At 40.7% G+C, this 57,671-nt stretch carries 46 protein-coding genes; 25 read left to right on the forward strand and 21 right to left on the reverse strand.

Annotation, left to right across the window (positions count from 1 at the left end):
* On the reverse strand, window positions 1-355 hold a 355-nt coding region (locus ACSLUK_RS17120; protein WP_448550007.1), incomplete at its 3' end, for an HvfA family oxazolone/thioamide-modified RiPP metallophore.
* 279 nt (window positions 356-634) lie between these two features.
* Here ACSLUK_RS17120 and ACSLUK_RS17125 point away from each other — a divergent pair.
* The 7 genes from ACSLUK_RS17125 (at window position 635) to ACSLUK_RS17155 (ending at window position 8,614) form a co-directional block, all read left to right on the forward strand.
* Window positions 635-1,588 (forward strand): tRNA-dihydrouridine synthase, encoded by a 954-nt coding sequence (locus tag ACSLUK_RS17125; RefSeq protein ID WP_448550009.1) that lies wholly within the window; start codon window positions 635-637, stop codon window positions 1,586-1,588.
* A gap of 165 nt (window positions 1,589-1,753) precedes the next feature.
* The gene (gene prsT / locus ACSLUK_RS17130) at window positions 1,754-4,495 is read left to right on the forward strand and encodes an XrtA/PEP-CTERM system TPR-repeat protein PrsT (RefSeq protein WP_448550011.1); all 2,742 of its coding nucleotides are present in this window, start codon (window positions 1,754-1,756) and stop codon (window positions 4,493-4,495) included.
* Window positions 4,496-4,650: 155 nt separating this feature from the next.
* The gene (locus ACSLUK_RS17135; RefSeq protein ID WP_448550012.1) at window positions 4,651-5,730 is read left to right on the forward strand and encodes a collagen-binding domain-containing protein; all 1,080 of its coding nucleotides are present in this window, start codon (window positions 4,651-4,653) and stop codon (window positions 5,728-5,730) included.
* 161 nt (window positions 5,731-5,891) lie between these two features.
* Window positions 5,892-6,866: a methylenetetrahydrofolate reductase gene (locus ACSLUK_RS17140; protein WP_448550013.1), complete on the forward strand. Its 975-nt coding sequence runs from the start codon at window positions 5,892-5,894 to the stop codon at window positions 6,864-6,866.
* An 85-nt stretch (window positions 6,867-6,951) separates the two neighbouring features.
* On the forward strand, window positions 6,952-7,194 hold the full coding sequence (locus ACSLUK_RS17145) for a hypothetical protein (RefSeq protein WP_448550014.1): 243 nt from the start codon (window positions 6,952-6,954) through the stop codon (window positions 7,192-7,194).
* Window positions 7,195-7,595: 401 nt separating this feature from the next.
* Entirely contained in the window at window positions 7,596-7,883 is a 288-nt protein-coding gene (locus tag ACSLUK_RS17150) for a hypothetical protein (protein ID WP_448550015.1), read from the forward strand.
* A 137-nt stretch (window positions 7,884-8,020) separates the two neighbouring features.
* On the forward strand, window positions 8,021-8,614 hold the full coding sequence (locus ACSLUK_RS17155; RefSeq protein ID WP_448550016.1) for a hypothetical protein: 594 nt from the start codon (window positions 8,021-8,023) through the stop codon (window positions 8,612-8,614).
* A 31-nt stretch (window positions 8,615-8,645) separates the two neighbouring features.
* On the opposite strand, the gene ACSLUK_RS17160 is transcribed toward ACSLUK_RS17155, so the two are convergent.
* The 8 genes from ACSLUK_RS17160 to ACSLUK_RS17195 form a co-directional block, all read right to left on the reverse strand.
* The gene (locus tag ACSLUK_RS17160; protein ID WP_448550017.1) at window positions 8,646-9,341 is read right to left on the reverse strand and encodes a hypothetical protein; all 696 of its coding nucleotides are present in this window, start codon (window positions 9,339-9,341) and stop codon (window positions 8,646-8,648) included.
* A gap of 2 nt (window positions 9,342-9,343) precedes the next feature.
* Window positions 9,344-10,057 (reverse strand): hypothetical protein, encoded by a 714-nt coding sequence (locus ACSLUK_RS17165; protein ID WP_448550018.1) that lies wholly within the window; start codon window positions 10,055-10,057, stop codon window positions 9,344-9,346.
* Between the two features lie 98 nt (window positions 10,058-10,155).
* Window positions 10,156-11,040, reverse strand: a complete 885-nt coding sequence (locus tag ACSLUK_RS17170; protein ID WP_448550019.1) for a TIGR01777 family oxidoreductase — start codon at window positions 11,038-11,040, stop codon at window positions 10,156-10,158.
* 110 nt (window positions 11,041-11,150) lie between these two features.
* Entirely contained in the window at window positions 11,151-12,086 is a 936-nt protein-coding gene (locus ACSLUK_RS17175) for a hypothetical protein (RefSeq protein ID WP_448550020.1), read from the reverse strand.
* The gene (locus ACSLUK_RS17180) at window positions 12,086-12,943 is read right to left on the reverse strand and encodes an ABC transporter ATP-binding protein (RefSeq protein WP_448550021.1); all 858 of its coding nucleotides are present in this window, start codon (window positions 12,941-12,943) and stop codon (window positions 12,086-12,088) included. The genes ACSLUK_RS17175 and ACSLUK_RS17180 overlap by 1 nt, the downstream gene beginning before the upstream one ends.
* Window positions 12,940-13,302, reverse strand: coding sequence for a GntR family transcriptional regulator (locus ACSLUK_RS17185; RefSeq protein ID WP_448550022.1), 363 nt, complete (start codon window positions 13,300-13,302; stop codon window positions 12,940-12,942). The genes ACSLUK_RS17180 and ACSLUK_RS17185 overlap by 4 nt, the downstream gene beginning before the upstream one ends.
* 653 nt (window positions 13,303-13,955) lie before the next feature.
* Complete coding sequence (locus ACSLUK_RS17190) at window positions 13,956-14,534, reverse strand: hypothetical protein (protein WP_448550023.1); 579 nt, start codon at window positions 14,532-14,534, stop codon at window positions 13,956-13,958.
* Between the two features lie 14 nt (window positions 14,535-14,548).
* Window positions 14,549-18,517: an ExeM/NucH family extracellular endonuclease gene (locus tag ACSLUK_RS17195; RefSeq protein WP_448550024.1), complete on the reverse strand. Its 3,969-nt coding sequence runs from the start codon at window positions 18,515-18,517 to the stop codon at window positions 14,549-14,551.
* Between the two features lie 491 nt (window positions 18,518-19,008).
* Between ACSLUK_RS17195 and ACSLUK_RS17200 the strand changes: the two genes are divergently transcribed.
* On the forward strand, window positions 19,009-19,812 hold the full coding sequence (locus tag ACSLUK_RS17200; RefSeq protein WP_448550025.1) for a spermidine synthase: 804 nt from the start codon (window positions 19,009-19,011) through the stop codon (window positions 19,810-19,812).
* A 123-nt stretch (window positions 19,813-19,935) separates the two neighbouring features.
* Here the strand turns inward: ACSLUK_RS17200 and ACSLUK_RS17205 are convergent, their stop codons facing one another.
* Window positions 19,936-20,577, reverse strand: a complete 642-nt coding sequence (locus tag ACSLUK_RS17205; protein ID WP_448550026.1) for a DUF1707 and DUF2154 domain-containing protein — start codon at window positions 20,575-20,577, stop codon at window positions 19,936-19,938.
* A gap of 352 nt (window positions 20,578-20,929) precedes the next feature.
* Here ACSLUK_RS17205 and glpQ point away from each other — a divergent pair, with 352 nt between their 5' ends.
* The 3 genes from glpQ (at window position 20,930) to ACSLUK_RS17220 (ending at window position 25,375) form a co-directional block, all read left to right on the forward strand.
* A complete protein-coding gene (gene glpQ / locus ACSLUK_RS17210) occupies window positions 20,930-21,982 on the forward strand; it encodes a glycerophosphodiester phosphodiesterase (RefSeq protein ID WP_448550027.1) in 1,053 nt (350 codons plus the stop codon).
* A 327-nt stretch (window positions 21,983-22,309) separates the two neighbouring features.
* On the forward strand, window positions 22,310-22,681 hold the full coding sequence (locus ACSLUK_RS17215; protein WP_448550028.1) for a hypothetical protein: 372 nt from the start codon (window positions 22,310-22,312) through the stop codon (window positions 22,679-22,681).
* Between the two features lie 282 nt (window positions 22,682-22,963).
* Window positions 22,964-25,375, forward strand: a complete 2,412-nt coding sequence (locus ACSLUK_RS17220; RefSeq protein ID WP_448550029.1) for an ATP-binding protein — start codon at window positions 22,964-22,966, stop codon at window positions 25,373-25,375.
* A 53-nt stretch (window positions 25,376-25,428) separates the two neighbouring features.
* Here ACSLUK_RS17220 and ACSLUK_RS17225 read toward each other — a convergent pair whose 3' ends face one another.
* Both ACSLUK_RS17225 and ACSLUK_RS17230 read right to left on the reverse strand, forming a co-directional pair.
* Window positions 25,429-26,754 (reverse strand): hypothetical protein, encoded by a 1,326-nt coding sequence (locus ACSLUK_RS17225; RefSeq protein ID WP_448550030.1) that lies wholly within the window; start codon window positions 26,752-26,754, stop codon window positions 25,429-25,431.
* 88 nt (window positions 26,755-26,842) lie between these two features.
* Window positions 26,843-27,427: a hypothetical protein gene (locus tag ACSLUK_RS17230; protein ID WP_448550031.1), complete on the reverse strand. Its 585-nt coding sequence runs from the start codon at window positions 27,425-27,427 to the stop codon at window positions 26,843-26,845.
* A 151-nt stretch (window positions 27,428-27,578) separates the two neighbouring features.
* Between ACSLUK_RS17230 and ACSLUK_RS17235 the strand changes: the two genes are divergently transcribed.
* The 4 genes from ACSLUK_RS17235 to ACSLUK_RS17250 all read left to right on the forward strand — a co-directional run bounded on the left by ACSLUK_RS17235 (window position 27,579) and on the right by ACSLUK_RS17250 (window position 30,252).
* A complete protein-coding gene (locus ACSLUK_RS17235) occupies window positions 27,579-28,793 on the forward strand; it encodes a pyridoxal phosphate-dependent aminotransferase (protein WP_448550032.1) in 1,215 nt (404 codons plus the stop codon).
* 141 nt (window positions 28,794-28,934) lie between these two features.
* The gene (yfbR, locus tag ACSLUK_RS17240; protein ID WP_448550033.1) at window positions 28,935-29,540 is read left to right on the forward strand and encodes a 5'-deoxynucleotidase; all 606 of its coding nucleotides are present in this window, start codon (window positions 28,935-28,937) and stop codon (window positions 29,538-29,540) included.
* Between the two features lie 85 nt (window positions 29,541-29,625).
* Window positions 29,626-29,844, forward strand: a complete 219-nt coding sequence (locus tag ACSLUK_RS17245; RefSeq protein WP_448550034.1) for a hypothetical protein — start codon at window positions 29,626-29,628, stop codon at window positions 29,842-29,844.
* 36 nt (window positions 29,845-29,880) lie between these two features.
* A complete protein-coding gene (locus ACSLUK_RS17250; protein ID WP_448550035.1) occupies window positions 29,881-30,252 on the forward strand; it encodes a hypothetical protein in 372 nt (123 codons plus the stop codon).
* Here ACSLUK_RS17250 and ACSLUK_RS17255 read toward each other — a convergent pair.
* The 3 genes from ACSLUK_RS17255 to ACSLUK_RS17265 all read right to left on the reverse strand — a co-directional run bounded on the left by ACSLUK_RS17255 (window position 30,249) and on the right by ACSLUK_RS17265 (window position 33,224).
* On the reverse strand, window positions 30,249-30,995 hold the full coding sequence (locus ACSLUK_RS17255; RefSeq protein WP_448550036.1) for a substrate-binding periplasmic protein: 747 nt from the start codon (window positions 30,993-30,995) through the stop codon (window positions 30,249-30,251). The genes ACSLUK_RS17250 and ACSLUK_RS17255 overlap by 4 nt on opposite strands.
* Before the next feature lie 23 nt (window positions 30,996-31,018).
* On the reverse strand, window positions 31,019-32,566 hold the full coding sequence (locus tag ACSLUK_RS17260) for an HD domain-containing phosphohydrolase (RefSeq protein WP_448550037.1): 1,548 nt from the start codon (window positions 32,564-32,566) through the stop codon (window positions 31,019-31,021).
* Window positions 32,567-32,663: 97 nt separating this feature from the next.
* Complete coding sequence (locus ACSLUK_RS17265; RefSeq protein WP_448550038.1) at window positions 32,664-33,224, reverse strand: DUF4136 domain-containing protein; 561 nt, start codon at window positions 33,222-33,224, stop codon at window positions 32,664-32,666.
* 507 nt (window positions 33,225-33,731) lie between these two features.
* On the opposite strand from ACSLUK_RS17265, the gene ACSLUK_RS17270 reads away from it, so the two are divergent.
* The 3 genes from ACSLUK_RS17270 (at window position 33,732) to ACSLUK_RS17280 (ending at window position 36,441) form a co-directional block, all read left to right on the forward strand.
* A complete protein-coding gene (locus ACSLUK_RS17270) occupies window positions 33,732-35,456 on the forward strand; it encodes an acetolactate synthase 3 large subunit (protein ID WP_448550039.1) in 1,725 nt (574 codons plus the stop codon).
* Window positions 35,456-35,953: an acetolactate synthase small subunit gene (gene ilvN, locus ACSLUK_RS17275; RefSeq protein WP_448550040.1), complete on the forward strand. Its 498-nt coding sequence runs from the start codon at window positions 35,456-35,458 to the stop codon at window positions 35,951-35,953. The genes ACSLUK_RS17270 and ilvN overlap by 1 nt, the downstream gene beginning before the upstream one ends.
* 68 nt (window positions 35,954-36,021) lie before the next feature.
* On the forward strand, window positions 36,022-36,441 hold the full coding sequence (locus ACSLUK_RS17280; RefSeq protein ID WP_448550041.1) for a GNAT family N-acetyltransferase: 420 nt from the start codon (window positions 36,022-36,024) through the stop codon (window positions 36,439-36,441).
* A 5-nt stretch (window positions 36,442-36,446) separates the two neighbouring features.
* On the opposite strand, the gene ACSLUK_RS17285 is transcribed toward ACSLUK_RS17280, so the two are convergent.
* Window positions 36,447-37,184 (reverse strand): Sir2 family NAD-dependent protein deacetylase, encoded by a 738-nt coding sequence (locus ACSLUK_RS17285; RefSeq protein WP_448550042.1) that lies wholly within the window; start codon window positions 37,182-37,184, stop codon window positions 36,447-36,449.
* A 23-nt stretch (window positions 37,185-37,207) separates the two neighbouring features.
* Window positions 37,208-37,927 (reverse strand): class I SAM-dependent methyltransferase, encoded by a 720-nt coding sequence (locus ACSLUK_RS17290; RefSeq protein WP_448550043.1) that lies wholly within the window; start codon window positions 37,925-37,927, stop codon window positions 37,208-37,210.
* A 218-nt stretch (window positions 37,928-38,145) separates the two neighbouring features.
* On the opposite strand from ACSLUK_RS17290, the gene ACSLUK_RS17295 reads away from it, so the two are divergent.
* The 3 genes from ACSLUK_RS17295 to ACSLUK_RS17305 all read left to right on the forward strand — a co-directional run bounded on the left by ACSLUK_RS17295 (window position 38,146) and on the right by ACSLUK_RS17305 (window position 43,411).
* Complete coding sequence (locus ACSLUK_RS17295) at window positions 38,146-40,452, forward strand: FdhF/YdeP family oxidoreductase (protein WP_448550044.1); 2,307 nt, start codon at window positions 38,146-38,148, stop codon at window positions 40,450-40,452.
* A 182-nt stretch (window positions 40,453-40,634) separates the two neighbouring features.
* The gene (locus tag ACSLUK_RS17300; protein WP_448550045.1) at window positions 40,635-41,405 is read left to right on the forward strand and encodes a substrate-binding periplasmic protein; all 771 of its coding nucleotides are present in this window, start codon (window positions 40,635-40,637) and stop codon (window positions 41,403-41,405) included.
* 281 nt (window positions 41,406-41,686) lie between these two features.
* Entirely contained in the window at window positions 41,687-43,411 is a 1,725-nt protein-coding gene (locus ACSLUK_RS17305) for an amidohydrolase (RefSeq protein ID WP_448550046.1), read from the forward strand.
* A 96-nt stretch (window positions 43,412-43,507) separates the two neighbouring features.
* Here the strand turns inward: ACSLUK_RS17305 and ACSLUK_RS17310 are convergent, their stop codons facing one another.
* Together ACSLUK_RS17310 and ACSLUK_RS17315 are read right to left on the reverse strand one after the other, a co-directional pair.
* Window positions 43,508-44,146 (reverse strand): LysE family translocator, encoded by a 639-nt coding sequence (locus ACSLUK_RS17310; protein ID WP_448550047.1) that lies wholly within the window; start codon window positions 44,144-44,146, stop codon window positions 43,508-43,510.
* 532 nt (window positions 44,147-44,678) lie between these two features.
* The gene (locus ACSLUK_RS17315; RefSeq protein WP_448550048.1) at window positions 44,679-46,121 is read right to left on the reverse strand and encodes an aminotransferase-like domain-containing protein; all 1,443 of its coding nucleotides are present in this window, start codon (window positions 46,119-46,121) and stop codon (window positions 44,679-44,681) included.
* A 48-nt stretch (window positions 46,122-46,169) separates the two neighbouring features.
* Between ACSLUK_RS17315 and ACSLUK_RS17320 the strand changes: the two genes are divergently transcribed.
* The 4 genes from ACSLUK_RS17320 to ACSLUK_RS17335 all read left to right on the forward strand — a co-directional run bounded on the left by ACSLUK_RS17320 (window position 46,170) and on the right by ACSLUK_RS17335 (window position 54,661).
* Window positions 46,170-47,567 carry a pyridoxal phosphate-dependent decarboxylase family protein gene (locus ACSLUK_RS17320; protein WP_448550049.1) on the forward strand — a complete coding sequence of 466 codons (1,398 nt, stop codon included), beginning with the start codon at window positions 46,170-46,172 and terminating at the stop codon, window positions 47,565-47,567.
* Window positions 47,568-47,794: 227 nt separating this feature from the next.
* Window positions 47,795-50,443 carry an ATP-binding protein gene (locus ACSLUK_RS17325; RefSeq protein WP_448550050.1) on the forward strand — a complete coding sequence of 883 codons (2,649 nt, stop codon included), beginning with the start codon at window positions 47,795-47,797 and terminating at the stop codon, window positions 50,441-50,443.
* Window positions 50,444-50,446: 3 nt separating this feature from the next.
* Window positions 50,447-53,308, forward strand: coding sequence for an ammonium transporter (gene amt, locus ACSLUK_RS17330; RefSeq protein ID WP_448550051.1), 2,862 nt, complete (start codon window positions 50,447-50,449; stop codon window positions 53,306-53,308).
* Window positions 53,309-53,335: 27 nt separating this feature from the next.
* Complete coding sequence (locus ACSLUK_RS17335; protein ID WP_448550052.1) at window positions 53,336-54,661, forward strand: diguanylate cyclase; 1,326 nt, start codon at window positions 53,336-53,338, stop codon at window positions 54,659-54,661.
* Window positions 54,662-54,738: 77 nt separating this feature from the next.
* Here ACSLUK_RS17335 and ACSLUK_RS17340 read toward each other — a convergent pair whose 3' ends face one another.
* Both ACSLUK_RS17340 and ACSLUK_RS17345 read right to left on the reverse strand, forming a co-directional pair.
* Window positions 54,739-56,250: a di-heme oxidoreductase family protein gene (locus ACSLUK_RS17340; protein WP_448550053.1), complete on the reverse strand. Its 1,512-nt coding sequence runs from the start codon at window positions 56,248-56,250 to the stop codon at window positions 54,739-54,741.
* 80 nt (window positions 56,251-56,330) lie between these two features.
* Window positions 56,331-57,578 carry an imelysin family protein gene (locus tag ACSLUK_RS17345; RefSeq protein ID WP_448550054.1) on the reverse strand — a complete coding sequence of 416 codons (1,248 nt, stop codon included), beginning with the start codon at window positions 57,576-57,578 and terminating at the stop codon, window positions 56,331-56,333.
* Between the last annotated feature and the right edge of the window lie 93 nt (window positions 57,579-57,671).

The raw sequence follows: 57,671 nt of genomic DNA on the forward strand, positions 1-57,671 counted from the left end.
ATTTGCCTTCGCCACATTTGCCTTTGGCTTTACCTTCACCGCATTTGCCTTCGCCACATTTGCCTTTGGCTTTACCTTCACCGCATTTGCCTTCGCCACATTTGCCTTTGGCTTTACCTTCACCGCATTTGCCTTCGCCACATTTGCCTTTGGCTTTACCTTCACCGCACTTGCCTTTCTTATCTTTGCCCTCACCACACTTGTGATCATGATTGTCACCTGCAGCGACTATCGTCATCAGTTCTTGCGATTCAAAAGGGTTGTTTTCAGCTTTTGCAGGCAATGAAAACACTGCCGCCATCGCAAAAATACTTAATAGCGCAGCTACCGAAGATTTCTTTATAATATTCATCATGTTTTCCTTTTATTGAAATTAGTAGTACTACATCAAATAAATATAGTTACAGACAAAGACCTATAACCAGAAATAATTATTTCATTTAATATGTATTATTTAGGTAAATCACCTATATGACAACATTTTATGTATTTTGTAACTCTAGTAAGTGATGCGAAAATATCAATGTTTTTCTACATGTAAAATTGCTTTGTTTCAGTTAAACGTTTTACACAGTATAATGCCCAGCGGTTAGCTTAGCGTTTATTGCTATCACTCATTTAAAGCTTCAAATTCATGAATCCAACTGTCGATAAAATTATCTTAGCACCAATGGAAGGCGTGGCCGACGCAATGATGCGAGATTTACTCACTTCCATTAATTGTTTTGATCTTTGTATTACTGAATTTGTCAGAGTGGTCGACCAAAAGCTCCCTGCTCATGTGTTTAAGCGAATATCACCAGAGCTTAACAATCAAGGGTACACCCCTTCAGGTACACCTATTAGAATCCAGTTGCTCGGACAAGATCCAAACTGGCTAGCTGAAAATGCCTTAACCGCAATAGCACTAGGTTCGCACGGAGTCGATCTGAATTTTGGTTGTCCCGCCAAAACAGTAAATAAGAGCAAAGGTGGAGCTGTTTTACTTAAGAGCCCTGAACAAATATATCGCATTATATCTGCAGTTAAATCTGCTATGGGATCACACACACTGTCAGCTAAGATACGGCTTGGGTTTGACAATACCGAATTATTTGATGAGATTGTTGATGCCGTTCTTGCTGGTGGAGCCAATCAGCTTACCATTCACGCACGCACAAAAGCCGATGGTTATCGCCCACCAGCGCATTGGCATTTTATAAAGCCTGTAACTGAGCGAGCCAATATTGACATAATCGCCAATGGTGAAATTTGGAATGAAGCTGACGCAAAAAATTGCTTTCAACAATCCAATTGTACCAGTTTAATGATTGGTAGAGGCGCACTGTCACTACCAAACATAACGCACGTTATAAAAAATAACCATGCGCCATACAACGACAAAGATCTATTTCGACTTCTGCTGTCATACAGTGACAAAGAGCTAAAAGGCGACAAAAGCTTCTATTTCTCAAGCCGGTTAAAACAGTGGCTGCGATATCTTTCTCGAAACTATCCAAGTGCACAAAACCTCTTTGATGATATTAAACGATTAAAAGATAAGAATGAGATAGTTGAACAAATATCTTTCCACTTTAACAACGTTTAAATACACCAGACACCTTTTACATTTTATTTACATCACTATAATACGCTTCCAGCTATGATTAGATAGTCGGCACTGCATGAATCGAGTTTTATTTGCTATTCGATTGCACCACAATACTTGCCGTTCTAATTGAAAATTCACACCTCGACTTTTGGAATGTTAAGAATGAAACTATGTTGCGTAATATTTGTAGCCATGCTTATTTCGCCAACGATTTTGGCCAATGAATCACAGTTTTTTTATGAACAAGCGCTGCAATTACGCTCAAATGCCAAATTCAATGAGGCTGAAATATCAGTAAAAAATAGCATTAAACAAGATCCCAACTACTTGCCCGCCAGAATTCTACTTGGTGAAATTTTATTAGAGAAAGGACAAGCTTTGTCAGCTGAAAAAGAGCTAAAAGCTGCGCTGACGCTAAATGCGGACACTAAAACTGTCATTATTTTGTTGGCTAAAACTCAGGCATTGTTAAACAAACACCAAGAAGTTATTGCACTACTCAACACACATCAATCACTCGCTTCTGATCCCAATTATTTTTCGCTGAAAGCCAATGCGCATAAAGCGTTAGAGCAATATGACGAAGCTCTCGAGCATTTTAAACTAGCACTGGACATACATGGGACTAACGAACAAATACTTACTAGCTATGCAGACCTATTATTTCGAAAAAATAGCAGTACTGACGCACAAGAGCTACTTACTGACGCATTATCAATAGCCCCCAACTATGTACCCGCGCTATTTTTACAGGCAGTGCTATTAAAGCAGCAAGGAAAGTTTGAACAAGCGTTGGTATTCTATCAAGACGTTGTTGAGCACGATCAGGCAAACGAAGCTGCATTACTCGGGTTAGCGTACTTGCTCACAGAGCTGAATCGCCCTCTAGAAGCACTCTCTGCAGTAACAAAACTCAGAGAAATTTCGCCTCATAATCCCTACGCAAAATTGCTACATGCTTCAATTGTTGCCGATCAAGGCAATGATCATCAAGCACAAACGATTATTCGAGATATTCAACAACAAATTCTAAGTTTGACGCCTGAACAACAATCGGAAAGCCAAGTGCTTCTTATGTCTGCAGGCCTAGCTTATGCGGCAGAAAATCATCATCAAGCCAAACGTTTGTTTACACGCTACATCAACAAGTATGGTGAAAATTTTAATGCGCGTAAACAGCTTGCCGCTATCGCCCTTCAACTTGGTGAAATTGAATTGGCCAGCTATCACATCGACTATGCTTTGAAATCTGAACGCGCAAGTGCAGATGTTTATCTTTTAGCCACACACATATACCAACAAACACTGAGTGCTGCTGATTTTCAGCAATTCATTCATCAAGCGCATTACTTATTTCCACAAAATTCCGAGATTAAGAAACGTTATGCTTTAGCGTTATTAGCACAGAATAAATCCCAAAAAGCCATAGCGCTATTTCAAGACGCCAAAGCAGGCTCATTGCAAAATCGCACCTTTTTGGCCTATTTACTACTGCAGGAAAATGAACTAGCTAGAGCTTCTACCGCTACGCAAGCGCTATTGAATGAATTCCCGAATAAAGTTGAAATTCAACAACTCGCAGCCGAATTATCCATTCAATTGGGACATGCTGCACAGGCGAAAATGCACTTTGAACATGCGTTGAAATTGGCACCTAAGTTTAAGCCAGCACAGCTTGGGCTCGCAGGACTACGATTAAACGCCAACGACTTGTCTGGCGCAATTGCTGTTTACCAACAAATATTGAAACAAACCCCGCATGATGCACAAACATTACAGCTCTATGCTGACGCAGCGATAAAAAATGGTGACAGCAAACTGGCCATTGAATTACTGAGTAAAGTAACCAATGATCAACCCGACTATCAAGTAGCACAACGCGCACTATTAGCCCTGTATATTGACAACAATCAAATTCAAGCCGCAACGACTACACTGGACATACTTGAGCAATATGTTGCATTGGACCCAGAACTCCTTCTAGCCAAAGCACAAATACAACTCGCCACACAGCAAGACAAGCAAGCGCAAAAAACCTTGAAGGTGTTGTACGGTATTGTTTATGACAACCCAGTAAAATTAGGCACTTTAGCAAACTTACAAATCAACGCCCTCGATATCACCGCAGCCAGAAGTACTATTAATCGAATAGAACAGTTAGGTAACAATAGTAAATATTTGAACGCACGACTTGCACTGGCTGTCGATGACTTAAGTGAAGCACAGACTATCATTAAAGGTGCGCCAGCCAATGATCCTGCGTGGTTGGAGTTATCTGTTCACCTTTTAGCCAAAAAGGGTAATTTAGCTCAGGCAATTGATTATAGTAAGAAGCTGTTTAAGCAGACTAAAGCTCGAGAACATTTGCAATTGACAGCATTGCTAATGACATCAAACGACGACGTTATTTCAGCTATAACGCTTTTAACCGATTGGTTAATACATCAACCACAAGATAACTGGGCACGGGCACAGCTAAGCCATTTGGCGGATAAGAGTAACGATATTGCGCTAGCCATTACAGCACTTGAAGAATCACCTTCGCTTTATGAGCAGCCATTATTTATGAATAATCTCGCCAATATGTACCAATTAGCCAATATTGATAAAGCCTTGGTATACGCCAGAAAAGCTAATCAACTTGCACCACAATTGGCCGCTATTAACGACACATTAGGTTGGATCTTGGCACAAAAACAGCAATACAAGGAAGCATTGGGCTACTTAAGAGAAGCTATAGCCAGAGATGCAAACAATCCCAATTACCATTTCCACCTTGCTTTTGTATTAGTCAAATTAAACCGGCATGATGAAGCCAGAACTTCTTTTAATCTCGCCAAAAGCATAGCTCCGTCTCACGAATTGGTAAGTGAACTAACTTATCTTTTTAGTGAGCACCAATAACCGACGGTAATTTGTACACTTTTAATTACATGGTGACCATTCGAACCTAGTATTATTCTGTGAAACATTTATGACAACGCTGTCTACAAAGTTAAAATACTGTTACTATTTACAACTTATGAAGATTAGTTTGATTGATTTTAAGGAAAAATAAAATGCGACACAGTGTGCTACTAGCAACTTTGTTATTAAGCTCAAGCGCCTTGGCAGATGGCATTGATCTTGGTCAGGCAAGTGGATATAACGCGTTTGTCAAAAATAACTTCTCAGTAAATAGCTCAGATACTGAAGGGAAAATAGCTATAGGTGGTGATTTCATCATTAACGGCGGGTACGATTTAGGTACAAAAATCAATGACTTTGGCATGGGCGACGGCCCTAGCCTTGTCGTCGGCGGTGACATTATTAAATCAGGAACCGGCAATTTAAATATCTACCGTTCAGCCACATTACCAGATCCAATTTTAGGCGACGCTGTAGTAGGAGGCACTGTTATTGGTGATCCTATAGATGCCAATACTATTACGAACAATGCCGACGCCTTACCTGTCGACTTTACAAGCGCTTTTGAGCATTTGTCTGCATTGTCTGATCAACTGGCAAATCGCACCGCGACCCCAGCTATAAACGCTGGTTGGAAGTTAGACTTTATTCCCAGTAATGCGACTTCTGACGACAATGTCTTCGTATTTAATGTTGATGAAACATTATTTCAAAATCAGTACGGTGGAAATCGCACAGATTGGCACTTAGATGTAAGTGCGATGCAGCCCAACTCGACCGTTGTTTTTAACATCCTTGATTCAGACAAAGATGGTCAGATCGATTTTACGCAGGCTAACGTATTTCTCAATAATAGCAGTAACCCTTTGAGCGACTATTTTAAAAAGGGACTGCCCAATGATAAACCGCCCGTTCAAGTTCTTTATAACTTTTATGGTGCAAATAAACTCAATATTACCAGCGATCTTTATGGTTCAATTCTGGCGCCAAAAGCTAATATTTTCAGTGACAGCATGGTATATGGCCAAGTAATTGGTAATGAATGGACAGGTAATGGCCAAATTAACTACAACCCATTTGTTCCTGTTGATCCGCCTGTAACGGCTGTTAGTGAGCCTGGTATTTTAGCGATGTTGCTGTCAGCTCTGCTGGTAATGGTATATCGTCGACGCTCACGTAGTAATTTAAAACGAAAAGCGCCTCTGAACACATGTAACGTCGTAATCGCCTAACAAATAATAAAGAGCTAGTTCACTTTTGTTAAGCACTAGCTTTTTTACAAGGTATAAAAAATTCATCTATAAAAGTTCTAAGATCGCACCTTAAAGTGCAGCAATTCAACGAAAAAGTCGCTAAAATCCACCCTAGTCTGTCAATAAATAAGAAGTACATTGTGAACAACGAATCTGAACTACGCATACGTTACAACGATAACTCAAGAGGGGTTTACTTCATCGGAACTACACCGCCTAAAAGTGACACGCCGATTGAGCAAGTAGAAACTATTGCGAACAAATTACTCGACCGAGTAAGCGATATCGACTTTGATGGACTTATTGTTTATGACATTCAGGATGAGGACTCTCGCACCAATAAAGCACGACCTTTTCCCTTTAAATCGACCCATGACCCTCGATTATATTCTGCGCTACTCAATCAAAAGTCATCACGCCCAGTCATCACGTATAAGAGCGTTGTTCAATCAAACGTGGCTGCATTTGAACAATGGGCAAATGAAGCATGGCAACAATACGGCGTGAGAGAAGTCGTACTCGTCGGTAGCCCTTCACGTACCAATCAAATCAATTTACCGCTAAGTGAAGCCTATAAAAGTTTAGTGAATAATGAGCACAACTTTTTCATCGGCGGTGTTACCATCGCTGAACGACACGCAGTTAAAGGGAACGAGCATGAGCGGCTCATTGATAAACACTTACAAGGTTGCAACTTTTTCATCTCGCAAGCGATATATAACCCTCAAGCTACAATTGATTTACTAACGCGTTATGCGATTGAATGTAAGCAAAGAGGTCTTAAGCCGCAGCGCTTAATACTGACTTTTTCCCCTTGTGGAAGTAAGAAAACGCTTGAGTTTATTGAGTGGCTGGGCGTCAGTGTTCCCGAAGCAACAAGTTTACGTATATTGAATGCCGAAAAGCCGCTATATGAATCAATTCGTATTTGCCTAAACAGTTTGCAGCAAATATTGGATGCAGTAGTGCCATATAACTTACCACTAGGCTTAAATATTGAAAGCCTAACGAATCGTAAAGAAGAAATTGATGGGTCAATTCTTTTATACAAATTACTGCGCTCAACTATGGATAATTACTTGGCTAAACAAGAACTTCAAAACTTAGTTAAATAGCATGATGAACGCTCTGAACTGCCAATAGCATTTAAAAAGAATAACGATATAATGGTGATATTGTAAAAAGCTAGGAAAGAAATGTATGACTGGTACAACAATGGTAGTAATGATTGTGTTAATCTCTGTTGGCTTTGGTGTTTTATATGACATGTATAAAAAACACCTTGAGTTTAAAGAGCGCACATTAAAGCACAACAGTAAGAGTGATGAAAAAAGCATTGAGATGGTAAAGAAAGTTGCTGCGCTGGAAGAACGCGTTCAGGTACTTGAAAAAATTGTTACCGACGAAGGATATAGCGTACAAAAAGAAATAAATAAGCTATAGAACAATGAAGCTAATAATGAAAACGGAATTCGATGATCTCCGTTTGAATCCTGCGCACAATTATGAAGCCGATCGGAATGGCGATAAACAAGTTGTGAAGGTTTTTTGTGGAGACGAGCTCATCGCAAAAAAAGTACATCACAAAAAGTCGGTGCGTTATTTTGGCGTAAAAAACTATAAAACGTACCTATCTTCTAACACTTAACAAAAATATTTTATCCAGCACCGAATCGTTCAATATTTAACCACCCCTTGTTTATCAACATCTTACGCAAGCAGTGTAAAACTAAGTGAACACTCACCTTGTAAAACGCATCCGACTGCGAAAGTGGTATTTTACAACTGCTTACATTTTGTAATATTATCGGTTAGTTTTTTACATGAATAGGCAGTAGCAAACTATGCAGAAGGCATTGACCTCAATTGCGTTGCTTTGGTTACTTGCTTCTTGTGCTTCAAATGGAGATGTTTCACATTGGCAAGGTCAAAAGCTTGGAACATTAGTACAAGAATACGGTAAACCTGATACTTTTCTCAGACTCGACGACGGTAATAAAATTGTTGAGTATGATCGTTCAACCACAAACAAACTAGCGGCTAATGTCTGCTCACTTACCTTTTTCGTCGACCGTGCCAATTACATTAAAGGTGCAAAAGCGCACGGTAACGGTTTAAATTGTTTAGGATAGCAGGCATCTTTTCATTGCCTGCGGCCCCCTATAATAAAGCCATTCATTTATTTCGATAACTTATTGAACTTTTTTTCAAACTTTTTTGTGAGTTGCCGCGTCTCTTGAATTAGGATCATTTAATAAAGAGTAACGCTATGAACAATGTCATTACATCAAAACTACTAATTGCAGCTACCGGCGCAGGAATTATGCTGTCAGCATTAACAGCTAGCGTTCAAGCAAACCACGGCACAGGTATTTCTATTTACAATGATGATGGAATACAAGTGTACTATGAAAAAAATCAGCAAGATAAAGTATACAAGGTTAACGGCAAGCGCTTCTATTGGCGAGATCTAACAAAAGCCCAACAAGCTCGTTTGGCAAAAATTGAAGACAAGATTGCTCAAATAGAACAAGGCTTTGCCATTGATGAAGCCAAGCTCGCTAAAGTTTCTGACGAAATTACCAAGAAGTCAGAAGCTATCGAACGTGAAGTTGCTAAGTTAAACATGGCCACGATTAAGATCGACAAACAAGAGCTTTCAATGGGCGACTTACAACAATTGATGGACAAATTAACCAGTAAAATCGATATTAATCACGAACTCATTGAGCAAAGAAGTGATGAAATCGAAGCTTTGACAGAGCAAATTGATATTATCGATGATGCATTTGTTGACGAAATCGATTCGCTAGTCGATGCCCTAGAAAAAGAGCTAGTCGCAATTGCCAATGAGCGGGACTAAATCGAAATAGCCAAAGCCTAGTTGTCTTGGATTAGCTATCTGATTTAGTTTCGACTATTTTCAACGGTGTTAGTGTTGCAACATTTTTATGTGGTACCGCTAGCACCTTCTCTGTATTTCCACTGTATACCCACAAGTATTTCGAAGAATCTGCAATAACCTGTACGTCATTAAGTTGGGTATGCATAGTACCGTTAATTGCAACTTGATTAGCAAGCTCCACAGTAAAAGCATGTTGTTTCTGATTACGAATATCTCGCTCTACTATGTCAGCACTGATATCGATAATCAAATGCAAAAACACAAATATCGTACCGCCATAAACCGCCAAAGGGTTTAAACCAAGTACAGGCTTATTAATGGTATCGTTAAATCGTCGATACCACACAAAACGTCTCAGTATTCTATCGCCTATTAAGCATACTTTTAAGACAATAAAAAACACCAAGCAAACTATAAAAGTAACTGGATAATGCAAAATTGCCAGAAAGAAATCTGTCACTTCAAGGTGAGTCAGCACTTCAACATGAAAGCTACCAAGCAAGGTTGACACATAAAACAATCCTAAATAACTCATTAGTAGGTAAAAACAGGTAATTGATAGCGTTGGATGTTCTTTTAAGGCGCTGAACACAGCTAAGAACTGAGATTTTGCCTGCTGCTCAAATTCTATCGACTGACGATATTGGTTATATTGGGCGGGTTGACCTGAATTAGTTTGTTGCATACCTATGAGTCCTTATTATCGCCAGACGTTGCTTTTGGTCTGTTTGTTGAACCGATAACTGGCTCCATTAACAGTAATGATTCATGAGCAATCATATATATCTGCTGACTCTTTTGATGATAAGCCCATAAATACTTAGAAAGATTGGCAACTAGCTGCACGTCGTTTAGTACTATTTTCGGCTTTCCGTGCACATCAACCGCTACGGACAAGGTCAGGTTATAGCTTGGCCCTTGCTGGGAAATTATCTGCTTATGGCTAGTTTCAGCCTGAATATAAGCGGCTAATACTAGATAAGACAAAGATACGATGCAAATAAGTGATGAAAACGAGAGCCATCTGGCGTATTGGTAGTACTTATTGGAAATTCTCTTAAATATTTCAAAGCGGTCAATAAAATAAGTTTCGAGTTTGATTAATAAAATCAAAACCCCAACAAGCAATGCAAATGTTAATAGGGTAAGCGGATAATGAATTGCCCCTAGCACAAAGTCAGAGAGTTCAAAATGTGGAAAGATATTGATGTTAAACAAGTAAAACAATACGCCCAAATAAGCGATACCGATAGAACACAATATGAAATAACTTATTGTTAATGCAATAGCAGGCTCTCTTTTAAGAAAAGCAACTAACCGACTAATATCATGTTGAGCCTCATCTCGGTAAGCTTTTAAATAAGGAAATTGCAGCGCATTATTTGAAACTTCTTTTTGCAAAGTGCATCCACCTATTACGTTATGTTATTTTTGGAATAGTGGAAATTGTAACAAATTCAATAACAAATGAAATACAATTAATTAAATTGGTACAACAGCTAAAATAAATCAGCAAGTGCTTCATCAATATGCGAAAATTTAAATTCGAACCCGCTATCAACAAGGCGTTTAGGAAATACGTTCTGACTCGCTAACAACAACGATGCGCGCTCACCAAGCATTAATTTCAATGCAAACACTGGCATATTCAAGAAACTCGGGCGATCTAATGCCTTGGCCAACTCATGCGTGAATGCATAGTTTGTTATCGCATTTGGTGAAGAAAAATTAACCGCCCCCTGAATATCTTCTTGCGCTATACAATGTTCAATCGCTCGTACCATATCAGAGATATGTATCCACGACATCCATTGCTTCCCGCTGCCCAATGTTGCACCTAGTCCAAACTTGAATGGCGCGATCATTTTACTAAGTGCACCACCGTTATTCGCTAATACCACAGCGGTTCTTAACAGTACTACTCTCACACAAGACGCTGCCTCAAGTGCCAATGATTCCCATTGCTGACATAACTCGTGGCCAAAATCTTCAGCATGGATAATTGATTGTTCAGTTTGCACATTAGCCCCAGTATCACCATAAATACCAATGGCGGAGCCTGATAAAAACACTTTTGGTCTCATTGGTGACCGTAAAATCATATCAATTAGCTGCTGTGTGATATTTAAACGACTTATCCGTAGTTTGTCCTTGTGTTTAGCCGACCAGCGGTGGTCAACAATAGGTTCACCAGCCAAATTAAGAATCACATCAAACGTATTTTTATTCGGTAGGTGGTCAATTAGCTCTACATTTTCGGGTAAGAGTGAACGAGCCAGCTCTATGTTGCGCGTTAATACGGTAAAATGGTATTCAGTTGAATAATGATCGATAAAATGCCGACCAATAAGACCCGTACCTCCAGTTAGTAATAAACGCAGCATAAACCAGCACCGTAAAATTGAATGTTAGTTTTAGCCTAGTAGAATCTGTTGAAAAAGCCCAAAGAAAAACGCAAGGAATTCTTGCGTTTAACTTGAGAAAGATAGTTGGGTTAGTTCATTGTTCGATTTGTTCTGATCCAGTAGCTCGCATAAAAGAAAGCGCCCGATATTAATAAAGCAGTCAAGCTAACTTTGTTCTCGATAATGTTGCGCGGAATAGAGTCAATTTGAATACTTGCATTGCCATGCTGATAAACGACAGCATCCTTTTTGACATCCATATGGTTAAACTCCGCCGCCAAATTAAAGTAGTCAGCCATAATGCCAGTTAAATACATATCAGAGGTAAAGCCATACTGCCTTGCAACAGCTTCAACAACCACTATTGCGACAATCGGTAAGACCGCCCATAGAAATGGTGCCTTTTTAGCAAATGATGACGCCAACAGCAACCAGGCAAATAATGGTAACAACCATAAAGCTGTTGGTAGAATCAAATAGAACGCTTTGAAAATGGCCGTGATAAAACCAAAATCAAACCACACATGCCACAATGAAATATCATAACCGACAGACAACACCAAGCTTACAATTAGCGCGATAACGTAAAATGTCACATATATCGCTGTTGCCGCCAGCACGAAAATGGCAGGTATCAACAATACACCCATCAAGAATTTCACTGCTACTTGCCAAATGTCTGCAACAGGCATAGAGCGCCAGAACATAATTGACTGGTCTCGACGTTCGTCGTACATGCATGAAATCAAATAAAATAGCTGCACAAAAAAGCCGATAGCAACTAGTGGGATAGCGAAAAAACCAATTGCTGCGGTGTAAAAGTTGCTAAGATTTGCGTGCACTTCCTGAGAAGAAACAAGCTGTGCCAAACCAAAGATTCTTTCTATTGCATGATCATGTGTTACCACTGAAAATATAGGCATGATGACAAACAACAACGCCAATACTATAGGCAGAACCAATAGAATTTTTTGGTATTCCCAAAATTCTTTTTTCACGGTAAATAATAATTTATTTTTCAACATTAGCATGTCTCCTTGGCCATCACACCAACAAAAATATCAGCTAAACTTGGTGAGCTAATATTTCCCAAATTTTCAATATCTTCCCTCTTAACACCATCAAAAAGCATGGTCGTTAATCCCATAACCTTATTGGCATACAGTGGGCTTAATGATTGAGCATGTTCCAGATGCTCAGGTGTCACAGACAGTAATTTAAAACGCTCTCTGATTTCGTCTGCACTTTCAGCAAGCACCAAGCTGCCATTTTGGATAAAGGCCACATCTGTGAGAATATGTTCAATTTCTTCAATCTGATGTGTAGTGACAATGATGCATTTATCTTCCGAATAAAAATCCTCTAGAAGGTGCGTATAAAACTCTCGACGCGTTAGAATATCTAAACCTAACGTAGGTTCATCGAGCACCAGTACTTTGGCATCAATGGCAAGTATCAGCGCTAAATGGAGTTGCGTCACCATTCCTTTTGATAGGGTTTTAACTTTGGCCTTAGGGTCAATATTAGTTTTGGCTAGGAACGATTGCGCTTTTTCAAGATTGAAGCGTGAATGTACACCTTGAAGATACGCAAGAGCTCGGTTCACAGACAACCATTTCGGCAACACAGCGACATCGCTAATGTAGGTAACTTCCTCTAACATTTGTTGACGCTGTTTGCGTGGGTCAAAGCCCATTACATCAATTGTACCTTCACACTCAACTAGACCAAGCAGTGATTGCAAACATGTTGTTTTACCCGCACCATTAGGGCCTACTAACCCTAGGATTTGTCCAGCGTGTACAGTGAGGTTGATATCATTGACTACACTTTTATTGCCGTAGCGTTTATTCAGGTTTTTGATGTCAATTAATGGTTTCATGCGTTTTCCCCTACTTGCTGCTCTAACAACTCTTCCATAGATAGCTTCAGGCGGTTAATCTGTTGTACAATTTGGGGCCATTGTTCTGTTAAGAATACCGTTCGCTCACGTTCAAGCACGAGATCTTGTGCCCCTGCTTTAACAAACAACCCCTTACCTCTTTGCTTTTCCACAATATTTTCATCCTGCAACATTTGATACGCCTTAGACACGGTCAACGGATTTAACTGATATTCAGCAGCCACCTTTCTCACTGAAGGAACTGCTTCCCCTTCTGCTATGTAACCTTCAACAATACGTGAAACAATTTGTTGATAAAGTTGCAAATAGATGGGCGTACTATTGTCCCAATTTGCCATTATTTACCCCTTGTTTAAAAAACAACTTACTATTGTTTAGATCACCAAATACTCTGAATGCCCTAAACATCCTTAACATTCTGAGAAATCTGAAAACCCTAAACATTATTCATCGTCCAATCTAAATGACAGTGTTATACATCACTAACACACCAGATAATAGTGTTATACATCACCAACACACATGACGCAAATTTTATTTTGCCGATGAATGTAAAAATATGTGTATCCACAGTCAAAAACCCACAAAATAAGCCATATAATCAAATGGTTAAAACATTAAAGTTTTTTTTGCATTTCGAATGAAATATATCGAGAAAATGTGTTTACGTTGAAATAATACCAATTGAATTAAATATTTGATCATTCAGCGAGAAGTAAAAGGCTTAGAGGCAAGGCATTGATTGCAGTTAATGGTAGTTCCCTTATCAAAATCAATAACGCAGCATATAAGCCTTTTAAACTCGCCCTTGGGAGCTTGTCAGGAAAGTGATAACTTCACAAATTTCTTTGATGGAGAATGACTACAACAGCATCAATTTGCTTTGTTCTAACTTCCCTGACATAGCTCTGAACTGGTCAAATATTTATTTCACTTGGTATAATAGCTATAAAAAAAGGAGCTCGAAAGCTCCTTTTGCATGCGATAAATGTTACGTACGTTTACGTGTAAGTAATAACATAAACGGTAATAAAAGTGCCAACATATGCGGCTCAGGAATTGACTGTACGTTGCCAATCGTTAATGGTGCAGACATTGAACTGACACTATTAAACGCCTCGCCAAAATCGTTCGCTAGAGCGATATTAGTAAAACTTGGCGCTCCACTACCGTCAGCTAAAGCAGTAAACTGCACTGTCGCTAGTGTATAGCTTGGCAAACCATCCTGAAAACTGAATAAGTCAAAACTAAAGCTGACTTCCTCAATAAACAAACTGCCAAAACTATCAATCGCTGTGGTCATACTTTCAAACTCGTCACCACCATTTAACTTATTGCCAAATGTCACCTGATTAAATGCAACCAAAGATTCATCGTAGTTCATGTCCATTGAAAAACTACCGAGTAACTTTTGAAAGCCAAACTCCGTTTCAATGTCAGAAATAACAACACTTGCGTTAACTAAATCGCCTACTACATATTGATCTTTATCGAATTCAAGCGAAATCAACGTCGCATTGGCACTCACAGCAAATACCAAAGAACTCATCAAACTAATTAATTTTTTCATTTTTATTTTCTCTGTTAAACAGCACAACGAGAACGTGTACATTGCGCCATCATAGCGCGGACGTCTGCCGTACTTACCATCCCATCTTTGTTGAAATCAAAACTTATGTCGTATGTTTCGCCTGAACGTAAGCCATTTGAAAACGCACGCACATCATTCATATCAATGTCGCCATCACCGTCAATATCGCCAGCTAAGCTTGTGTCGGTTGCCAACTGCAAATTTATAATGATTGGATCATGATCTGATGCTCTATAGGCATCTGCGCCATAGAAATTTGCTTGGTTGGCTACTGATTTATATTCAAGGTTGTAATCGAATGCTTTTGGTTCGTCAGTATTGATGTGCCAAATAGCCGTATCAACAACCTGACTAGCCAGACTTTCACTTGCTAATGCATGATCGATATAACCTATTTCGCCACCATAAGCGTAGCTATACCCCGTGCTACCAGCATAACGTTTTATCAGATCCTGGAAACCACCGTTGACAAGGGTGATAATAGGATCTTCGCTACCATAGGAATTCAAGTCACCTATAATGAGTACATCGTCGTCGGAGGTTCCAGTTGGTTTGGTTGCTAACCAGCTCATTAGCGCATTAGCAGCATCCACTCGTACTTGATTCCAACAACCTTGGCCATCGCCTGAGTCTTGGTTTCCGCCAGTTGCACTACTACAGCTTCCTTTCGATCGGAAATGGTTCACTGCAATAGTTAGCTGTTCACCTGAAGCAATCTCGCTGAACGTTTGTACCATAGGTGGACGATTACCGTAGTCAAACGGTACGCCTAAAATAGACACAGCGTCACCAACTAGGCTCACTTTGCTTGGCTTGTAGATTAAGCCTGACGCAATTTTGTCGCCTCCTAGCTCATCAGCACCGTATGAAACATAGCGATAAGTGTCAGCCCCCATAACGGCATTTAAACGATTAACTAATTCGGCAGTTGCTGATGAAGCACTATAGCCATCATTTTCTATTTCCATCAAACCCACAATATCGGCATTGATGGCTGAAATAGCACTGACAACTTTGTTACTCTGGCGCTCAAACTCTTCAGCAGAGCTCGCACCACGTGCAGTCGGAAATTCAGGCCCATTAAAGTAGTTAAGTACATTGAAACTTGCTACTTTCAGTGACCCTTCATTCATAGTTGGCACACCTGAACGTTCATTCGAGCGCGTGAATTGGAGTGCCTGTGAAGGCAACACGCGATACTCGCCATAACTATAATCCAATACACCTGCAATGTTTGAGACAGAATCACCTAACCTAAGCGTATTGTTATGACTTAAATCCCCATCTGGGAAAGGCACAACTTCCGGGTTCTTAGTGTTGTTCTTGTCATCAATAAGCAATCTGTTCAAGTCATTACGCGCTTGCAAAGCAACGGCTTGAGCAGACCCAGCAGGGTAAAGATTGGTTGGTTTAACCAATCGACCATTTGATACTGCAAATTGGCCATATTTTGCTAAATCATAGTTATCGGTAACAGTTAACGTTTGCTCAACAGTTACTAGCATACCTTCCAATGACTCAAATGCTGACGCATTTTCAGCTGGTAAAGATAGTGTTGCAGTAGCAACTGTTCCCAACACGCCACAATCAGCAAAGGCTTGTGAAGTTGCTAGTTGAGTACGGTTGTAGAACTCACGAACCTCGCCCAATACACGCACAGTATGACCTACGCTTGGATATTGAGAAATACCGCTATGGTAGACAAATATAGCTTCTGAAGTTGCATCGTTGCCATCTGAATCAGCCACTTCTTCTTGAACAAAGTATCCTTGAAGACTTGGTTCAACACTAGTTACAACACCTTCAACTATTAGCTTGGCGTCTACCATTGGAGATGCATCCGCTTCCCCTTGAATACTGCTAATCAATGTAGCTTCGTCGTTACACTGACCTATTTGAACAGCGGTACCATCGCCAGCATCAACAACATGTTCGCCAAGGTAATCGAACGTATTTGATGGATATGTTGTCCACTGGTCTTCGATGACAAATGCATCGGTACGATTGCTATCTCCAGTAACGACTGAAGATCTACGTACTAAGGTTTTGTTGCTTCCCCAAGAAGCATCACTGCCATAAATACCTACACCATCTATAACAGCATCGCTATAGGCTAACTCTACATAATCATTGCCATTAAAGTTAGCAACGCTTGAGAACACATTAATCTTACTTTTAAGCGGTTCACCAGCACTACTATGTCCAACAACTAACGAAGCACCCGCGGCTAACGAACCAGTTAATGCTTGTACAGATGTCTCAGACGTATTTCCGTTAGAGAATAACTTAACTTGATACCCTGTAAGATCAATGACCGCATTGCTTGCATTAGTGATTTCAACTGCCTTGTTATAGCTGCTGCCTTCAACATATTCAGAAATAATCAGTGCACCATTTTCATTCCCACCAGTATCACCACCGCCGCTATCGCCACCGCCAGTATCGCCACCACCAGTATCGCCACCGCCAGTATCGCCACCGCCAGTGTCACCACCGCCGGAACAGTTTCTCTGATACACTAAGTCTACCCATTCAGGGTGATCAACAAATGGGTTTCTATTCCCCTGAAACTCGTAGGCTCGGTTGTTACGGTTCAGTTCAAACTCATCAACAGGATCTGCTTCATGCCAGGCTAATAAACTACAGAACTTGCCTAACTTAGGCTCGCCTGTTGCCGTTAAGTAATCAACAACTTGTAAATCAGGTGTAGCACCGTCTAAGCCTTCATATCGCGTATCCATATAGAAAATCATTCGTGCGACATCACCTTTAACCGCATCTCTTGGTTCAAAAGAATCTGAATCCACACGGTTTGCCGGCGCTTCTGTTAGCGGTTGATCACTGAAGTCAAAATCTAAATTGCCACGCGATGAATTGACTGAAATGTCTGACGGACGTAAGTGATGAATGTCAGTATAGGCATGTGTTGAGGAACTCGGAAAGCCATGACTTTTTGCCCAAACGTGTTCGCGATTCCAGTTATCTGGATTACCTGACTGAGTACCACTGCCATTAGAGAACTTCGCAATCGAATTACCTTTGTATAACAAAATTACATTGTCACTATTAGCGGGATCTTCATCTGTTTTAGTCAATGCAGTCCATACTTCTGAATAACTCAATTTATTATGGTCTACAGTAATAGCTTGCGTAATTTTTTCTTTAATTACCGCCGATGATTGCGCGGAGTCTATTGCTGAAATTACGTCAGCATAATAGCTAGCATCACTAAAACTAGTGGCATCTTTTATCTTTGATAAATCAGGGCAATTAAAACAAGCATCAGAGATCGTGTCTCCATCGCCGGTATCGCCACCACCAGTATCGCCACCGCCAGTATCGCCGCCAGTAGCTGTAACGATAACATCGTCAAAACGTACGTATTCAGAGCCAGCATTGTTCATCATGCTCACACGAACAATCAAAGAGCTTCCTGTTGGAATATCCACTTCAACGGTAGCAGAAGTAAAGTCATCAATAAGTGTATGACTATCACTTCCTTGAGACTGCCAGTTGAGCACTTTCACAAATGCTCCGCCATCAACAGAATATTCCAGATCGATGAAATCCTGAGCTTCATGCGTTCCATTTTCACTGGCATTAATTGAAACCTTAACACCTGTGTGTCCAGAAATATCAATTGATTCTGATTGCCAAATAGCGACGCCATCAAGGTCACGCCCTTCAAATAGGCCGTTGTTTACCATGAACCAGTCAGAGCTCGCGGTGAGAGACGCACCCGAAACATCGATTGACCATTTGGTTACACCACTCATGTCAACATCATTATATACTGCACCTTTGCCATTCAGCGCCGCTGCATCGAAGTTTTCTTGCCAAACAGTTGTGTTGGCGTTGGCTTGTATTGAAGTAAACAGCCCAAACATACAAGTAGCTATATACTTGTATTTAAATGAGTTATTTAATCCGGAAGCATTGTTTTTATAATTTTTTAAGTTCATTTTATGATCCGTACTGGTAAATAAAACAGCAAGAGATTACTTATTGGATATGTCATTATTATTGCAAGCTTGTTAAGTTCGCCTTACCAACAGACTAAAAAACGAACCATAATAACAAGTTTATATACTTTCCAATACAGCTACTTAAACAAACTTTTGACCATTTCGTCAACTAATTAAATTTCTGTTAAATTCTTGCTTGCAGCTATACAAAAGTACAAAAAAGCGCCAAGTTATTAATTTCTTTTTAGAAAATTAAAATGGTATGTTTGAATATTGATAAATTGCGGTAAGAAAAAAGTTTTTCCTTTGCTATCCAGCCATGAGAAACAACAGGATTGTTACAACATATGCTATGGTTTAGCCAACTATAACCCCCTCATATACGCACTTAGCGACAATTGACCTACGTTTGGATAAAATAAAAACAAAGGTTGAAGGGACAATTAAGCTGTCGATGAACTATCCGCTGCCAAATGACCAAACAAAATATGAAAAAATTATTCTTGGACAAATTAAATTTAACTAAGCAAGCGTTAGCGTCCGTTGTCGACGAGAATAGTACTATACAACTTTGGCACTCACCTCCTTACCTGTGGGTTTCGATTGATGGTGAACAAGTGCAGAGCATCATGAACAAAGATGAGCCCACAAACCCTGTTCTTCCGGTACCTCAATCAATGTTAATATGGTTACTTTGGACGAATTGCCAACAACAGGTACATATTTTAAACCTAGGCATGGGAACAGGAACAATCGAACGTGTCATTAGCACTTGCTCTAATGTAAACGTTACATCGGTTGAAAAATCAAAAGCAGTCATCAAACTTGCGCGACAACACTTCAATTTATCTAAACAGCGAAATATTATTAATCAATGCGCTATTGAATTTGTCGAAGAACATACACAACATCAAATCAACGATAGCAATTTAGATACGCATTACGATGTCATAATGGTTGATTTATTTGAGAAAGAATCAACGCCAGAATCGTTGTTGCACCAAGAGTTCTACAACTTGTCCCAGCTATTATTAACAAATAACGGCACTTTGGTGCTTAACCTGTACCTTGCTAGTGACGCACAACTCCTTTCGATACTTCATCATGTGAGAACATTGTTTAGGTACAAATTAATAATTGATTTCGACGACTATCAAAATATTGTACTGGTACTTTCTCATCAGCGCATTCCCGAACAACACGCGCTCCTCAATACACAATCTCAGTTTACGCAATTGTTTTCGAGTTTTTCACATGCCAGCCAAATACTTAGTCACCTTCATTATATTTGATGCCGTGCTTTATAGGGGTTAACTACGAGATTGGCCTGTAATTAGTGAAGCAAATTTAATGATCAAAAAAGGCGATATCAGTAATAGTTTACTGAAATCGCCTTTTTCTTAATCATATAAAATTTACTGAAACATACTTTTTAAATTGTCAGCAAACTCTACAAACTTTTCTTTAATTGTCTTTTTAATCTTAATATCGACGCCACCAAAAATAATTAACCCTTCTACCGTAATAGTTGGTGCATTCCGATCTGCAATTGATGGTGCTTTATTATCAAGTCCACCGAATATACAAAATGCCTTTGACACCACATTCACATTTTCTGGAATATAAATGTCATCGCCACCAAATAAGCAAAACAGCTTTAGCGTGACATTGGGTGTTGAAAATTCAGCCTCAGAAAAGTCAATCGTAGAGCCACCAAACACACTGATCGATTTAATTTCTTTAGCAACAGTCCATCGGCCTGAACGATTACTGCCACCGAATACGTTTACAAGGTGGTCGCTCTCTGGCACTGGTTCACTTGAATAGTTAATACCAAAGTCTCGCTTTTTGGTATTAACGTATTCTTTGTCTACTTCAATATCGAGATCATCAGCCAAAGCCGCAATTTCTACGTTATCTTTACTTTCCATCGCGACATCTAATCGACGCTCAAAGGCTTCGTAAGATAATTTGCCATGGCTGTAATTCATGATAAGTCGATCTATCACCTCTTCACGAACTACTTCAATCGGTCTATCTTCTGTCGCTACAGGCATATCTAGCTTCCTTATATTATAAAGTAACGATTCTTGTTCAAATTGTTGCAAAAATCAACAACACCTAATTTATCTGATGAATACAGCAAATACCACACCACTTTTTTTATTACTAATTTTCAATAACATACACCAATCACTTAGAGTGCGACTTAATGTCATTGACCAGATGTTAGTGAAAATTGTCACATTTTGGTAACCATTTTAATGCGACGAAAAACGTATAGGTAGCGTATTTGTCACAAATGTCATACACAATGACGCTATACTCATTAAGAAAACTAACGAATGAAGTTTACATATGGCATATCGGCGATTACATTACCCGCCCCTTGGTATTGATGGTTTTTATATGAACAGACCTTTTCAGCTATACATGTTTGCCCTTTTGTCGCTATTTTTTACCTTTGAATCATTGGCAAAAAAACCAATTGTAATCGCGCATAGAGGCGCCAGCGGCTATTTGCCGGATCATACATTACCAGCCAAAGCCATGGCTCATGCCATGGGGGTTGACTATATAGAACAAGACATTGTGATGACAAAAGATGATCACCTAGTTGTTTTGCATGATCTTTATTTAGACAATGTAAGTAATGTACGCCAAGTTTACCCTGATAGATATCGAGAAGATGGCCACTACTATGTAATTGATTTTACGCTAGAAGAACTAAAAGATTTATCTATCAGCTCTCCTTTTACGTTAATAGATGGAAAGAAGCAGGCCAAATATCCAGAGCGATACCCTGTGGGCTTCAGCGCTTTTAAGATCCACACCTTTGAAGACGAGTTAAAGTTTTTGAGGGAGTTAAACCTTAGCTCAGGCAAAAAAATAGGTATTTATCCTGAAATAAAAGCCCCCTGGTTTCATTTGCAACATCAAAAAGACATCAGTAAGGCAGTACTGACTACCTTAAGGGAACATGGTTATCATCACCGACATGCAAAAGTCTATCTTCAAAGCTTTGATCCACATGAATTAAAACGGATCAAACACGAATTATTGCCAGAATTTAATATGGATATTCCACTAGTGCAGCTGATTGCCGAAACCCAGTGGCATGAAACAAAAGAATTGGTTAACGGTGAGTACCACAACCTAGATTACTCATATATGCTAACAAAAGCCGGGCTGGAGGAAATTGCGACATACGCGGATGGCATAGGTCCCTCGTATCCGATGCTCGCTAATTTATCTAGCGCATTCTTATCGAGCAAGCCTATTGTAAAATATGCACATGAGTTGGGTATGGTGGTTCATCCGTACACATTTCGCAAAGATGATTTACCTGCTAACTTCTCAACATTTAATGATTTATTATCATTTTATGTTAAAAAACTAAAGGTAGACGGAGTATTCACAGACTTTCCAGACTTAGCTGTATCTTTCGTTGCTGAGCAATAACGTATTCATCGAACAGTTAATTAGAGAAATTCATCTCCTTGGATGAATTTCTCTCTGTGTATTTAAGGCGTACTATGCTTTAACTCCATACGGTTGTGAAAAAAATCCTTAACAATGAACAAATGGTTAAAAGAACAAATGGTTAAAACTACTTATTGTTAAGTTGGTAGGGCTCTTTTCCCAATTTGTTACGGCCAGCAATGTCTGAAAAAGATTCTTTATCTTCCTCTTTACTTATAGCAATTAAACCAAATAGCCTGACTGAATATAAAGAATCCCACCCATCTGCCGATAAATTAACCATCAGACTTATTTTTTGTTTGTGCAATGGCTGTGTTAATCAACCACATTACCTCTTCTGGGTGGCATTCCGTAAATGCTTCGGCACCAACTCGCGCTAACACAAGCACACCGTCACCTGATAGCAATCGTTACAAAGACACCGTATTTTTGTCTACTCTAGGACAACAAAAGCTGGCCGAAGAAAACCATTCCAATATACCTGAAAAAGATACGCTCGATAGGCTAATTGACACAATCAAAGAAAAGATAAAAAAATTAAAAGCTGAATTAAAGAAGCTCGCTAGCAACAACTCCGAACAGGCTAAATATCAGCGTGCATTGCTACATCAAGAAATCGCAATGCAAAACGTAATGTTGATGGAGTTACTTGGCAAGAAGCTCGGTAGTTTGAATTAACTATTAAGATGAACACGCTCTAGATAATCCTATAGTTGTGAACTACATTTAAATAGATAAATGTGCAAGGGAATGTCGGATGGATCCTTTTTATATGCTCAGACTGATAAGCTCGCTAACTAATTTTTTGCTTATGCTAAAGACTATGCAGATTAAACTGAATAGCACTTGCACATTTGCGATTTTCAAAGAAAGAATCAAGCCAGCTTTTCCCCAAAAACTCCTAATTAATTTACAGGTAAGACTTAACCACGTCATTTATTGTGATAGAGGCCTGATGTCATGAAATCTGTTAAATTTAGTCAAAGCCTAGCGTTTAGGCTGAATGTTTTCATCTTTTCCATGTCAGTCATCATTGTGACCGCCATCGCTTTGATTTTCATGCAAGTGGGCAATAAAAAACTATTAGAACGAGTCAATCATCAACTTGAGTTACAAAGTCAAACACTCTCCGTAGCTTTTCAAGCAAACCCATATGGGATACACGCAGAGCGAATAATAGCATCGTTAACTATGATTCCAGCGCTTAACCGTTTGAGTTTGATTAGAGAGTCAGACCATAAGATCGTCGCGACGAACTATGTCAATGGCATCAATGGTAATGACGTTCTGTCGCCATCACTTCTCAATACAATACAGATAAATAACAAGCGCACCACCGACTCCCCATGGGAAAACACGGTCATTCAGGATGTTTATTATTACTTCTACCCTATTCTTCTTGTTGACACCGAATCAAACAAAAGCCAACGATTTTTGCTCATGTATGAGTACGATCTTACCAATGAACAACAAGCGCTCATCAACGAAATGCTCGACTACCTACTTATTGTCTCTCTTGGATTTGCTGGCTTGCTCATAGCGAATATTTTTAATATTCAAACACAAATCATCAGCCCCCTGAAAAAATTATCTTATGAGATTCAAAGAACTGCGGCAGATCCTGTGCCTGTTGAAGAAACAAACAATGAGCTGGGCATATTATCGAGTGCTTATAACACCTCCATTAATATAAGAAGACAACAAGAACTTCAATTAGCGCAAAGTAGACGACACATTGATAGCATCGCTTTTCAAGTGCCTGTGTTATTAGCTTACATCGACAAAACGTTATCAATTACGTACGCGAATCAAAGGTTTTTAGCTTGGATAAACAAAACAACTGAGGACATTGGAACGTTAGATTTCAAAACAATCATTGATGAGTACACGAACTTTGATTGTTCAAAAGCGGTTGAACAAACACTAAAAGGACAACCACAAAAATTCGACGGTATTTTTCAATTAAATGGGCTACTCAACCGAAATATTCACATCAACTTGATACCTGATATCGACGACAACAATCAAGTTGTTGGCTTTTTTTCATGCATTGATGACTACACCCAATTGGAGAAAAACAAGCAAGAAATAGAACATTATGCGCGTAAATTGGAAGTGAGCAATGTCGTGCTTGAGCAGGCAAAATGCAATGCAGAAAAAGCCGAAAAAATAAAAGCTGACTTTTTAGCGTGTATGAGCCATGAAATTCGCACGCCAATGAATGGTATTATTGGCATGTTAGATATACTCGGTCGCAGCAACCTTAAACAAGAGCAGACCGAGCTGCTTAAGCTAGCAGATGCCAGCGCTCACGACTTGTTATCACTAATTAACGATATCCTTGATTTTTCTAAAATTGAATCTGGCAAACTGACATTAGAATCAATCCCATTCAACATTAAAGATGAAATTTTAAGTACTGTAAAACTGTTGTCAATTCAAAGCGATAAGAAAGGTTTGCAGATAAAGGTACAACCCGACATTTTTAATAATCAAATTGTCATTGGCGATCCTACACGATTCCGTCAAATCTTAGTTAACCTTATAGGAAACGCCATTAAGTTCACTCAAGAAGGTGAAATAATCATTCAACCTTCAATGACCGTAATGCCAAATGACAAAGTGTGTTTTAGCTGTGCAATCGAAGATTCAGGTATAGGTATGACCCCTGAGCAACAGCATAGTTTATTTAAGCCATTCACGCAGGCAGATAGTACGACGACGCGTCAATACGGAGGCACAGGATTGGGCTTGGCAATAGTAAAACAATTATGCCAACAGATGGGCGGAGACATAAATGTTGACTCTAACTTTGGCGAAGGCGCCACATTTACGTTTAGCTTACAACTAACCGTCGCTAAAGAACTCCCCATTGAATCTGAAACGACAGCAGCTATTGAACAGAAAAATGTTATTAAACTTTCGGGTTCACACAAAATTTTACTGGCAGAAGACAATAAAATTAACCAAATAGTCGCCAAGAAAGCATTAGCTGAATTATCTATTGACGTTGAGATAGTTGAAAATGGTCAGTTGGCAATCAATAAGCTAAGTGAATCAGGTGATGAATATGCGTTGGTGTTGATGGATTGTTTAATGCCTGAGTTAGACGGATATGAAGCAACCAAAGCAATTAGAAGAGGTGAAGCAGGCACGCAAAATAAACAAATAACTATTATCGCGATGACAGCAAATGCGATGAAAGGCGACAGAGAAAAATGCCTAGCAGTGGGCATGAATGACTACATAGCGAAACCCGTAAAAATTGAAAACCTGAAGCAATTGCTGGCCAAATGGCTGACGCCAGAACCAGAAGAGAGCGTCACAATGCCATACAAGAACACGCCAAAGACACATATTGACTTAACGTAATAAACTCAATTGGGTCTACTGTGCTGTAATTCGCCTTATCAACGAACTGTGAGTTAAATCTTTATTAAACTGTACAGCACTAATTTGCTAAGTCGTGTGTCGATTTCATCCACCATAGCAAGATAAGGTTCTGCATCAACATTTTGGTATTGTTGTTTAAACTGAGTTTCATTTAAGCCTTCCGGCAACCCAGTTATACTTGGCAGCAACTGTTCGTCTGTCACTACCGTCAATGCTGTTTGCAATTGCTGTGCGCTTATATTCGGCGTTGTGAGGCTCATAGCAAGACGGGTTCCCGCTCTGTCGGCCATTAAATCTGCAAAGCTAAAGCCACTGCCTCCGGGATTAACATCCAGCAATTCTTTGAATTCACCCAACGCGTCACTTGTTTGCAATGAACCAAAGATTTGTAACGCTGCCGAATAGATGAAGTGCTTTTGTAAATCAACACGACCATGTAGTGTAACCTCACGTCGATGACGATTTCTCCGGTAGAATTGTTTTTTACTTAATGACGCAATATCGCCAATCATTAGTTCAAATTTGTCCGAACCAAAATAAACAGAAAGTGCGAGCAATGCTGCTTGATTTTCTCGCGCGACAATAGTCAAAGAGTTATTAGCAGAACGCTCTTTTGCCAACATAAAGACCTGACGAAAATAACTTGCCAAATCTGAAGGCTTTCTATGCTTATCGATATAATTGATCAGATGTTGAAAATAAACACGCACTAGATCAGCTTCGCCAAATATAGCGAGCCTATCCCGTAACGCTCGCCATCTTGACTGTTGTTCATCATTTAATGCACTAAATTTTTCGGGTACATTAACCTTTATGCTGCCTTCGGTTTCACTGAGAGTGACTTTATCTACCGATGCTAATAAATCACTACCAATAGATTGCCCTAATGCTAGATTAAGCCCCCACTCAAGCACTTGGGAAAACACAGCACCGTTGATTCGCCAAATACCGAGTTTCACAAACTCAATGTCTAATTGTTGAGAAGATGGCAACAACACACCGGAAGTATTAATAAAGCGAATAACTCCGGGTAATCCCGTATCATACGTTGCTTCAATAGCTAATCCTTTAGTTGACATAGAGGCATTCATGTCAAGGTTAGGAACTGTTCGGTTTGCTACTGCCACTAGCCCTGCAAGTTCTTGTGCAGAGATAGACACGTACGTCGAATCATTAGGAACAGCGATCGTTTCAAGAAATCGCTTAGCAAATTGCTTGCTAAATTTTGCGGATGCAGCATCAACAGTATGCGTTCGTTGCACTTGAGGCACAGCAGAAAATGCGCCCAATAATACAATAGTGAATGCAATAAAAAACAACAATGTTAGGACGAGTAGGACTCTAATAGACAGCTTCAACTATATGCCTGCAGATAAACTATGCTTTCGAGCCGATTATCTTAGTGATAATTTTTTAAATGTATAGTGAATATTTGTGCAATTCGCGCTATAGCTCACACACATCCCAGTAAACCTTCCGATCAAAAAACTCAGCAATATTACGGTTAAGTGCTTTAAAGGTAGTAATGTGTTTGTCAGTAGGCGCAAAGCACTGCCAAACAAAGTGATGACAATTATAATCAAACAAATGATAGTCCTTTACCTGATAAATCTGTTCTATGGCTCTATCAGCAGCGGCGGCTAGCGCCAAAGGTTGTGCCTTGGAGTCGCAAGCGACAAAGATATTCTTACCTGAACGCTCCTTTGTAAATCTTGCAACAGACACAGGCTTTATGAGCCCATTACCGTCAAGCTCGACAATCGTATCATCGCCAACCCAAATACCTGTGTGATCAAGAACCCCACCGATACCACAACAAATAACAGAGCCATATGCAGGTGCAGCACTTTGCTCAGTTGAAAACAAATCGGAAGGATAAATACCAACTTTCACTGGGTTTTCACGTTCCAGTGTTTGCGGAAACGCAGAATGATTACGTCTTCGCTGTTGTCTTTTTCTATCATCAGCAAGTTCTTTCACAGCAAGTGCAGATAAAGCAGCAGCACCTAGCCAAACTAGTGGTAACGGCATAATTTTCACTCATTTGCGACAGTTAATTTCAAGATGATCGAAATTAATCAAAAATGCTATAAAAAAAGTGCAAGTAACTATTTCAATATGTTGCATTATTGGCAACAATAGACTGCCTACCCATTAACTTTTAACAACGAAGAAGTCATCTATGAAACCTGTAAGAAAATCAAGCAAGCTAGATAATGTCTGTTACGAAATTCGTGGACAAATAGCTGCCGAGGCACGCCGTTTAGAGGATGAAGGACATAAAATCCTAAAACTAAATATCGGCAACCCAGCCCCTTTTGGTTTTGAGGCACCGGATGACATACTAAAAGACGTAATTCATAACCTACCGAGTTCTCAAGGATATAGTGAATCGAAAGGTATTTATTCTGCACGCGTAGCCGTTATGCAGTATTTTCAACAACTAGGCATCTTAGATGTAAGCGTTGAAGACATATTTATCGGCAACGGTGTCAGTGAATTAATTGTTATGGCAATGCAAGGGTTACTTAATGACGGTGATGAAGTACTTATCCCTGCCCCTGACTACCCACTATGGACCGCAGCGGTGTCACTCTCTGGTGGCAAGCCCATACATTACCAATGTGACGACGAAAACCACTGGTATCCAAACGTGCGTGATATGGAAGCTCGCATTACTGAAAATACCAAAGCCATTGTCTTAATTAACCCAAACAATCCAACAGGTGCCGTTTACCCTAAACATGTCTTAGAAGACATATTGTCACTTGCCAGAAAACACGGCCTCATTGTGTTTAGCGATGAAATATATGACAAAATTCTATACGATGACGCAAAGCATATCCCAACAGCAAGCCTGGCAAACGATGTCCTTGTAATCACGATGGGTGGCTTATCAAAAAACTATCGAATTGCCGGATTTAGAGCTGGCTGGATGGTGATTACTGGGCCTAAATTACACGCAGAAGATTTTCTCGAAGGGCTTAATATTCTCGCTTCTATGCGTTTATGCGCAAACGTTCCTTGTCAACATGCCATTCAAACTGCGCTTGGTGGTTATCAAAGCATTAATGAACTTATTCAGGGTGATGGCAGGTTGCTCAAACAACGCAATTTGGCACACGAAATGATTAACGCGATTGATGGCTTATCTTGTCATCCAGCGATGGGCGCACTCTACCTTTTTGTCAAAGTCGACATGGATAAATTTAACATTACCGATGATGAAAAGATGGTATTAGACCTTCTGAAACAAGAAAAAATACTACTGGTACATGGCAGAGCATTTAATATTAGCTCGCCTAACTATTTCAGGCTGGTATTTTTGCCACATGTAGATGAATTGAAACCTGCACTTGAGCGATTGGCTAATTTCTTTAGTACCTACTCACAATAAGCCAAATCGTATAATTTAGGCCATTGTTTGAAAACCAACACAATGGCCATTTGATTAAAAATATTTGACGAAACACCTCAATCAAATAAATACACACAACGTAAACAAGTAGTCTTAAACACATAACTAACTGGAGGCTATATGCCACGAAAAAGCACTTTTCTTGCGTGGATTCTACGTATGCCATTGATTAAACGCTGGGCATTGATGCACTCAGTAAAATCAGAAAACATTGCGGAACATTCACATCAAGTGGCGGTTATTTCACACCTACTGGCAGTCATTAAGAATAAATATTTTGACGGCAATTTAAGCCCAGAAAAGGCTGCAACCATAGCGCTTTATCACGAGGTGTCTGAAACTAAACTTCAAGATATTAACCATGTGACTAAATATCATAACCCTACACTTACTCAAGAGTTCAAAAAGCTAGAAGAAATCGCTGAAAAAGAATGCCTGCAGAGCCTGCCGGAAGATCTCAGGGATGAATTTAATCATTTGATTGTTCAGTCTCATGTCGATGCAGAATACAAAAGTATCGTCAAGGCTGCAGATCTTATCTCAGCCTATTTAAAAGCCTGCGACGAAGTATCATTCGGCAATCGTGAATTTGAACATGTAAAGTCGAGACTTGATGAAATGCTGTCAACTTATAAAGCTAACATGCCAGAAGTTGTTTATTTTCTGGATACATTTCAGGAAAACTGTTTTGTCACTGTAGACAAATTATCGAGGCAAGATAGGTAACTCTGATTTAAATTAGTCTTTTGTTTAACCATTACAAGTGATACCGTACGCTGATACGAATGACAGGATTTCAGGGAGATACATCATGAAGTTATTCCTTTGTTTATTATTTACTTGCATCGCATTATTTGCGTTTTCAAAAGGCGCGCTTGGTTTGGCTATTTTCTTTGCCATTATTGCTGTGCTTAGTATTTTTGCCAGAAAGCGTGAACGAAAATCTTCGGCCGCTAGCGGAGGTTTTTTTGCTGGTGGCGACGGTGGCGGCAGTGACAGTTGTGGTGGCGGTGATGGCGGCGGGTGCTAAGCCAGCCCCATATCGTTGACCTAAAGGGAGCCATTAATGTTTGAGTCGATTGCCGCATTATTACTGGTTACAATAGGGTTAATCCACTCTATTTTAGGTGAAAAATACTTAATTTCTCGACTGCTTCGCCGTGAAAATTTGCCCAAGTTACTGGAAAGCGATGTTTTTACTAAGCAGCTAATCCGCTTCGCTTGGCACTTAACGAGTATAGCTTGGTGGGCAATCGCTGCTATTTTGTGGGTAATTGCTATGAACAGTACGGCTTCTCACACGATAATTTTAAATATTGTAGCCATCACGTTTGGTATAAGTGGGTTAGTTGCTCTGCTTGCATCGAAAGGAAAACATCTATCTTGGATAGTATTTTTCGCCATCGGACTGTGTTGCTTGTGTGCCAATTACCTTTAATACATGCTTCCTACCACGGCTAAATGAGCTTGCTGAAGTTTTTGCACGATAGGTAAAGGTGTTTGCTTACTCAGCGCCATACAAAGTGGCCAATCATGTCCCACGTCAATTTGTAAGAAGCGATTTAGGCGTGTCTTTTCCTGTCCATACCGCTTTAATCTTATCCGCATTTCCTGCCAAGTCCCGACAACAAAGTCCACCCGCCCCGAAAGAAGTTTCTTCATATTAATATTGTTGTTCGCAGACATGTCTAAATGCTCATTTTCCCTGAAGCCATGCTTGGTAAGAAAACTCACAGGATAATCATTTCTACTGACGCCAATTTTATATGCTTTGAGATCTTCCAATGTTTGAATATTCAAATCTTTTCTAGATGCAAGTGCGAAAGCATGCAATTGAATAGATGGCGCAACTGGACAAATCCAATGAAAGTCATTGTTGCGCTCTAGTGTTCGATAAATCGTGTAAATTAATACATTGGGTTGCGCTAATGCCATCTCATAGGCACGTACCCAAGGGAGAAGTTGTATATCATAATCAACGCCTGCATGGTTAAGAATTTTGACGACCTTTTCCGTTACATTTCCGGCAATTTCCCCATCACTGTTCAGGTAGTTTAACGGTGGCCAATCCTCAGTAACAACAGTAATGTGTATCTGACGGCCAGCGGTTAACCCATTGCTTACATTGGCGACTACTTCAAAAAGCGCACATTGCAAAACGATAAAAACCACACTTTGCATTAGGCACTTCTTGAAATTGATGTTCATTCGTTGTCAGGCCAGGTATCTCTGATCGCCACAAATTCATGATAGTGCTCTAAAAACACATCAACGATTTTTGGCTCAAACTTTTTGCCGCGCTCAGATAACAAGTAAGCTTTGATGTCTTCATCATTCCATTTGCCCTTATAGCAGAGCTTGGCGCCTAGGGCGTCAAATACATCAGCAATGGCCATTATCCGAGCCTCGACCGGAATATCTTCACCGCTTAACCCATCCGGATACCCCGCTCCATTCCAGTGTTCATGATGATGATGTGCTAATCTTGCTCCTACTCTTGATACACGTGCTTTAGATTGTGATAACAAATCACTTCCCAGTTCTGCATGTGTTTGCATGACTTTCCATTCATTTTCATCTAACTTGCCAGGTTTTTGCAGAATATGCTCTGGAATAGCCACTTTCCCTAAGTCATGAAGCGGTGCTGCCATGCGAATCGCTCGAACAAACTCATTATCAAGCCCTAGCTTTTCAGCAATTTTCTCGCAAATTAATGCTACCCTATGAACGTGGGCTCCCGAGTCTTTTGTCCTCGCTTCTATCGCCTCACCTACAATATAAAGTAACTCTTTTTGCGTGCGTTCTATTTCTAGCTGCTTAGTAAGACTTTCCAAAATCAACGCTACATTGGTAGCATATAGTTCAATTAAATTAGCACGAAAATGTTCAGCATCATCTTCAAATTCAATGTATAACACTGAGCTGGAATTAGGTGACGTTTCATAATAGCCAACAAAGCATTCGTCATTGCTAAAATGAGACTTTTCATCGAATGCTTTTTGAATCATTGCCTTAACCGAACTATCAATATTTGAATTCTCTAGACTATCAGATTCACTCACATACTTGCCTGTGCAGGCAATGATGAGGTTTGAGCTTTTTTGATCAAAATCGAGCTGACTTCGCGCAATATATAATGCCGAGCTTTCCACATCCATGAGTGTCAGCAAATGATTAAGTGCTGCTGAACCAAATGGTTTAAACTGACTGATTTGCAATAAATCATGAGTAGCAACAATGAGTTGCTTAAAGGCATCGAGACTTCTCTGAATGGTCATGATATCGCGATACGCCCTGATGCTAGCATAGACAGTAGTCGTCATTTTTCCTGCAGTAAAATCCGTTTTCTCTTTGTAGTCATTGATATCAAACTCTCTAATGACTTTAGCTTCTGGCGCAGTACCCGCCTGTCCTGTTCTTAGCACTAAGCGAATCGCCTGATTACATTTTTCCTTTCTAATCCATTCAACTAACTCTAACCCGGCGTGATCTGTTTCCATTACTACATCAACAAATGCCATGCAAAATGAGTCATCGTCAGCCAATATCTCCTGCGCTTCTTTCGAAGAATACGCCGAAATCAACTCCAACTTTCGCCCTTCAATAATTGAGTCAGCCAATACAAGCCGCGTAATTTGGTGAACAGAATCGTCATCATCGACAACTAAAATACGCCAAACTTTATCTGAGCAAACCTTTGAATTGTTTGATTGGCCTTCATCCGGCTCATCTTTAAATACAAATGTAGACATTTGCTGCAATACTCCTTAGCAATAGACTTAGTTTCAGTTTAACGCAATTTATCAATTATGCGCATGAAACACCTAAAACCTGATGCAAATTAAGCAATTAAAACTGATTAATCACTTCATCTGCAATGGCTTTTATTGTTGATTCCATCGCTTGTTTATCTGACGATGATAATCGCTTCGTTGCCCAACCGTGCCATGCTGGTTGGCGACTTTTCACGTCATAAACATCAACTGCCAACTTGCCTTCGGTATAGTTTCTTACATGTGTTTCTGTGGCCATGCCGTAGCTGCCATAGTAGTGTCGTCCCCAGCCAAATGAACCACGATAACTCACAGGGAAGCTATCAATTTTTACCTTATCCCGACTACCAACAGTATACGAAATCACAAAGTCAGCCTGCTCAGCACTGTCAACTAACTGGTATCCTTTTGTGATAAAAGCTTGCTCAATCGCATCATCAACTCGTAGCTTCATTACAGGGTTAATATCGCCAGAATCGGCTAATATCTTGTCAGAAATTAACCACGCAAACGTTTTGTAATTTGATGTATCGACACTGTCATTACGGTCGAAATTGGCTTTAATAGGCGAAACAGTCGTACAGGCTGCCACCAGCATTACTACTGCACCTATGATTAAACTATTCAATTTTTTCATATAGGTCATCCTTAATTTTCTACAAACTTACACTAAGCATACACTACCAACGTTCAATGTGGGTTTCTGTAAAATGTTGTAACACTCTATATTTAGACAATATCGGTCCATTCCTTTATTCCCAAGTCAAGCACCGATAATACAAATCGTTATAATGGAAACAAGGTTATTTGTAATTTAAGGTTGACAGTGTCTACTAAAACTCTTAAAACTATATGCATCAAACTCACGCACTCCAAAAGAGTAATTATGGCGTGAAAATGCGAAAGCATCGATAGAATCAATTTTTATAAGAAGATTTAATCTTTATTTAGAAGAAAAGAATTTACACATGAACTTAACTACTGTCCTCAATGTCATTCTCTCAGTCGTCGTGGTGCTTAAACCAAGGCAAGGGTGATGTTGCGCGTAAACAGCAGTAATAGTAAATAACAACAAACCCTCGCTCTGTATAGACCGGGGGTTTTTTAATGCTAAATTTTATTTGAGTCAACAAAGGGCAAGCTCATGACAGCACAGCAATATAACGGTGCAGAAATGGTAGTGAAAGCACTATCAGCACTAGATGTAAAATACATCTTCGGTTATCCAGGAGGATCCGTTCTTGATATCTACGATGCAATTTTTCAACAAGACGAAGTCGAACATATACTAGTAAGACACGAACAAGCTGCAACCCATATGGCAGATGGCTATACGCGAGCCACTGGCGAGGTTGGTGTTGTCCTAGCTACTTCGGGACCAGGAGCAACTAACTGCATTACAGGTATTGCAACTGCCTACATGGATTCAATACCTATGGTGGTACTTGCAGGACAAGTAGCAACGAGTCTTATTGGTGACGACGCATTCCAAGAAACGGATATCGTTGGCTGTTCGCGTCCAATCGTGAAGCACAGCTTTAATTGTCGTAACTTGGAAGATATTCCAAATGTTATTGCAAAAGCGTTTTATATCGCAAAAACGGGACGCCCTGGCCCAGTTGTTGTTGAGCTACCTAAAGACATGCTGATCCCGCAGAATAAAGGTAAGTTTCACATAGAAACAGACGTAAAAATGCGCTCCTACAACCCAACAGTTAAGGGACACCACAAGCAAATCCGTAAGGCGGTTAAAACGATCAAAAACGCTGAACGATTAGTGGTTTATTCTGGTGGTGGTATCGTGTTAGCTGATGCTTCACACTTATTAACTGAACTTGTTGAGCGCTTGAATGCACCGTGTACCAACACATTAATGGGTCTAGGTGGTTTATCTGGCACGCATGATAACTTCATTGGTATGTTAGGCATGCATGGTAGCCTTGAAGCAAATAAAGCGATGGCCAATGCAGATGTCATTTTAGCTTTGGGTGCTCGTTTTGACGATCGCGTGACCAACAATGTGAAGAAATTTTGCCCTGACGCTACCATCATTCACGTTGATATCGACCCTACGTCAATCTCGAAAACCATCAATGCCCACGTACCTGTAGTAGGTTTGATCGATATTGTCATTCAACAGCTTATCGACGAATTGGATAATATTGAGTTTGCGATCGACAAAGACAAAAATGACGCATGGTGGTCACAAATCAATCAGTGGCGAGCTGAAAATAGTGTGAGTTACGTACAAGATGATGGCAAAATCAAGCCACAACGCGTCATCGAAGCAATGTATGAAATCACTAACGGTGAGGCCTATGTATGTTCAGACGTTGGTCAGCATCAAATGTTTGCCGCTCAATACTATCCTTTTGCGAAACCTCGCCAATGGATTAACTCTGGTGGCTTAGGCACTATGGGCTTTGGCTTACCTGCGGCCATGGGTGTTAAATTGGCATTTCCAGACAGCCATGTCATTTGCGTTACCGGTGATGGTTCAATTCAAATGAACATCCAAGAGTTGTCGACCTGTTTACAATACAATTTGCCCGTTGTAATCGTTTCATTAAACAACCGCTCTTTGGGTATGGTAAGGCAGTGGCAAGACATGATTTATGGCGGCCGTCACTCTTCATCATATATGGAGTCTTTGCCTGATTTTACCAAACTAGCAGAAGCTTATGGCCATGTTGGAATTAGGATTGACCATTTAGAAGAATTAGACAGCAAACTTAAAGAAGCGTTTTCTATTAAGAACCGCCTAGTGTTTGTAGATGTTTTAGTTGATGAGAAAGAACACGTGTATCCCATGCAGATTCGTCATGGTGCCGTAGATGATATGTGGATCAGAAAAGGAGAAAAAGCATAATGCGTCGGATACTAGCCATTTTACTTGAAAATGAACCGGGTTCTTTATCGCGAATCGTGGGGCTTTTTTCACAGCGTGCATTTAACATTGAAAGTTTAACGGTTGCGCCTACTGAAGATCAAAGTCTTTCGCGTATCACCATTGCCACGAACGGTGATGACCGTGTGCTTGAGCAAATTGTGAAACAGGTAAACAAATTAATTGATGTTATCAAGATTACGGATCTTACTGAACGACAGCACCTTGAACGTGAATTATTGCTAATCAAAGTGCTAGCGATGAATGATAAATCTCGCACCGAAGTTAAGCGCATCACTGATATCTTCAGAGGTGCCATCGTCGACATTGGCAAGCAGGTTTACACCATCCAGTTAACAGGCGATGCTGATAAACTCAATGCGTTTATTGAGACGCTGGCGAATGAAACAGAAATTATTGAATCAGTTCGTTCCGGCTGTGTTGGCATAGCGCGTGGCGAAAAGGCACTTCGAGCATAATAAAATATCACGCCAAGCATCTTGCTTGGCGTGATACTAAATTCACACCGAAAAGTCAGAAATACCTTATGCAAGTTGTGATTATCAAGGCCGACAAAGAAGATAAGAAAGCGATCAAGCGATTTTATAAACATCAACATTATTCAGCGAGTTTTATGGGGCTTGATACCGCGTATATAGCGAAACAACAAGAAGAGATTGTTGGCGCGGTAATCGTCTCTAGAATTGTCGAGGACAATCAACAACCCTTGTTACACGGATTAGTGGTAGACCGCCAATATCAAAGACTGGGTATTGCACAGTTATTGCTTAATCAGTGTCAGGCTAATTTTAACGAGATAAGGTGCTTTGCAAGCCCTAGGCTGGCCGAGTTTTATCATAAAGTAAAATTTGTTCAAGGCGGTGAAACCGATTTATCACCAACGCTTGCGCTTCGATATCAACAATATAGTTGCAAACAGGCGCTATGGATATTCGCTCCTAGATGATTGCATTAAGAAGAATACCTCGGCGAATCGGTGCTACCGACTGATGTTAATTGTATAATTAGTTCTTTCACTAGTTTAGGTACTACCTGTGTGGCTGTCCCTTTATGCAATGTCAAATCACCGGCAATTGCTAATTCATCGTTTACCGTTGGATCTGGATCAACATAGTGTATTTGGCATTGTTTCGAAGCAAAAGAAATTAATCCTGCCGCTGGATATACTTGCATTGACGTGCCAATAATGATGGCAATGTCTGCATCTATTATTTGGGCGATAGCTTGGTCTAACATAGGTACTTCTTCACCAAACCAAACGATGTTAGGCCTTAGCTGACTACCAAGCTCACAAGTATCCCCTAGTGCAATGTCTCCTTCAATGCTATACACCAACTCTTCATTTTTTGTACTGCGGGCACTCAATAGTTCACCATGCAAATGTATAACATCGCGACTCCCTGCTCGTTCATGCAGATCATCCACGTTTTGCGTTACAATAGACATATGAGAAAATTGAGCAAGCTCTACCAGTGCATAATGTGCTTGATTGGGTTCAACACGAAGTAGTTGGCGACGGCGATCATTGTAAAAATCTAGCACTAAGTCTGGATTCAACTGCCACGCGCGTGGTGATGCGACGTCTGATACTTTATGTCCCTGCCACAACCCTTCAGCATCACGAAACGTGCTTAAACCACTTTCAGCACTAATCCCTGCCCCAGTCAACACTACAATCCTTTTTTCCATGTACTTGAATAGCCTTACGTTATTTACAATTGTGCTTTCTTGAATAACAAAATAAAACGGCTTGTTTTTCGCCTAATGCTTGGTGCTAATGCACTAACCGTTAAATTATCGTGTTGGTTTGCAAGTAAGTTACTTGTGTTCACTAATTCGAAACCATATTTTTCTAATTCATCAATGACATATGCCTTTTCAATGCGATGCAAACTTTGGCTTTTATTTGTTTTTGAATCTTTAGGTGCTTCATGATCAACCACTAAAAGCGTGCCATCTGATTTAAGTGCCTGATTCAGCTGTTTTAAGAAAATATCTTTATTTATATCCCAGCCGTCTGCTTTGTAATAAAGGTCGTGATAGCCCAACACATAAAAAATAGCGTCTAAACTTTGCGGTTTGAATGCTAAATCATCGGCTTCCTTGTCGTGCCTTATTACATTGGGTAAGCGATTATTTGCCAACCTTTCCGTTAGTTCTTTATCAACATAAGGTAAATATGCGCGATTATTATGTAAATAAACTCTGCCTGATTGTCCAACGCGCTGACTGATTAATTCACTGTAATAGCCACCACCGCCGAATACGTCAGCAACTACCATACCTGGGGCTAAATCGGCGAGTGCCACCACTTCTGGTCCTTTACGTAAAGCATCTTCTTGAATATCTTTCGCTAATCGTTGTGCATGTGCAACATTCATAGAAATACAAAGTACAATCAAATGCATAAGATATTTGAATAAAGTTCGCATCAATAATCCTTTTACCGTGGCAGTTCATACAATAGTCAATTTGCTGTTCAACTTAGCATATAATTTTCCCATTGACGAGAGGTCAACAAGTATAGTCAAATCGGCAATTTCCGTTGACAAATCTTGGTAATTTTTCTACTGATGACGATAACAATAGCGTATCACTTAGTGTCGAATGTACATATAATTAAGAGATAAGTCCTAACTTGGTTCTAATTTTGAGCGCACGATATCCCCATAAAAAACCATCGAAAGCTGGCGGCTTTCCATCGCTACAGTCAACTATTAAACACATAGTTAACAGCCAGCAGCCACAGACCAACATAAGGAATTTACTGCGAGCAAATAAAGATAAAGGTTTTGACTGTCCAGGCTGTGCATGGGGAGACCAAAAAGAAGGCTTTCTTCAATTTTGTGAAAATGGCGCAAAGGCAATTGCTTGGGAATCTACATCGAAAAAAGTTGATGCCGACTTTTTTGCTCGTCACACCGTCAGCTTTTTAAATAAACAAAGCGACTACTGGCTCGAATATCAAGGGCGTCTCACTCAACCAATGTACTACGATGGCACAACTGACCACTACCGCCCGATCGCGTGGGATGATGCCTTTGAATTAATAGCAACTACCATTAATAATCTAAAATCTCCTCACGAGCTTGAACTATATACTTCAGGGCGCGCTAGCAATGAAGTGGCTTATCTTTATCAATTATTTGGTCGACTGGTAGGCACAAACAACTTTCCTGATTGCTCAAATATGTGTCACGAAGCGAGTGGTGTTGCGCTCAATGAATCTATCGGAGTCGGTAAAGGTACCGTCGTATTGGAAGATTTTTACCACGCCGATGCTATTTTCGTTTTTGGCCAAAACCCAGGGACTAATCACCCAAGAATGATGAATGCTTTGCGCAAAGCTGCCAAAAACAACTGTAAAATTGTGGCGATTAACAATCTAAAAGAAGTTGCACTGGAAAAATTCGCCAGTCCCCAAGATCCAATCGAACTGCTAACACCAAGTGCTACCACCATTAGTCACTTATATTTAACGCCAAAATTAGGTGGAGATATGGCGGTTGTTCGGGGAATGGCCAAAGTAGTGTTAACCCGCCATGAACAAGCGGTATCAAACGGTCAAGAAGGCCTACTTGATATGGCATTTATCAAACGACACGGCAGCCAATTCGAACAATATAAACAACTGGTGCATGACACTGAATGGCCGACGATTGAAGCGCAGTCAGGCTTAACGCAACAACAAATCACGCAAGCGGCTGATGTTTATTTACTAGCGGAAAAGGTGATATGTACTTGGGCAATGGGAATAACGCAACATCGCCACTCAGTCGCAACCATTCAGGAAATCGTTAACTTGCAACTTCTACGCGGTAATATCGGTAAGCAAGGTGCAGGCCTTTGCCCAGTCCGTGGCCACTCAAATGTGCAAGGAAACCGTACTGTTGGCATAAACGAAAAACCACCAGCCGCTTTTATGGCCGCGCAAGCAAATATGTTAAATACGACACTGCCAGAAGCTCCTGGCCATAACGTATACAGAGCTATTAACGCCCTACTTGCCAAAAAAAGTAAGGTGCTCATTTGCCTTGGCGGTAACTTGGCCGCGGCGGCCAATGATAGCCAAAAAACCTATCAAGCGATGCAGTCTACAACACTAAATGTTCAAATCAGCACAAAGCTAAATCGTAGCCATTTGCAAATTGGAGAAGCTGCGCTCATTCTCCCATGTTTAGGGCGAACTGAAATTGACATGCAGGCCAGTGGCGAGCAATTTATCACCGTAGAAGACACCTTTAGCATGGTACATGCTTCACAAGGTAACGTTGCCCCAATCTCTGACGAAGTTAAATCTGAAATTGCGATTATTGGTGGAATTGCAAAAGCGACTTTAGGTAACAAAACTGTAGATTGGCAGTCACTTATCGATGATTACAACAAAATCAGAGACATGATTGAACAAGTACTGCCACAGTTTGTTGGCTTTAATCATCGTTTAGAAACGCCTGGCGGTTTTTATTTAGGCAATAGTGCCCGTGAGCTCAATTGGCACAATGCGGCGCAGCGAGCACTGTTTGCGATCAATGAACTTCCTACGCATTTGTTGCAAACGCAAAGTGGCAATTCATCAAAATACAAACAATTATTTACTTTGCAGTCGTTGCGTTCTCATGATCAATATAATACGACTATCTATGGCATGAACGACAGGTATCGAGGCATAGTGGGTGAACGAAAAGTTCTGTTTATCAATCCGAAAGATGCGCAGCGCTTAGAATGCGAAGACGGAGACTTGGTTGACATTACATCCGTGTGGGAAAACAACCAGTATCAAACTATCCACAAATTTAAGTTAACATTTTACGATATTCCGCGGGGAAATTTGGCTGCATACTATCCGGAAACGAACCCGCTAGTGCCATTAGACAGTGTTGGATTGCGCTCATATACGCCAACTTCCAAAGCTATAGCGGTATTTTTAACTAAAAGCCCGACACAACGCATTTTATAGCGAGTTCTATTAAGGCAAGTTAAAGGCTTGCCTTTACCGCAATTCACCACACAACAGAAACTTTTTTACCTGCTATGCTTAGATAGTATAAGTTCTACGTTGAATGTTTGGCGTAATCTGAAGCCAGTATATGCGTTTTGGCCGCTTGACTTGTAGAATCGTTAACGAGTTCGGAAATTACGATGAGACTTTCCTGCCAAAATCTAATGCTGAGCAGCTTTCTGGCTTTGTGTTGCCTCAATATCCATTTCAGTGAAGCACAAACAACAAATGTTGTTCACATTGCTACAGGGAACTGGCCTCCCTTTACAGGAAAAGATTTACCCAACCAAGGGTGCGTGAATAAGCTCATCACCGACATCTTTGCGCAAGAAGACTATCAAGTTAGATTCACCTACATGCCTTGGCGTCGTGGATATTTGGAAGCCAAAAAAGGTAATTTTGACGCCGCATCGTATTGGTATGATAGTGCAGAACGGCGAACAGACTTTCTGTTTCCTGACGATCCAATGACAATTGAACGCTCCTTTTTCTACTTTCCCAAATCAAAGCCTTTTGTTTGGGAGGATTTTTCTGCAATGGCGTCGCGCATAATTGTTGTTAATAACGGTTTTACCTATTCTGAAGAATTCGAACAGGCACTCATTGATTACAATGTCCCGCAAATTACAGCGACGTACATCGAGCAAAATTATCAGTTACTTCTGGCAGGACGCGCCGACTTAACAGTTATTGCTGAACGGCCGGGCGAAGAATTGTTAAAACTGCTTCCAAAACAAGACAGAGAGTTTTTTACTCGCAGTGACAAGCCAGCGATCATGTATCGCGGTTATTTACTCATCAACCTCAAAAGAGCAGACTTACTGCGCACATACAACCGAGGCTTTTTGAAATTAAAAACCAACAAGTCGTATATCGAACAGTACGAAAAAACCTGCAGTTATCTTAAATAAATCAACGTAAACTAACCTTAAGAACAAGTTGACCTTTGAAGTATGAATTTCCTTTACGTTGAATCTAGTCACAATTAACTGCAGTCAAGCATTAAGTTCTCATAGGGACTCCAGCCAACCTATCACCAACAACATATACATTTCAAACACTTACCAATTACTTATGACCTTCTGTACTAAGGCAATTTCTTATGCGGATTGGTATAACATGCATGGTTACCAAGTCGTTACCTAAGCTTTTCTATAATTCTCTCCGCAATTTCAGCAAAGAGAAAGTAGTAATGAATCTTATACCCAAGAAAAAACGTCAATTGACATTGTCAGCCTTAATGTCCTGTTTAGTTATTACCAGTTGCGCAGGATCAGAGGCATCCTCCCCAAAAACTGCCCCTCAATCTACTATTGCCACCCAAGTTTTTAAAAACGGGGCGATATATACGGTTGATAGCCAAAATGAATGGGCACAAGCTGTCGCGATAAAAGACGATAAAATCATTTTTGTTGGCTCAAATACCGATGTGAGTAAACACATAGGTAGTGCTACTCAAGTTACTGACTTGGCGGGTAAAATGATGATGCCCGGCTTTCATGACGTCCACATGCACCCAATCGAATCAGCATCAGAAAACACTTTATTCACACTAGATACTGAAGAATTAGACGTAGAAAATTTTGCCGAGACTATTGCTCAAGCGGCATATGATAACCCGAATGCGCCGTGGCTAATTGGTTATGGCCATACAATTTTTAGTCTCCTTGACGCGCAGCGTCCCCCTATTGATATCATTGATGAAGTAGTGCCAGACCGTCCTGTTATCATCATGGAGCAAACTTCTCATTCCATGTGGGTAAACTCGGCAGCGCTTGAACTTGCAGGCATTGATTACACGAGTGAAGATCCAGTTGGTGGCGTTATTGTACGAGACGAAATTACAGGCCAACCAAATGGCATTCTGATCGACAATGCTGGCAACATGGTAATGGATATCGCCATGCAACCAACGCCTGAACGTCAAGCTAAAGACTACGAGGGCTTAGTTGAATATACACTGCCAGAGTTAGCAAAACATGGCATTACGTCTATTAGTGACGCACGCAGCTTTTGGCAACGCGATGACCACTTGACTTGGTTAAAGGCAGAAGCAAACAACGCGCTTACCGCCCGTGTGAATGTCGGTCTATGGGCATACCCTGAATTGGACGACCAAACACAACTGGCCGAGCTCAAGGCATTGTTCCAAAACAACCCCAATAGCTTACTTAAATTCAATCAAATTAAACTCTATGCTGACGGTATATTAATCAATGGTACAGCCGCAATGCACGAACCATATAACGTAGACTTGCTAGGGCTGATGGGTAATCGTGGACTGAACTACTTTGATCAAGAGCGACTCGCTTACTATATTGAACAGCTTGAAAGTACAGGTTTTGATTTTCATATCCATGCAATAGGAGATCGTGGAATCCACGAAGCGCTAAACGCAGTCCAAAAATCAGGCACTACTAAAGGACGTCATAGAATTACGCACGTAGAAGTTGTTGACCCAGCAGATTTAGAGCGATTTGCACAATTAAACGTAACAGCCGATGCGCAAGTTGCCGGAGAATTTACCAACCCTGAACACTGGCATGAAAATGACGAATTAATTGGCGCGGTGCGCTCTGATAATGCCGTACCGATCAAGTCACTACATGATGCTGGTGCAAGAGTAACACTAAGTAGTGATTGGAATGTTAGTCCATTTAACCCATTCATTGGCCTACAAAATGCGGTAACTCGTGCACCTCAAGAGTTGACGCTTGCGCAAGCAATTAAAGCATACACATTAAATGGTGCTTACGTCATGCGCCAAGAGCATATCGTTGGTTCAATCGAAGTTGGAAAGTCTGCTGATTTGATTGTTTTAGACCGTAACCTGTTTGACATTGACCCTAAAACTATTAATCAAACAAAGGTTATAACCACGTTGCTTGATGGCGAAGTGGTTTATCAGAAGCCCTAGTATCGTGAGCTATACCCCCTGAACTAAAGCAATGCCGACGATTTGATCGGCATTGCCTTTTTAAATCTCTGGATTAAAGCATGCCACCAGACAGTGTTAACCGCTTTTCATTAACGCCAATTTCGAACCAAATCCAATGAAAACTACGCCCGTTACTGAATTTAACCATTTCTTAAATTTAGCATTTTGGCCAATACTTTTAACACGAGACAACATGCAAACAATTATCGAAAACCATACAAAATTAATTACTGCGTGTGCAGTCACCAATGCGTATGCACTCATAACACTATTATCGATGGATAAAAACTGCGGAAATGCAGCCAAATAAAACATCGATACTTTGGGGTTAAGTACATTAGTTAAAAAACCTTCTGCAAATGCAGAGCGATTTGATATCGGTGCTGCAGTTGGTTCTGCTTCCTTCCGAATTTGGTCATCTCCTTTGTTAAATGCCGCAATTAACGCCTTAACCCCAATCCAAATTAAATAGGCCGCCCCCAACATTTTGAATACAAAGAACGCTTGTGCCGATTGAACAAGTAGGAGTGAAATGCCAAAAACAGATAATGTTCCATGAATATAAAACGCTACAACAAATCCCCAAATATTTGCAAAACCTGCTTTGCGCCCAGAAATAGGCACTGTTTTGGTAATTAATAAGCCATTAGGGCCAGGTGAAATAACGAGCAATGTTGCCACGGCGACGAACGCAAGAATACTATTGATATCCATTAAACCTCCATGAAATTAAGTTATATCAATGCTTGTAAAGTGATTAGCTTATGACTTAACGCTTCCATATATAGCAAGGAGAACAATGCCTACTACCAGTATATGTAACCTGTAACTTAGAATTGAAAAGTCACTGCGCTCTAGGCTCTTAAGGTACATTGCATCTTGATTTGACTGAAACAGATCAACAGGTAAATAGTCGACTAAATACATCATCATACCTGCTGTAATCAAAATTATACTTACAATTAAAACAGTTCTTCTCATCAACACACGACACGCTAAACAATAACCACAATACTTCAGAATAAAACTATTAGTTTATTCGCTCACCTAGTATACATGATACCCATTGTATTCAATTGATATTATTTCTCGGTTTTCTTTCGATGACTTGGCCGTTTATCAACAAAATCATAGACATTGCCCATTTTGTCTTTTTTGAATTCACAACAGGTTTCTGGTCAATCGCTACAGTGAGCGACAAAAAGACCAACACGCCCTCCATGTTTACAAGCGAATTTAAATTTTTTCACTCACCAGCACATTGCTCGTTAACTAAGTGACAAACCTGTTTTAATTGCTTAGTTAACGAGTCATCCAGCGGAAACCCTACATTGATTCGAAAATAACTGTTATAAAATCCTCTCGTTGAGAACAAATTACCAGCACGAATTTCTATATTTTGATTACGGGCAGTCATCATCAATTTATCAGCCGCTAATCCGTTAACATATACCCATAACGTTAAGCCTCCCGTTGGCTCAGATATGTGAACGTTGGGCAGTTCGCCCAACTGTGCAATAATTATTTGTCGATACTGTGCCATTTGTTGAGCCAACTTTAATCGTAGCTTTTTTAAATGCCTTTGATAGTAATTTTTTTCAATAAAATCTGACACGGCTAATTGCAGAGGTACGTTTACTCCTAGGCTTTGTACCACACGGCGCTGAATAAACTCCGCTAAGTATTTTCCAGGCAGTGCCCAGCCAATTCGGTAACCTGACGCCAGCGTTTTAGAAATTGAGCTACACCAAATCACTGTGCCCATTTGATCAAACGCTTTAATTGGGAGCGGTAATACTCGGCCGAAATGCAGCTCCTGATAAACATCGTCTTCAATTATTGGAATCTCATATCTGTTAGATAGCTTTGCCAATGCCTGCTTCTGCTCGATAGGAAAAGAAGTTCCTTGTGGGTTTTGATGGTTAGCGGTAAACAAACAAGCAGCTATTTGTTTATTAGCCATTAGCGACTCAATTTGTTTAAGGTCCACACCTTGCGAATTGCTGGGAACTTCAACGACGGCACGTTTCATCATGGCAAGCATTGCCAGCAATCCATTAAAACACGGAGAAGAAACAGCAACACTGTCTCCTGGAGCAGTGGTGATCTCAAGCGCTAGTTTAATTGAATCCAGACAGCCATTATTGATAACTAATTGCTCAGCAGAAAATGAAAATCCCTGCGGTTTAAAATGCTGACTTAAGCTTTGCCTTAGTCGTAATTCACCTTGAACATCGCCGTAAACATAAGCGCACTTAGCATTTTTTCGCACCACATTGGTCATGCTTTTGGTGAGTGATTCCGTAGGCAGCAATTCGGGGCTGGCTTGTGCACGTTCAAATGGATGACGAGCCACTTGTGGATTAACTTCATGTTCAGCATGCAACTCGACTCTTTTGCTGGCAAATTTTGGCAACGGCATACCAGAATCAGCTAAATAAGGCAGTACAACGTACCCAGATTTGTCCTTTGCTTCAACGAAACCAAGTTGTTCCAGCAACCGATAACAACTAACCGCTGTATTTACGCTGACTTGCTTTTGTGCAGCAAAACGACGTATCGAAGGTAGTCTGTCACCACTTACATATTGCTTTTGCTTAATTTTTAAAACGATTTCATCAGCGAATGCTTGATATAACCCCACAACTGTACCCTTCAAATAAGCAGCAAACTGTATCTGTACCCACATCTACTCTAGTTTATTATGGTGAGAAATAAAATAGCAAATGGATCCACTATGTCACTATCAACCGATAATCAGTATTTTTTGAACCAGTTTAATGAATTGGCAAGTCAGTTTTTGTCGGAGTTGAATACCCGACAAGTGGCGAAATTTAATACAAACGCCCCCAAAATGACGCTATTACAGGAGGAACGAAGCAATACAAATGCCGTTGAATTACTTCGCCAACATGTACTTCCATACCTGTCCGCGAGTGCAGGCCCCAGATATTGGGGTTTTGTTACTGGTGGCGCAAATCCCGCTGCGTTGTTTGCAGACTGGCTAGTTAGCACCTTTGACCAAAACGTCTCTAAAGACGGTGATTCCATCGCTAGTGCCATTGAACGCCAAGCTTTGCTGTGGTTGCGCGAGTTATTTTATTTACCAGATACATTCAACGGTATCATCACAACGGGCGCCACTTCAGCCAATTTTTTAGGCGCTGTAATTGCGAGAGAATATGCAGGTAAACAGCAAGCCATTAGTGTCTCCCAACAAGGTATGCAAGGTTTGTCCGTTGAATTATTTAGCGCAAGTCCTCACGCCAGCATGATCAAATCGTTAGGACTTGCCGGCTTCGGCCAGCAACAGATTACTGTAGTAAATACCATCGATGGTACTGAACAAATGGACGTATCCCATTTGGCACAGCAACTGACAAACAGTACCGCCAAGAGCAAAATCGTTATTGCCAGCAGTGCCACCGTCACTGCCACTAGTTTTGATGATTTACATGCTATTTCAGCACTTTGCAAGCAGCATCAAGCATGGTTACATGTAGACGCTGCGTTTGGTATCTTCGAGCGCTTAGTTAATGGTGAGAATGGCAAAACACAAGGTATTGATTTAGCCGACTCGATAACAGTAGATTTTCACAAATGGCTCAATGTCCCGTATGACGCTGGCGCGATTTTTACGCGACATCCAGACATTCATGAACAAAGCTGCAATGTGGATGCTCCCTACCTTACTAATGATGGACCTTTTCCCGCATTCTTATCGCTCGGCATTGAAAATTCCCGACGCTTTAGAGCATTACCAATTTGGCTAACCTTAGTCAGGTATGGTCGGGATGGTATCAGCGCTTGGGTAGATCGTAATATTGCGCTAGCAAAGGAATTAGCCAATTGGTTAGCCCAACAAGACAACTTTGAACTTGTTATTGAATGTCAGCTTAATGTCGTTGTGTTTCGCCCAGTATTACCACAGCTTAACAGTACACAAGCAGATATATTCACTCGCTCATTCTTACAGAAACTGAATCAAGCTGGTGTAGTATTTCTAACGCCGGGAAGCTGGGAAGGTAAACAAGTTATTCGGGCAGCACTAAGTAATTGGCAAACAACGCAAGAGGACATTGAACTAGCAAAAGCAAGCTTACAACACTGTTTCTTACAACTGACTAATGAATAATGGTGTGAGTTTAGCTGATGGTGCTGGGTATATTCTTGCACCTCTAATATTTCTGTAATTAACGCAACACTTAGCAATACATGCTGTGATATAGCGTACAGCCATTTCCCGCAATGAGCACAAACTATGTCATCTTTAACTTTTATTTCAGTAACTTTGGAATAGCTAGCGAGTCCTTTCTATACTTAAGCCAATACGTCTAATTTGATTCGGCTACGTAGCAATTAATGGAATCTATTTTCCTTAAAATAAGTAACTTACAGCTATCCATCATTTTGGCCATACTTGGTGGTGCATGCTTGTATGGTAGTTGGATATATGTCAATGACTACGAAACTCGCCTAGAGCAAGATATTGCGATAAGAAATGCAACACTGTATAGCAGTGCCATTAACGAATTTAGATCACTGTATACATCGGAAGTTGTTGAAAGGCTTATCGGCAGCGACATCAGAATAAGCCATGATTATCAACAGCATAAGCTAGGCATACCATTACCCGCCACGTTATCGATATTATTAGGCGAGCGCATTGGTGCTGAACTAGAAAACACCAATTTACAACTCTTTAGCCCCTACCCTTTTCCTTTTCGAAAAAATAGCGCGGCGTCAACGATGTTTTCGAGTAATGCGTGGCAAGCGTTGAATCAAGATCCAAGTAAACCGTTTTATCAATTTACCGCTAAAGGGGATGAATCACTCATACAATTTGCGATTGCTGACGTAATGCGTCCTGCCTGCGTAAATTGCCACAACACCCATCCAATGTCCCCAAAAACTGATTGGCAAGTCGGTGATGTTAGAGGGATATTGGAAGTCACAATGCCAGTAGGTTCGAGCGAAGAGGTAGCACAACAACTTAACCGTAACTCGATGGCAATATTTACTGCAGCCATTTTACTCTTTCTCGTAATGGCGACATTACTCATACTTATTAGACGGTACGCATTCACTCTCGCACAACAGGTAGATGAAAGAACAGCATCGCTAAAAATTGAAATGGCCGAACGTGAACTTGCACAACGAAAACAGCTTGTAGACGCTGACAGACTTAAGCAAATTATTGAATGTTCATTAGACGCCATTGTTGTTTTCGACGCAGATTCTCGCGTGTTGGACTGGAACCCTCAGATGGAAAAACTGAGTCAGTGGCTAAAAGAAGAAGCGGTAGGTCAATATGTTTACGATTTGGTGTTTCCTCACAATGAACGACAAAAACACCGTGAACATATAAAAGCGTTTCTCGATACAGGAACTAGCCCGATATTAGATCGCTTACACGAAATGCAATGTTTACGTAAAGACGGTTCCACAACCCCTATCGAAATTTCAATTCATTCTTTCGAACACGCCGGTATGCAACTTTTTAGCGCGTTTATGCGCGATATCAGTGATCGCAAACAATATGAGCAACAACTCATCGTTGCCAAAACAGAAGCAGAGCAAGCTAACCAAGCCAAAAGCAAGTTTCTCTCTAATATGTCACATGAAATTAGAACGCCGCTCAATGCCGTTATTGGCTATTCGCAATTACTAAAAAATGACCCTTCAATCGCCGAACATCACCTCAAACTTATCAACACGATTGAAAATTCAAGTGACCATTTACTTGAGCTAATTAATGAAATTTTAGATTTGTCTAAGATCGAAGCCGATGCAATGGCATTGAATGAGACCACTTTCGACCTTTCAGCATTAGTAAATGATATTGCTGCGATGTTTGTCTATCGATGTAAAGAAAAGAAACTTCACTGGGAAATGTTTACCGATTGGGACAGCAGTACATTCGTGAAGGGCGATCAAAAAAAGCTTAGACAAATTCTCATTAACCTTCTTGGTAATGCCGTTAAGTTTACCGACACAGGGAAAATTAGTTTCATGATTGAGTCTGAGCAAGCTGACCGATATCGCTTTACTATTAGAGACACAGGTCCCGGCTTACAAGGTGAAATACTGGAAGATCTAACCAAACCATTTAATCAGGAATCGGCAGGAAGAGAAAAAGGCGGTACAGGATTGGGCTTAAGCATAAGCTCGGCCTTTATCGCAATGATGGGGGGTAAATTACAAATAGACACACAGCAAAAAGCCGGTGCAATATTCTATTTTGAACTAACACTGCCAGCGGCAGAATCTAATGTCATAGATAAAACATCAGACAAGTACGAACGGGTAATTCACTTACAGAAAAATCAGAACATTGTGGCATTAGTGGTAGATGACGTCGCAGAAAACAGAGATTACCTTTCGCTCACCTTGCAAAGAGTGGGGGTTCAGGTAACAACGGCATGCGATGGTGAAGAAGCGCTCAATAAACTTCACGATGAACTACCCGACATAATATTTATGGATTTGCGTATGCCAGGAATGAGCGGTGACCAAGCATTCGATAGAATTCAAACGCTTTATCCTTCGCATACAATGAAGATTGTGGCAGTTTCGGCATTCAGTTTGGAAAATGAAATATACTATTACTTGCAAAAAGGTTTTGACCAATTCATCGCAAAACCATTCAAAATGTCCGAAATATACCAATGTTTGCAAATATTGCTTAATGCTAAGTTCTCATTCTCCAGCGATGAGATACAAGAGAGTATACCGTTGGAAATCACAACGCCCGAGTTGGCAGAAGTAAACATTAGTGCTGAGCTTGTTGAACAACTTATTTTAGCCGCCACAATTAATGAAGTTACTACGCTGGAGCAGCTTGTTGAAAAAGTTGATTCGCAATCAGCGGCCAACAGCGCTTTCATCAAATATGCCAATCAATGCATTTCGACATTAGACACAAACCAACTTCTCGAGGCATTACAGAAGATTAAACAACACATTATGAAGCGTAACAACCTGTCACCAAATGACGGTAGCGAGGTTTAACAAATGAGTAATACACCAGCGCTACTAACAAACATTCACTGGTTACTATTGTGCTCGTTATTAATCATGTTCATGCAAATTGGCTTTGTCTGTTTAGAATCTGGGCTAACACGCGCTAAACACAGTATCAATGTCGCCATTAAAAACCTAGCAGACTTTTGCGTTGCCATCATCATGTATGGATTTTTTGGTTTTGCACTCATGTTTGGCAATGGTGGCTCAGGATGGTTTGGTAGCTTTGCTCTTGCTTGGCCTCAATTAGCAACCCCCTATGATGTTTCGGTATTTATATATCAAGCTATGTTTTGCTGCACTGCAGCGACAATCGTTTCTGGCGCAATTGCCGAGCGTACGCGGTTTGTTACTTATCTTTTAATGACGTTGATCATCGCCACAATTATTTATCCCGTTGTGGGTCATTGGATTTGGGGCGGAACAATTAACGATGCAAGCAAAGGGTGGCTATTGGAGATGGGCTTTATCGATTTTGCCGGAGCTACTGTCGTTCATAGCGTTGGTGGATGGGTCGCATTAGCCGCAGTAATAATCATTGGCCCACGAATTGGCCGGTTTGATAACAACAACAATGCACTACACATCCCAGGGCATAGTGCTCCACTAGCCATTGTTGGTGGGTTGCTCATGTTTACGGGATGGTTTGGTTTCAATGGCGGAAGCTTGCTAGGTTTTAACGAAGAGGTACCCAGCATATTACTAAACACACTCATTGCCGCCGTGTTTGGTGCATGTACCGCAATGTTGCTAGGTCGGTTAAAAACGGGCTACTACGCCTTACTATACCCGCTTAATGGCATGTTATCTGCGCTAGTTGCCATTACCGCCTGTGCGCACGTTGTTTCCCCATACAGTGCTGCGATCATCGGTGCGATAGCGGGCACAATTTATCTGACTGGTTACTACACTTTACTGCGGTTAGGTATTGATGATGTGGTTGGGGCAATTCCAACACACTTGGCAGCGGGCATTTGGGGGACACTTTCTGTTGCCCTATTTGCTGAAACAGGCCAGATACAAACGACCATTTGGGAACAGCTATGGATTCAGGTACTAGGCGTTGTTGTTGTTGGAATATGGACCTTTGGCAGTGCCTTTATTTTACTCAGTATTCTAAATAAATTTATGCCGCTGCGCGCAAGTGTTGAACAAGAATTTCAAGGACTCAATTTTTCAGAGCACCGCGAACGCACAGCTTGGGTGGATTTGTTGGAGGATATGCAAAGCAATATCGCCATGAATGACCTATCAGGCCGCGTAAGGGTTGAGCCGTATACAGAAATTGGGCAAATTGCCAGTGAGTACAACCGCGTAATGGATTTGTTGGAACGTAACGTGTTAGAAAGTGAAAAACTTGTAGACACACTCGCCGATGCCTTAATAAAAACGTCGGCATTTGGTGAAGTCCAGTATATCAACCCAGCTGGCTGTAAACTTTTTGGCGTATCAGAAAACTCGGCCAAAGGGTCACTACTCGCTAGCTTATTTATCGCTGATGAGACAACCGAAAACCTCCCTACAACTAAGGCTAACTTAGATTTGTTGGTGAATAAGCCTCGCATTTACACAGGTATTAACTTACATAAAGAACCGATCCAATTCGAAGTTAGAGCGACCAAACAATTCAGCAATTATGGCCTAAGTTACACGCTGTTATTTAATCAACATTCGTCATCAAGAGCTATAGATAATCTCCATATTGAAGAGAATCCCCAAGATGACTCGTTAAAACAAGTTATTGACCTTCAACTTAATCAACGAAAAAGTGCCTATATTTCAAGTTTGTCTCATCGTTTAAGGACACCACTTAACTTGATGCTAAGTTATCAGGAATTACTTCAACAAGACGGCAGCCTAACCGCCAGACAACGCGAACATTTCGATAATATTGAACAGGCAGCTAATCAGGTCATGATGATTATGAACGACATTATTCAATTGAGTGACGTCCCCATCATAGAATCACAGCATGACCCTTACGTTTTTGATTTACACTGGTTAATAGAACAAATTAACACCAACTATGCCATGCTATGTGCTGAAAAAGGACTGCAATGGCAACTAGAATCTGCGCTTGACGATGCGACCTTAGTATTTGGCGAGCCAATAAAACTCCAACAAATATTATCCAGATTACTTAATAATGCCGTACAGTTTACCGACAAAGGATACGTAAAGCTAAACATTCGCAATGAAGGCCACCATTATACATTTGTTATATCTGACTCAGGCAAAGGGATGAGCAGCGAACAACTCTACGAGATATCAAATCCTGTTCAACATGTCAGGCACGCAACTAACAAAGCCCAGCATGGGCTGATAATAGTTCACCAAATGATTAGTTCGCTGAATGGCAAAATTTCATTTGTTTCACAACTAAGAAAAGGCACACAAGCAACTTTTACCATTTCGCTTATTGAGCCGCCAAAAGAAAATAATGACGCACAATTACTAACGCCAGAACAACAACATATCCCAGTATGGGTGATAGAAGAACGAGAGCAACAACGCTTTATTGCGGGTTGTTTGTTGCGAACACTTGGACTCAACGTATATTCCAGCCAAGCAGTTTCGCAAGCCTTAAAACAAGGGAATCAGTTAGCACCCCGTATCATTTTTGTTTCTGGGGCAATTGCCGACTTTGAAAAAGGCATACTGATTAGCAAACTGGCACAAATCTGGCCGCATATTAAACCAACAATTGTCGTGATTAGAGAATCAGAAGTGCTAAAAACAGAGGTGAGCGAACAGGTTTCAATGGAAATTTGTTGGCCGATATCTATCAATAAACTCGTCGACTGTATTAATAAAATCTCGAAAGCGCAATCTCAACGTGCAAACGACGACTAGAATCAATGCAAGACTAAGGTGCTAAATATGGCCAATATTGAATGTAAAGATGCAAAAGTACTGATTGTCGATGATACACGAGCGAATATTGATTTACTGTTAAAAATGCTGGAACCCGAAGGCTATAAGTTGTCGTTTGCCATGAATGGTGAACAAGCCTTGAATATTGCAAGCCTCGCAAAACCTGACATCATATTACTTGACGTCATGATGCCAGAGATGGACGGTATAGAGTGTTGTCGGCGATTAAAAGCAAATTCTGACACCAGTGACATTCCCGTGATTTTTGTCACAGCAAAAACAGAAACACAAGACATAGTGAACGGTTTCGACGCAGGCGCCGTTGATTATGTCATTAAACCCGTTAGAAGAGCTGAAGTTTGTGCGCGAGTTAAAACACACATCAATCTAAGGTACTTAGTTAGGCAGCGTGACAATTTAATCAACTCGATAACACGTTATGCAGAACACATTCACAACATTATTGAACAAGTGAATAACCCCATTATCACTTTCAATACGGAATTAACGATAAACTACGCGAATCCAGCCGCCATTAAAGCATTCGGCTACGAACTGCACATTTTACTGTCGAATAAACTCACCCATATATTTCCAGCCACTGAACACGAAAAAATTCAGACGTTTGGCTTGCCAATTATCGAAAACGATGCGCCAGCGAAAACCATTCAAACTAAGGGAAAAACGCAAGATGGTTCTGTATTTTACATGGATTTGATGATTGCACCATTAGGTGGTGACAGCGATGAGTTTGTTGCTTTAATGCACGACACAAGCTCCCACAAGAAAACAGAACACGATCTGTTAAAACTTTCTGGGCTCGATCCCCTAACGGGTATATTCAACCGCAGAGGATTTGATCTAGCATTTGAACGAGAATGGCGCGATGCAGCAAGAGAACATAGTGAATTATCACTAATCATGATAGATGTGGACTTTTTCAAGGCGTATAACGATCACTTAGGACACCTTGAAGGTGACCATTGCTTAGTCAACATTGCTAACCTGTTCGAAGAATGTAGCAAACGCCCTAAAGATATTGTTGCGCGATTTGGTGGTGAGGAGTTTATTGTGCTGTTAAGTAATACACCAATAGAAGGTGCTATTCAATTTGCTCACTCGATACAAGAAAAGTTACATACGATGAACCTCCCTCACCCTGACTCTTCTGTTTCCGACAGAGTAACTATTAGCATGGGCGTTGGCTGTATCATTCCAGACAACAGCAAGTGTGCCGAAGCGTTTATCGAAGCCGTTGACAAGACAATGTATCTAGCCAAAGAACAAGGTCGTAATCGCGTTGTCGCAATGCCGTTCGACTCTGAGGGGTAGTGGCTGATTAGACAAAAGGGATTAACGAACAAATGAATAAGTAAGGCAGCACGTAAATAAACACGCTGCCTTTGTTATTACAAATCGTTTAAAAACGCGAGCAAATCTTCACGTTCGCTAGCGCTAAGGGCAAGCACTTTTTGCTTACTGGTTTGTGCCTCACCGCCATGCCATAGTACAGCTTCCATGACAGTACGAGCGCGGCCGTCGTGTAAGAAAGTCGCTTCTGGGTCAACAGTTTTGGTCTTTCCTAGTCCCCACAATGGTGGCGTTCGCCATTCAGTGGCAGTTGCTAAGAATTCATATAATTGTTCGCTTGCGCCTGGCGTATTGGCACGAGTGAAGTCGGCAAGCGCTTCCCCCATGTCATGTAGCAACAAATCTGTATATGGAAATATTTTTTGCGCTGACAACTCGGGATGTTCAACAGAATATTCCGTGGTATAGCTTTCTGTATGGCATTGCTGACAACCCAATGCCATGAATAATGCTTTGCCTCGTTTTACATCGTCGTCATATGCATTTTGCCTTTGTGGTACAGACAAGTGGTGTGAATATAATGCGATTGCATCTAGCACGATATCTGATACCTCGTAATTATAATCGTTAACACTATCGCCATTACCATTGGGTGTTTGCTGGCAATCAGTTTGATGCGACAAACATACCTCGGTTTGATGCAATCGACTGGTTAGCCCCATATCATTTAAGAACGCTCCCGCAGATTGCTCAAGCAAACTAGGTTGGCCAGCTTTCCAGCCAAAGCGTCCAAGTTCAACTGACTGTTGATCAACACTCCACACATAGTTTGCCTTGCCTGATATACCGTCAGCGTTACTATCATCAATATCTTGCTTAGCGAGAATGTCACTTTCAGCAATAAGTGCGAGCAATCCTAAACCTATCATTGGTGGTGCCACCCGCGCTGAAAATAGCGTATCTTCGTCAAAGTAGTGTCCTTGCTCTTCACGTAAATTAGTGAAATGCCACTTTGGATCTCGCAAGGTTACTTGATAGCCATCGGCAAACGAAACGACGCGTTCTTCATAGCTAACCGACAGCTCAACCTCTGGTAACACGCCAGCGACAGAGGCTTGCTGAAGTTGCCCACCTACGGTGGTATCAGGCACATTAGCAAGTAAACTATTGAGCATTTGATCTTGTTGAGCATGAGATATTTGCGTTCGGGCAGCGCGAAACAAGATGCTGTTAAAATCTGTGCTGCCTTCATTGGGCGCATGCCCTCGTCCGTCACGAATGTGGCAATCTTGGCACGCATTATTGTTGAACAAGCCACCCAAACCATCGCGCGATGACGTGCTGGCACTTCCCGCTACCCACGGGTTTTGAAAAAAGTCATCGCCCAATTCAAACGTCGCGATACGGCTAGTATCAGTCATATTGTTTGAACGTGATGAAAATGCGTCGGCAGAATTATCCGCCACACTGGTCTCCCCGCCAGACAAATGCTCATTGGTTATTTCAGGTTCAGGTTGCGGTGTTGGTGTTGGATTGGGTTCATTGCTTGAAGATGAACCACCACATGCGCTCAACAGAAGAATGGTGATCAGAATAGATATTTGTTTCATCAGAGTGTCTCTAAAAAGCCAGAAAGGCTCAACCGAATGGCGAGCCTTTTAAAAACGATATGAATTCAATGCATAACGAGCTAATCGCCGTCACCACCACCTGAAGTATCAATTGGGTTAAGTGACAATACTTGCACCGCGGCCTTAATTTTTTGATCGAGTTCGATCAGTTCCGCAACAGCTGTTTCTGCTATTTGGCGTTCAGTGTCTGTAGATGCCTGACCAATTATCTGATCAAATTTAACAGGATTTGTTTCACGTTCACCTGCATCTAGAATTGCTTTCATGTGTTGTTCAATGCTGTCAAAAGCCACGTGCAGATCGGTGTATGTTGTATCATCCGCTTGCTTTATTAAGTCACCAAAACCAGCTCCATCAATAGTGCCGTAATTACCATAAAAAGCGTTCTTTACCCCTTGGAAATTGTAGTAAATAGCTACATGGCTCAAATCACTGAAGCAATCATGCTCTTCTTCAGGATCGCCTAGCGTAAGACCAGAATTCATTCGCGCGCCGGCTAGTTCGTCAGTTGCCATGGCATGAATGGATCCAATAATATAGTCGAGTGAGTTTTCACTTTGTAGAAAGTTATACGCCAATGTTCCCGCGGTAGTGGCCGCCTGTTCGCTCCACTCTGCTTGCATTGCGGTAAGATCACTAACCAGCAAATCAGTTGCAGTTTTTAAGTAATCTAAGCGACGTTGACATAGAGTATCTAAGCATCCTTCTACATTATAATCGGTCGCAGGACGCTCACCGGCCCCAGCTTCTGTGCCGTGATTGTCTGCACCCCAAAGCATATATTCGATTGCATGAACACCCGTTGTAACATTCGCTTCGTTATCGTTAGCACCGTTTTGCGCAAGCAGGAGTTCCTGATTGATAACTTCATCGCCCGCAATAATGCTGTCGATATGGTTTTCGTCTAGTGGCCATGCATTTACTTGCCCTTCCCATTCATCAACACTTGCAGGGCCGCCATCTTCATTTAGATTACTCTCTAGTGTAATTGAGGTATCCCAACGCATGATTTCAGACTGTTGATAAGGAATTCGTGCTTCCTTGTATGCCGCTTTAGCCGCATTTAAGTTCTCGTCAGAAGGCGATTGAATAAAAGCATCTACAGCTGCTTGTAATGATTTAGCAGTGGTCAATGCATCAGTATAGGCAGCGTAAGCCATGACAACATAGTTACTCTTAACCTGCTCAATCGTAAATTCAACCGGTTCAATTATAACAACTTCCTTTTCATCACTATCGCTGTTGCAGGCAGCAAGCAAGCCAGCTGAAACAGTAATAGCAAGTAACGACATTTTTTTATTAAACATTCTCGTCTCTTGTGATACATTCAATTACAAATCAGTTGCGGATGATAATCACTATCATTTAGCTTTGCAACTCCCTTTTTATTACTTCGCGAA

This window comes from Thalassotalea fusca (genome assembly GCF_053485835.1).

Bases quoted from the DNA above. Each gene is read 5' to 3' on its own strand.
- ACSLUK_RS17185 (WP_448550022.1), bottom strand. From the start codon at position 13,302: ATGGCAAATTGGGACAATAGTACGCCCATCTATTTGCAACTTTATCAA.
- ACSLUK_RS17200 (WP_448550025.1), top strand. From the start codon at position 19,009: ATGAAAAAATTATTCTTGGACAAATTAAATTTAACTAAGCAAGCGTTA.
- ACSLUK_RS17260 (WP_448550037.1), bottom strand. From the start codon at position 32,566: ATGTCTACATTTGTATTTAAAGATGAGCCGGATGAAGGCCAATCAAAC.
- ACSLUK_RS17270 (WP_448550039.1), top strand. From the start codon at position 33,732: ATGACAGCACAGCAATATAACGGTGCAGAAATGGTAGTGAAAGCACTA.
- ACSLUK_RS17255 (WP_448550036.1), bottom strand. From the start codon at position 30,995: ATGCAAAGTGTGGTTTTTATCGTTTTGCAATGTGCGCTTTTTGAAGTA.
- ACSLUK_RS17235 (WP_448550032.1), top strand. From the start codon at position 27,579: ATGAAACCTGTAAGAAAATCAAGCAAGCTAGATAATGTCTGTTACGAA.
- ACSLUK_RS17195 (WP_448550024.1), bottom strand. From the start codon at position 18,517: ATGAACTTAAAAAATTATAAAAACAATGCTTCCGGATTAAATAACTCA.
- ilvN (WP_448550040.1), top strand. From the start codon at position 35,456: ATGCGTCGGATACTAGCCATTTTACTTGAAAATGAACCGGGTTCTTTA.
- ACSLUK_RS17215 (WP_448550028.1), top strand. From the start codon at position 22,310: ATGGCTGTGTTAATCAACCACATTACCTCTTCTGGGTGGCATTCCGTA.
- ACSLUK_RS17335 (WP_448550052.1), top strand. From the start codon at position 53,336: ATGGCCAATATTGAATGTAAAGATGCAAAAGTACTGATTGTCGATGAT.
- ACSLUK_RS17230 (WP_448550031.1), bottom strand. From the start codon at position 27,427: ATGCCGTTACCACTAGTTTGGCTAGGTGCTGCTGCTTTATCTGCACTT.
- ACSLUK_RS17305 (WP_448550046.1), top strand. From the start codon at position 41,687: ATGAATCTTATACCCAAGAAAAAACGTCAATTGACATTGTCAGCCTTA.
- ACSLUK_RS17135 (WP_448550012.1), top strand. From the start codon at position 4,651: ATGCGACACAGTGTGCTACTAGCAACTTTGTTATTAAGCTCAAGCGCC.
- ACSLUK_RS17285 (WP_448550042.1), bottom strand. From the start codon at position 37,184: ATGGAAAAAAGGATTGTAGTGTTGACTGGGGCAGGGATTAGTGCTGAA.
- ACSLUK_RS17170 (WP_448550019.1), bottom strand. From the start codon at position 11,040: ATGCTGCGTTTATTACTAACTGGAGGTACGGGTCTTATTGGTCGGCAT.
- glpQ (WP_448550027.1), top strand. From the start codon at position 20,930: ATGAACAGACCTTTTCAGCTATACATGTTTGCCCTTTTGTCGCTATTT.
- ACSLUK_RS17180 (WP_448550021.1), bottom strand. From the start codon at position 12,943: ATGAAACCATTAATTGACATCAAAAACCTGAATAAACGCTACGGCAAT.
- ACSLUK_RS17125 (WP_448550009.1), top strand. From the start codon at position 635: ATGAATCCAACTGTCGATAAAATTATCTTAGCACCAATGGAAGGCGTG.
- prsT (WP_448550011.1), top strand. From the start codon at position 1,754: ATGAAACTATGTTGCGTAATATTTGTAGCCATGCTTATTTCGCCAACG.
- ACSLUK_RS17250 (WP_448550035.1), top strand. From the start codon at position 29,881: ATGTTTGAGTCGATTGCCGCATTATTACTGGTTACAATAGGGTTAATC.
- amt (WP_448550051.1), top strand. From the start codon at position 50,447: ATGAGTAATACACCAGCGCTACTAACAAACATTCACTGGTTACTATTG.
- ACSLUK_RS17265 (WP_448550038.1), bottom strand. From the start codon at position 33,224: ATGAAAAAATTGAATAGTTTAATCATAGGTGCAGTAGTAATGCTGGTG.
- ACSLUK_RS17145 (WP_448550014.1), top strand. From the start codon at position 6,952: ATGACTGGTACAACAATGGTAGTAATGATTGTGTTAATCTCTGTTGGC.
- ACSLUK_RS17150 (WP_448550015.1), top strand. From the start codon at position 7,596: ATGCAGAAGGCATTGACCTCAATTGCGTTGCTTTGGTTACTTGCTTCT.
- ACSLUK_RS17325 (WP_448550050.1), top strand. From the start codon at position 47,795: ATGGAATCTATTTTCCTTAAAATAAGTAACTTACAGCTATCCATCATT.
- ACSLUK_RS17340 (WP_448550053.1), bottom strand. From the start codon at position 56,250: ATGAAACAAATATCTATTCTGATCACCATTCTTCTGTTGAGCGCATGT.
- ACSLUK_RS17300 (WP_448550045.1), top strand. From the start codon at position 40,635: ATGAGACTTTCCTGCCAAAATCTAATGCTGAGCAGCTTTCTGGCTTTG.
- ACSLUK_RS17345 (WP_448550054.1), bottom strand. From the start codon at position 57,578: ATGTTTAATAAAAAAATGTCGTTACTTGCTATTACTGTTTCAGCTGGC.
- ACSLUK_RS17315 (WP_448550048.1), bottom strand. From the start codon at position 46,121: ATGTGGGTACAGATACAGTTTGCTGCTTATTTGAAGGGTACAGTTGTG.
- ACSLUK_RS17205 (WP_448550026.1), bottom strand. From the start codon at position 20,577: ATGCCTGTAGCGACAGAAGATAGACCGATTGAAGTAGTTCGTGAAGAG.
- ACSLUK_RS17220 (WP_448550029.1), top strand. From the start codon at position 22,964: ATGAAATCTGTTAAATTTAGTCAAAGCCTAGCGTTTAGGCTGAATGTT.
- ACSLUK_RS17310 (WP_448550047.1), bottom strand. From the start codon at position 44,146: ATGGATATCAATAGTATTCTTGCGTTCGTCGCCGTGGCAACATTGCTC.
- ACSLUK_RS17190 (WP_448550023.1), bottom strand. From the start codon at position 14,534: ATGAAAAAATTAATTAGTTTGATGAGTTCTTTGGTATTTGCTGTGAGT.
- ACSLUK_RS17245 (WP_448550034.1), top strand. From the start codon at position 29,626: ATGAAGTTATTCCTTTGTTTATTATTTACTTGCATCGCATTATTTGCG.
- ACSLUK_RS17155 (WP_448550016.1), top strand. From the start codon at position 8,021: ATGAACAATGTCATTACATCAAAACTACTAATTGCAGCTACCGGCGCA.
- ACSLUK_RS17280 (WP_448550041.1), top strand. From the start codon at position 36,022: ATGCAAGTTGTGATTATCAAGGCCGACAAAGAAGATAAGAAAGCGATC.
- yfbR (WP_448550033.1), top strand. From the start codon at position 28,935: ATGCCACGAAAAAGCACTTTTCTTGCGTGGATTCTACGTATGCCATTG.
- ACSLUK_RS17160 (WP_448550017.1), bottom strand. From the start codon at position 9,341: ATGCAACAAACTAATTCAGGTCAACCCGCCCAATATAACCAATATCGT.
- ACSLUK_RS17320 (WP_448550049.1), top strand. From the start codon at position 46,170: ATGTCACTATCAACCGATAATCAGTATTTTTTGAACCAGTTTAATGAA.
- ACSLUK_RS17175 (WP_448550020.1), bottom strand. From the start codon at position 12,086: ATGTTGAAAAATAAATTATTATTTACCGTGAAAAAAGAATTTTGGGAA.
- ACSLUK_RS17290 (WP_448550043.1), bottom strand. From the start codon at position 37,927: ATGCGAACTTTATTCAAATATCTTATGCATTTGATTGTACTTTGTATT.